Origin of the sequence: Acinetobacter sp. 148, assembly GCF_031196675.1 — a bacterium.
In the GTDB taxonomy this organism is placed as follows: domain Bacteria; phylum Pseudomonadota; class Gammaproteobacteria; order Pseudomonadales; family Moraxellaceae; genus Acinetobacter; species Acinetobacter baumannii.
The window spans coordinates 1-57,671 of record NZ_JAVIMT010000032.1 but is presented as its reverse complement, the minus strand read 5'-3'; the positions used below and the strand labels follow the sequence as shown (position 1 = coordinate 57,671).

The 57,671-nt window shown below is 36.9% G+C and carries 51 protein-coding genes (1 of these 51 running past the window's edge); 18 read left to right on the top strand and 33 right to left on the bottom strand.

Annotated elements, in window-relative coordinates:
* The 3 genes from RFX69_RS06025 to RFX69_RS06015 all read left to right on the top strand — a co-directional run.
* Positions 1 to 72, top strand: partial view of a DNA-binding protein gene (locus tag RFX69_RS06025; RefSeq protein ID WP_000910239.1) — the final stretch only. The gene continues 198 nt to the left of window position 1, outside the view; 72 of the gene's 270 nt are visible here — the last part of the coding sequence; its start codon lies off the left edge, out of view; it ends in the stop codon at positions 70 to 72.
* A 137-nt stretch (positions 73 to 209) separates the two neighbouring features.
* Positions 210 to 821, top strand: coding sequence for a hypothetical protein (locus tag RFX69_RS06020; RefSeq protein WP_000365984.1), 612 nt, complete (start codon positions 210 to 212; stop codon positions 819 to 821).
* 36 nt (positions 822 to 857) lie between these two features.
* Positions 858 to 1,940 (top strand): XRE family transcriptional regulator, encoded by a 1,083-nt coding sequence (locus RFX69_RS06015; RefSeq protein WP_001099514.1) that lies wholly within the window; start codon positions 858 to 860, stop codon positions 1,938 to 1,940.
* A gap of 11 nt (positions 1,941 to 1,951) precedes the next feature.
* On the opposite strand, the gene RFX69_RS06010 is transcribed toward RFX69_RS06015, so the two are convergent.
* A complete protein-coding gene (locus tag RFX69_RS06010; RefSeq protein WP_000773627.1) occupies positions 1,952 to 3,214 on the bottom strand; it encodes a tyrosine-type recombinase/integrase in 1,263 nt (420 codons plus the stop codon).
* 498 nt (positions 3,215 to 3,712) lie between these two features.
* On the bottom strand, positions 3,713 to 4,576 hold the full coding sequence (locus RFX69_RS06005; RefSeq protein ID WP_000037356.1) for an iron-containing redox enzyme family protein: 864 nt from the start codon (positions 4,574 to 4,576) through the stop codon (positions 3,713 to 3,715).
* Positions 4,577 to 4,899: 323 nt separating this feature from the next.
* On the opposite strand from RFX69_RS06005, the gene RFX69_RS06000 reads away from it, so the two are divergent.
* The 3 genes from RFX69_RS06000 (at position 4,900) to RFX69_RS05990 (ending at position 9,261) form a co-directional block, all read left to right on the top strand.
* Positions 4,900 to 5,472: a TetR/AcrR family transcriptional regulator gene (locus tag RFX69_RS06000; RefSeq protein WP_000043926.1), complete on the top strand. Its 573-nt coding sequence runs from the start codon at positions 4,900 to 4,902 to the stop codon at positions 5,470 to 5,472.
* Between the two features lie 611 nt (positions 5,473 to 6,083).
* Entirely contained in the window at positions 6,084 to 7,424 is a 1,341-nt protein-coding gene (locus RFX69_RS05995) for a PepSY domain-containing protein (RefSeq protein ID WP_000075452.1), read from the top strand.
* Positions 7,425 to 7,587: 163 nt separating this feature from the next.
* Positions 7,588 to 9,261 (top strand): FMN-binding glutamate synthase family protein, encoded by a 1,674-nt coding sequence (locus tag RFX69_RS05990; protein ID WP_000157984.1) that lies wholly within the window; start codon positions 7,588 to 7,590, stop codon positions 9,259 to 9,261.
* 41 nt (positions 9,262 to 9,302) lie between these two features.
* Here the strand turns inward: RFX69_RS05990 and RFX69_RS05985 are convergent, their stop codons facing one another.
* From RFX69_RS05985 to RFX69_RS05965, 5 genes are all read right to left on the bottom strand, one after another.
* Entirely contained in the window at positions 9,303 to 10,331 is a 1,029-nt protein-coding gene (locus tag RFX69_RS05985; protein WP_001290023.1) for an alpha/beta hydrolase, read from the bottom strand.
* A complete protein-coding gene (locus RFX69_RS05980; RefSeq protein ID WP_001127152.1) occupies positions 10,331 to 11,461 on the bottom strand; it encodes a YdcF family protein in 1,131 nt (376 codons plus the stop codon). The genes RFX69_RS05985 and RFX69_RS05980 overlap by 1 nt, the downstream gene beginning before the upstream one ends.
* Before the next feature lie 4 nt (positions 11,462 to 11,465).
* Positions 11,466 to 12,500, bottom strand: coding sequence for a UDP-N-acetylmuramate dehydrogenase (gene murB, locus RFX69_RS05975; protein ID WP_001166920.1), 1,035 nt, complete (start codon positions 12,498 to 12,500; stop codon positions 11,466 to 11,468).
* 19 nt (positions 12,501 to 12,519) lie between these two features.
* Positions 12,520 to 13,023, bottom strand: a complete 504-nt coding sequence (locus RFX69_RS05970) for a low molecular weight protein-tyrosine-phosphatase (protein WP_000388070.1) — start codon at positions 13,021 to 13,023, stop codon at positions 12,520 to 12,522.
* Between the two features lie 300 nt (positions 13,024 to 13,323).
* A complete protein-coding gene (locus RFX69_RS05965) occupies positions 13,324 to 14,568 on the bottom strand; it encodes a lactonase family protein (protein WP_005138714.1) in 1,245 nt (414 codons plus the stop codon).
* A gap of 225 nt (positions 14,569 to 14,793) precedes the next feature.
* On the opposite strand from RFX69_RS05965, the gene RFX69_RS05960 reads away from it, so the two are divergent.
* Together RFX69_RS05960 and RFX69_RS05955 are read left to right on the top strand one after the other, a co-directional pair.
* Positions 14,794 to 15,951 (top strand): iron-containing alcohol dehydrogenase, encoded by a 1,158-nt coding sequence (locus tag RFX69_RS05960; RefSeq protein ID WP_289332559.1) that lies wholly within the window; start codon positions 14,794 to 14,796, stop codon positions 15,949 to 15,951.
* Complete coding sequence (locus tag RFX69_RS05955; RefSeq protein ID WP_280007000.1) at positions 15,951 to 16,385, top strand: thioesterase family protein; 435 nt, start codon at positions 15,951 to 15,953, stop codon at positions 16,383 to 16,385. Before RFX69_RS05960 ends, RFX69_RS05955 begins: the two co-directional genes overlap by 1 nt.
* Positions 16,386 to 16,433: 48 nt before the next feature.
* Here the strand turns inward: RFX69_RS05955 and RFX69_RS05950 are convergent, their stop codons facing one another.
* The 5 genes from RFX69_RS05950 to amvA all read right to left on the bottom strand — a co-directional run bounded on the left by RFX69_RS05950 (position 16,434) and on the right by amvA (position 25,362).
* Positions 16,434 to 18,662, bottom strand: coding sequence for a phosphocholine-specific phospholipase C (locus RFX69_RS05950; protein WP_272276801.1), 2,229 nt, complete (start codon positions 18,660 to 18,662; stop codon positions 16,434 to 16,436).
* A 323-nt stretch (positions 18,663 to 18,985) separates the two neighbouring features.
* Positions 18,986 to 21,058, bottom strand: a complete 2,073-nt coding sequence (locus tag RFX69_RS05945; protein WP_309168888.1) for a DNA polymerase III subunit gamma/tau — start codon at positions 21,056 to 21,058, stop codon at positions 18,986 to 18,988.
* 122 nt (positions 21,059 to 21,180) lie between these two features.
* Positions 21,181 to 21,813, bottom strand: coding sequence for a metalloprotease secretion chaperone CpaB (gene cpaB / locus RFX69_RS05940; RefSeq protein ID WP_005128437.1), 633 nt, complete (start codon positions 21,811 to 21,813; stop codon positions 21,181 to 21,183).
* Between the two features lie 22 nt (positions 21,814 to 21,835).
* Positions 21,836 to 23,617 carry a metalloendopeptidase CpaA gene (gene cpaA, locus RFX69_RS05935; RefSeq protein ID WP_032028770.1) on the bottom strand — a complete coding sequence of 594 codons (1,782 nt, stop codon included), beginning with the start codon at positions 23,615 to 23,617 and terminating at the stop codon, positions 21,836 to 21,838.
* A 266-nt stretch (positions 23,618 to 23,883) separates the two neighbouring features.
* Positions 23,884 to 25,362, bottom strand: coding sequence for a multidrug efflux MFS transporter AmvA (gene amvA / locus RFX69_RS05930; protein WP_271055716.1), 1,479 nt, complete (start codon positions 25,360 to 25,362; stop codon positions 23,884 to 23,886).
* 125 nt (positions 25,363 to 25,487) lie between these two features.
* On the opposite strand from amvA, the gene RFX69_RS05925 reads away from it, so the two are divergent.
* Positions 25,488 to 26,066: a TetR family transcriptional regulator gene (locus tag RFX69_RS05925; protein WP_000323807.1), complete on the top strand. Its 579-nt coding sequence runs from the start codon at positions 25,488 to 25,490 to the stop codon at positions 26,064 to 26,066.
* Between the two features lie 47 nt (positions 26,067 to 26,113).
* On the opposite strand, the gene RFX69_RS05920 is transcribed toward RFX69_RS05925, so the two are convergent.
* The 3 genes from RFX69_RS05920 to RFX69_RS05910 form a co-directional block, all read right to left on the bottom strand.
* Positions 26,114 to 27,373: a serine hydrolase gene (locus RFX69_RS05920; RefSeq protein ID WP_289332754.1), complete on the bottom strand. Its 1,260-nt coding sequence runs from the start codon at positions 27,371 to 27,373 to the stop codon at positions 26,114 to 26,116.
* A gap of 71 nt (positions 27,374 to 27,444) precedes the next feature.
* Positions 27,445 to 28,299 (bottom strand): MaoC/PaaZ C-terminal domain-containing protein, encoded by an 855-nt coding sequence (locus RFX69_RS05915; protein WP_001097352.1) that lies wholly within the window; start codon positions 28,297 to 28,299, stop codon positions 27,445 to 27,447.
* A gap of 74 nt (positions 28,300 to 28,373) precedes the next feature.
* Complete coding sequence (locus RFX69_RS05910; RefSeq protein WP_289332753.1) at positions 28,374 to 29,765, bottom strand: 3-oxoacyl-ACP reductase; 1,392 nt, start codon at positions 29,763 to 29,765, stop codon at positions 28,374 to 28,376.
* A 235-nt stretch (positions 29,766 to 30,000) separates the two neighbouring features.
* Here RFX69_RS05910 and RFX69_RS05905 point away from each other — a divergent pair, with 235 nt between their 5' ends.
* Complete coding sequence (locus RFX69_RS05905) at positions 30,001 to 31,569, top strand: acetyl-CoA C-acetyltransferase (RefSeq protein ID WP_000047940.1); 1,569 nt, start codon at positions 30,001 to 30,003, stop codon at positions 31,567 to 31,569.
* Between the two features lie 63 nt (positions 31,570 to 31,632).
* Here RFX69_RS05905 and aceI read toward each other — a convergent pair whose 3' ends face one another.
* Positions 31,633 to 32,067: a chlorhexidine efflux PACE transporter AceI gene (gene aceI / locus RFX69_RS05900; protein ID WP_005128429.1), complete on the bottom strand. Its 435-nt coding sequence runs from the start codon at positions 32,065 to 32,067 to the stop codon at positions 31,633 to 31,635.
* 90 nt (positions 32,068 to 32,157) lie between these two features.
* Here aceI and RFX69_RS05895 point away from each other — a divergent pair, with 90 nt between their 5' ends.
* From RFX69_RS05895 to leuE, 3 genes are all read left to right on the top strand, one after another.
* Positions 32,158 to 33,051, top strand: a complete 894-nt coding sequence (locus RFX69_RS05895) for a LysR family transcriptional regulator (protein ID WP_001024733.1) — start codon at positions 32,158 to 32,160, stop codon at positions 33,049 to 33,051.
* Positions 33,052 to 33,181: 130 nt separating this feature from the next.
* Positions 33,182 to 34,171, top strand: coding sequence for a transaldolase (gene tal, locus RFX69_RS05890; RefSeq protein WP_000149851.1), 990 nt, complete (start codon positions 33,182 to 33,184; stop codon positions 34,169 to 34,171).
* A gap of 72 nt (positions 34,172 to 34,243) precedes the next feature.
* Positions 34,244 to 34,894: a leucine efflux protein LeuE gene (gene leuE, locus RFX69_RS05885; protein ID WP_000467074.1), complete on the top strand. Its 651-nt coding sequence runs from the start codon at positions 34,244 to 34,246 to the stop codon at positions 34,892 to 34,894.
* Positions 34,895 to 34,930: 36 nt separating this feature from the next.
* Here leuE and RFX69_RS05880 read toward each other — a convergent pair whose 3' ends face one another.
* Positions 34,931 to 35,404, bottom strand: coding sequence for an Lrp/AsnC family transcriptional regulator (locus RFX69_RS05880; RefSeq protein ID WP_000344220.1), 474 nt, complete (start codon positions 35,402 to 35,404; stop codon positions 34,931 to 34,933).
* Positions 35,405 to 35,590: 186 nt separating this feature from the next.
* Here RFX69_RS05880 and RFX69_RS05875 point away from each other — a divergent pair, with 186 nt between their 5' ends.
* Positions 35,591 to 36,763 carry a benzoate/H(+) symporter BenE family transporter gene (locus tag RFX69_RS05875; RefSeq protein WP_289332752.1) on the top strand — a complete coding sequence of 391 codons (1,173 nt, stop codon included), beginning with the start codon at positions 35,591 to 35,593 and terminating at the stop codon, positions 36,761 to 36,763.
* A gap of 73 nt (positions 36,764 to 36,836) precedes the next feature.
* On the opposite strand, the gene RFX69_RS05870 is transcribed toward RFX69_RS05875, so the two are convergent.
* From RFX69_RS05870 to RFX69_RS05845, 6 genes are all read right to left on the bottom strand, one after another.
* Positions 36,837 to 37,556 carry an MgtC/SapB family protein gene (locus tag RFX69_RS05870; protein WP_000775740.1) on the bottom strand — a complete coding sequence of 240 codons (720 nt, stop codon included), beginning with the start codon at positions 37,554 to 37,556 and terminating at the stop codon, positions 36,837 to 36,839.
* Positions 37,557 to 37,571: 15 nt separating this feature from the next.
* Positions 37,572 to 40,328 (bottom strand): magnesium-translocating P-type ATPase, encoded by a 2,757-nt coding sequence (mgtA, locus tag RFX69_RS05865; RefSeq protein WP_289332751.1) that lies wholly within the window; start codon positions 40,326 to 40,328, stop codon positions 37,572 to 37,574.
* A 100-nt stretch (positions 40,329 to 40,428) separates the two neighbouring features.
* Positions 40,429 to 40,590 (bottom strand): hypothetical protein, encoded by a 162-nt coding sequence (locus tag RFX69_RS05860; RefSeq protein WP_272383161.1) that lies wholly within the window; start codon positions 40,588 to 40,590, stop codon positions 40,429 to 40,431.
* 301 nt (positions 40,591 to 40,891) lie between these two features.
* On the bottom strand, positions 40,892 to 41,335 hold the full coding sequence (locus RFX69_RS05855) for an RDD family protein (protein ID WP_000221476.1): 444 nt from the start codon (positions 41,333 to 41,335) through the stop codon (positions 40,892 to 40,894).
* Positions 41,336 to 41,607: 272 nt separating this feature from the next.
* A complete protein-coding gene (locus RFX69_RS05850) occupies positions 41,608 to 41,781 on the bottom strand; it encodes a hypothetical protein (RefSeq protein ID WP_001139332.1) in 174 nt (57 codons plus the stop codon).
* A gap of 178 nt (positions 41,782 to 41,959) precedes the next feature.
* On the bottom strand, positions 41,960 to 42,187 hold the full coding sequence (locus tag RFX69_RS05845; protein ID WP_000774578.1) for a hypothetical protein: 228 nt from the start codon (positions 42,185 to 42,187) through the stop codon (positions 41,960 to 41,962).
* A gap of 288 nt (positions 42,188 to 42,475) precedes the next feature.
* On the opposite strand from RFX69_RS05845, the gene RFX69_RS05840 reads away from it, so the two are divergent.
* Entirely contained in the window at positions 42,476 to 42,919 is a 444-nt protein-coding gene (locus RFX69_RS05840) for a universal stress protein (protein WP_001109442.1), read from the top strand.
* Positions 42,920 to 43,178: 259 nt separating this feature from the next.
* Positions 43,179 to 44,762, top strand: a complete 1,584-nt coding sequence (locus RFX69_RS05835) for an ATP-binding cassette domain-containing protein (RefSeq protein ID WP_289332750.1) — start codon at positions 43,179 to 43,181, stop codon at positions 44,760 to 44,762.
* Positions 44,763 to 44,835: 73 nt separating this feature from the next.
* Here RFX69_RS05835 and RFX69_RS05830 read toward each other — a convergent pair whose 3' ends face one another.
* From RFX69_RS05830 to RFX69_RS05815, 4 genes are all read right to left on the bottom strand, one after another.
* Complete coding sequence (locus tag RFX69_RS05830) at positions 44,836 to 45,261, bottom strand: DNA breaking-rejoining protein (protein WP_289332749.1); 426 nt, start codon at positions 45,259 to 45,261, stop codon at positions 44,836 to 44,838.
* 421 nt (positions 45,262 to 45,682) lie between these two features.
* Positions 45,683 to 45,814 (bottom strand): hypothetical protein, encoded by a 132-nt coding sequence (locus RFX69_RS05825; protein WP_000161254.1) that lies wholly within the window; start codon positions 45,812 to 45,814, stop codon positions 45,683 to 45,685.
* Positions 45,815 to 45,993: 179 nt separating this feature from the next.
* Complete coding sequence (locus tag RFX69_RS05820; protein ID WP_309168868.1) at positions 45,994 to 47,106, bottom strand: OmpW family outer membrane protein; 1,113 nt, start codon at positions 47,104 to 47,106, stop codon at positions 45,994 to 45,996.
* A 305-nt stretch (positions 47,107 to 47,411) separates the two neighbouring features.
* On the bottom strand, positions 47,412 to 49,568 hold the full coding sequence (locus tag RFX69_RS05815; RefSeq protein ID WP_272333677.1) for a TonB-dependent siderophore receptor: 2,157 nt from the start codon (positions 49,566 to 49,568) through the stop codon (positions 47,412 to 47,414).
* Between the two features lie 192 nt (positions 49,569 to 49,760).
* Between RFX69_RS05815 and RFX69_RS05810 the strand changes: the two genes are divergently transcribed.
* A complete protein-coding gene (locus tag RFX69_RS05810) occupies positions 49,761 to 50,267 on the top strand; it encodes a GNAT family N-acetyltransferase (protein ID WP_001019946.1) in 507 nt (168 codons plus the stop codon).
* A 32-nt stretch (positions 50,268 to 50,299) separates the two neighbouring features.
* Here the strand turns inward: RFX69_RS05810 and RFX69_RS05805 are convergent, their stop codons facing one another.
* From RFX69_RS05805 to RFX69_RS05785, 5 genes are all read right to left on the bottom strand, one after another.
* Entirely contained in the window at positions 50,300 to 50,683 is a 384-nt protein-coding gene (locus tag RFX69_RS05805) for a hypothetical protein (protein WP_000825555.1), read from the bottom strand.
* Positions 50,684 to 50,857: 174 nt separating this feature from the next.
* Positions 50,858 to 51,139 carry a hypothetical protein gene (locus RFX69_RS05800; protein WP_000650375.1) on the bottom strand — a complete coding sequence of 94 codons (282 nt, stop codon included), beginning with the start codon at positions 51,137 to 51,139 and terminating at the stop codon, positions 50,858 to 50,860.
* 188 nt (positions 51,140 to 51,327) lie between these two features.
* Positions 51,328 to 51,798: a hypothetical protein gene (locus tag RFX69_RS05795; protein ID WP_001123841.1), complete on the bottom strand. Its 471-nt coding sequence runs from the start codon at positions 51,796 to 51,798 to the stop codon at positions 51,328 to 51,330.
* 411 nt (positions 51,799 to 52,209) lie between these two features.
* Positions 52,210 to 52,461, bottom strand: a complete 252-nt coding sequence (locus RFX69_RS05790; protein ID WP_000179474.1) for a hypothetical protein — start codon at positions 52,459 to 52,461, stop codon at positions 52,210 to 52,212.
* Between the two features lie 298 nt (positions 52,462 to 52,759).
* A complete protein-coding gene (locus RFX69_RS05785; protein ID WP_000345327.1) occupies positions 52,760 to 53,995 on the bottom strand; it encodes a mechanosensitive ion channel family protein in 1,236 nt (411 codons plus the stop codon).
* A gap of 451 nt (positions 53,996 to 54,446) precedes the next feature.
* On the opposite strand from RFX69_RS05785, the gene RFX69_RS05780 reads away from it, so the two are divergent.
* Positions 54,447 to 56,684 carry a TonB-dependent receptor gene (locus tag RFX69_RS05780; protein WP_289332748.1) on the top strand — a complete coding sequence of 746 codons (2,238 nt, stop codon included), beginning with the start codon at positions 54,447 to 54,449 and terminating at the stop codon, positions 56,682 to 56,684.
* A gap of 62 nt (positions 56,685 to 56,746) precedes the next feature.
* On the opposite strand, the gene RFX69_RS05775 is transcribed toward RFX69_RS05780, so the two are convergent.
* Entirely contained in the window at positions 56,747 to 57,301 is a 555-nt protein-coding gene (locus tag RFX69_RS05775) for a TetR/AcrR family transcriptional regulator (RefSeq protein ID WP_289332747.1), read from the bottom strand.
* Positions 57,302 to 57,671 lie beyond the last annotated feature (370 nt).

Here is a 57,671-nt window from a genome sequence, read left to right as displayed (position 1 = left end):
AAAAAGAAAGACGTTTTAAAGTATGAGCAAAGCAGGACTGTGCTTAATACAGCGCAACTTGCAACTGTATAAGGATTCAGTTAAGAAATAATTGTAGTTTCCATGATAAATATTGGGTGACAAATAATTAAAATTGCAAAAAGTTTTAGTTGACACTTTTCAAAATTTGCAATAAATTTTGATTGCCCAAATCTCTTTAGGACTTAATTATGGATTTATCGAAGAATCCCCCTCCAAGCTATTATGATGCATCACTGAATGATGAAACATTAAGCTTTTTTGCTAACCATATGCTAGAAGTTTTTTCACAAACTACTCAAGATCTTAGTAGAAAAGATGATGATAATTACACTATCAGTTGTGCAATTTTTGGAAGATGCCGTAATAGGTTTGCTCGTGAAATTCGTAGTGGCAATGCCCCATCTCCAACATATTTAGAAGATTCTTCAAATAAATTCACCTTTAAAATTGGAAACACACCTGGTATCCGTTTTTTTAAAGAATCTGATCATTTAAAACCGAAAAGACCAAACTTTTTTAAGCAAAGTTACAATCTAGAATTATTTGAATCTGATTCAAAAGTTCCTGTTTTTTGGCGATTCATTTTGGTTCCAGCTAAAACTGATGACGAAGAAACATTTATCGCTTTTGTTGGTTTTAACCAGAAATTACAGCCGATTACAGCTTGGACATCTAATAAGACTTCTAGATTTATTTTTGATCCAGCGGCTATATTGCCAGAACCAGCAGAATTGAAACGCTATAATATTGATGATCTATTAGCTGATGATGATTTAGATGATGCAAGCGGAATCAAGTAAATCTTCAACAGCAAATAGGCAAAAGTTGATGAGAAAATGAATACTTATTTTAATGGTCTAGAATTGCGGCTCTTACGTCAATTTAATCATTTGTCTTTAGAGGACTTATCAATTCATGTTGGTAAGTCACGCCAATTCTTGCATAAAATTGAAATGAACCAAGTTGTTCCTACACCTGATTTAATTGATGTACTTAGCAACTTCTTCAATGTAAAAACGGATATTTTTTACAGTTCTCATCCGATTTTACAAGAAGAACAAATCAATTTTCGAAGCAACAAAACTGCCAAAATTTTTACAAAGCAATCAGTGATCGCTCAGGGTGAATATTTAAAAAGGTTAGTAGAATTTATAGAGGCAAATTTAAGGCTCCCTAAGTATTCAATACCTTCTGTTGAATCTGTAAAGAATTTTCAAGATATTGAAAATGCTGCGCTTCAATTTAGAAAATATTTTAATTTAGGGTTGGGACCTATTAGCGATATGACTCAATTAACTGAAATGCTTGGAATTTTTGTAACTACTTTTCCAAGTGTTTCAAGCGAAGTCGATGCTCTATCTATTGCATCTAAAAGACCAATCTTTGTTAATAACGAAATTAGTAGTACTTGTCGCCAGCGTTTTAATTTAGCTCATGAATTAGGACATCTTGTACTACATGATGGTTGTGTTACAGGTGACACTCTCACTGAGTCGCAAGCGCATCGTTTTGCTAGTGCTTTACTTATTCCACAAGAAATGATGATTTCTCATTTCCGTAATTGCTTTAATGGTAGATTTAATTGGAATAAATTAAGTGAGATGAAAACAAATTGGAAAATAAGTAAGGCAGCTTTGCTCTATAGAGCTAAATCTTTAGATCTTTTAAATGAAACAAGTTATCGTAGTGGCTTTATTCATTTGAAGCGTACTGGTGAGGCTATTTTAGAATCAGAAGATCATGAAATACCTAAAGAAGTTCCAACTTTACTAAATACATGTTTCAAAGCTTTAAGTAAAAAAGGAATTTCAGCAATTGATATAGCTAATGAATTAAATATATCTCTAGATCTATTAAATAAAATTACGCAATTAGATTTACAGCCACAAAATCCTTCTAAACTTAAATTAGTTATTTGATTAAAGGCGGTTTAGACCGCCTTTATTTCTTTTAATCTTTCTGCCCATACAGATTGATAATTAAAGCAATCAATCTTACCTTGATACACCGCTTCAATCATGTTCATTGAAGCTCTTAATTCCTCATCTGGAATTTGAACATATCCACCTGTCACATCAATTCTTGGTTTAGCCGTGTGATTAAGAAGTCTTTTTGTCACATAAATATTAAATCTTAAAAGGTTGCATATAGTGGCAAATGTACGGCGGAAATCATGCATTGAAACGTAATAGTCAACTTCTTTACCCACTCTATTCAATAATGTATCTACCTTAGTCGCATGCATATTCCACGAAGTAGGCATCTTAGTAGCTGGGAAAACCCAATCGTTTTCTCTTAATAACCAACGTTCACGCAAAATACTGTGTAGATGATCACCAATAGGAAAAGTATGATCTGAACCATTTTTGGTATCTCTAAAAGTTAAAGTACCATTTTTAATATCTACATCAGCCCACTTTAAGCAACATGCCTCCTGTTTACGGCATCCCGTATACATGCACATCAATACGATATCCCGATGCGTGTTTGACCTAGCAGTATTTTCCAGATTCAACTCATCTTCATAATGAAGCACCGCATTGTAATATTTGTGAATGATGTCTTTATGGAGATGTCTATCCCTACTTGCTATTTTATTCCAACCTCTGGTTACGGAAATAATGTCAACTGGATTACTTTTAAGAATCGGGTTCTCATCTGTTGAATAAAGAACATGAATATACTTCCATAAGGTACCTAAAAGAGATACAGCACCATTTGCTGACGACTCACTTACTTCTGATACCTCAATAAATCGATCCAGTACTTCTTGCTTAGATATCTGGAAAAGCTTTTTGTTGCCCCACCCCAAATATAAATCAAAGTACTTACGGTACTGCCTAATTGTTTTTGGTCTAAAGTCATTTCTATCAATATAAATTTGAAGAGCTTCATTCACTGTAATATCTAAAGGATTAGCAACATTCTTTAATTTGATAGGCTTTTCATATTCATTGTTTGAAATTTTCGCCAGGATCATCTGAGCTTTTGCTCGAGCATTTGTTGCAGGAATATCGGTAGTTTTACCAATTGTCACTCGATAGAGTTCACCTTCATGCCTCCTTTCAACAATATAGGTTTTACTTTTATTAGTTACCCGAACAGCAAAACCGATCAGTTCTGCATCTCTATATATTTTTTGACCTTTTTCAGTTAATGGAATAGCATCAACAGTAGATTTGTTGAGTTTCATGTCTTAAACCTGTTTTAGCGAAATTTGATTTAACCATGTTTCTCAACAGTCTACAAATAGTCTACAAGCTTTTTCAGTTAACAATAAAATACGTCATTTTTTGATTATAAATTATTGTTTTCATTTACTTTAATAAAAATACAAAAACCACAGGTATATTATAAAAGAAGTAGAATCCGCCTAATCTGGTTTGGATTATAAATGGTGGGAACAAGACATAAACCTTTTTACTTTCAATAGGTTAAAAATTTTAGATAGCTGTATATGAATGTATTCATTTGCTCACACTTATAGGATGCATGTTTTTAAGCTCTATACATATCAACCTACTGACTTTCGTAATTCTATCATTTCCAACAGATGCAAATAATGTATTAAATGAAATACTTCAGGTTATTAGTTTATAGATGGGCTGGATTTAAAGTATTAAAAAAGCCTATTCATATATGAATAGGCTTTTTAGTTTTTATCAATTATTCGTCTTACTATGAATACAAGTTATGCTAACTTCTTTGCTTCTAAGTAGTGAATATCAGCAATTTGTGCATCCCAAAACTCATTCCATAAAGCACAATAATCCATACAAAGCGTTGTTAAGCTCTCATAGTCTTCTTTAGTTATTGCTTGCGCTAACGCAAACCAGAGATCATCTTCATGATCATCATCTGCTGCTTCTGAGGTTTCGTCAGTAGATACCCCATGAACATGGTAATAGCCGCCACCTTCAACATCTACACCAATGGCTTTAGTCGCTTCACGAAGTGGTGGGCTAAAAAGAATCACTTCTTCTTCCGCCACTGCAAGTAAAGCAACTACTTTAATATAACTATCATAAGATGATTCTAGAAAATTTCTTACCTGATCTGCAATTTTTGAAGGTTGATACTCTCTACGGTCCTTCTCACTCAAACCATAATCATTTAATAAATCTTCATATAAAGGATAATGTGCATACTCCGGATTACCTAGATAATAATTGTCTGGGTCTGTTCCTGGTCTAAAACCAAATTCATCAAGTACATTTAAACTTAATAAAACACGTGGAAACATTTTAGCTCCAGAATGGAGTTTAGGCTCCAATTGTTTTGTCTGGAACTGGGCCATTAATAAGGCATCAGTAAAGATCTGAACAATCGCATGACGATATTCTAAATGAATTCTTGTTAAAGTGAATTTATCAAGCAATCCATTATTTAAAACTTCGATCGCCGGATGTTTACATACTGGTAATTCAGCAATTCTCGCTCTTAATTGTTTGAGAAATTTTAGATTTTCTTCCCACTGTTCTGTAGGAATACTATTCTTCATCCCCAGTAATGCCTTTTGTCTTGGATTATCGAAATCTTCAAATTTTTTTGACATAATCATTCTCAATAACAAATTAATTCTTATAGTTAGGTTATGAGTTCCCCATTATTTTAATCGTGCATTCATTTGCTACTAAATAAAATTGTATACTCATCCCTAAACAATTTGATATTAGGTTTATTATTACTACAAATCAATGGATAATTTAATGAATTTTTTTAATGAATCAAATAACAATTAATATCGAAAAATACTATTTTTTTAGGCTCTCACATGTTGTATTACATTAGCGTTTTCAATATGATTAAACTGACTTTTGCCAGAGCACTAGCCTTAAAAAAGAAACGGATTTCAAAAGATTTACTACGGGGAAATCGATGTCAAAAAGAGACACTATTATAAAAACAGCAACTGCCCTTTTTAATGAAAAAAGCTATAACTCTATTGGAGTGGACAGAATTATTGCTGAATCCAATGTTGCAAAGATGACATTCTACAAGTATTTTCCCTCAAAGGAAAAGCTAATAGAATCATGCCTTTACAAAAGGAATTCTGATATACAGTCTGCTATATTAGAAAGAATCAATACCAATGACCTACCTTTAGTTCAACTCAGAAGCTTATTTAATTGGTATATTGACTGGATTTACACAGAAGACTTTAATGGATGCTTATTTAAAAAGGCAACTATGGAAGTAGTACAACTTTATCCATCCGTTAAAAATCCTATTAATGAATATAGAGAATGGCTCTATGAGCTTGTTTTTTCTATTTTAATTAAAATTCAGGTAGAAGACGCAGCTGCATTAACCAATCTATTTCTTAATATCCTCGATGGAGTTATTAATGATGGAACAATTGATAAAAATTTAATTAATGCTGAAAAAACTTGGTCTTATATTAAAAAAATAATCGATCTTGAGAAAATTGAGGAATTAGTCGCCATTTAATTTAATAACATTGAAATACTAGACTAAAAAACAAGAGTGTATACTTTTGTTTTTTAGTCTAGAAGCTTCATTTAAAAATTTTATTAAGCACTAAATATTATAAAAATTAATAAGATAATTTTTCTTAAAATATTAACCAATAAAATTAGTAACAATATAAAACTCTCTCAAAAAGCTTAGACATAAACCATTAATATCCATAAAAGAGTTCTTACTCATTAGCTGTATTCACTCAAACCAACATCATAAATCTATTGGTACTAGAATAAATTAAGAAATTATAATTATTAAGAAATAAATCATAGGCTATTTAGTTTCTCTAGATAAATTAAAAGAATAATATTTAAAACAAACTTAACAATAAAAATTTTTCTATAAAGTGCTTTTTCATAAATATCTATACTAAATATTGTATTGATCATATGAGCTGTGTATTTAGAGAGCAAAATTTACGAGATATTTCATAACACCAAGCAACAGCATTGCTAGTAATTCAGCACAATGATACTTTAGAAAATCTACAATCAAGCTAACCAATGAAAAGTGCAATTTCAAAATACAATTTAAAGTAGATATACTTCACGACAAAGTTTGCTCGATATCACTTTAAAATGTCCCCTACTTCTAGCTTTTGGCGTAGTCTCTTCCGTCTCATACATATTTATGCCGGTATTTTTATTGCCCCATTTATATTTGTTGCCGCATTTACTGGCTTACTATATGCAATTACGCCTCAGTTAGAGCAATTCATCTATAAAGATGCATTAAATGTTCAGCCTTTAAATAATGAGATATACCCTCTAAGCCAGCAGATTGAAAGCGCAAGAGAAGTCATGCCTGTAACTGCACAAATTACAGAAGTCAGACCATCACCAAGCCCTGTGCAAACTACGCGGGTTATTTTTTCCGATCATACACACCATCTAAATAATGAAGCCGTTTTTATTGATCCTTATACGCTTTCTGTAAAAGGACAACTTGCTGTGTATGGAACCAGTGGCGTATTACCGTTACGTACATTCTTAGATCAATTACACAGCAATTTATTATTAGGAAAATGGGGACGTTTTTATAGTGAACTTGCTGCAAGTTGGCTTGGTTTTTTAACTTTAAGTGGGCTATATAGTTGGTGGAAGCGTCGCTCAAACTTCAAAAATAGACAAACAAATAAAAATCACTTATTAAAATGGCATAGTTCTATTGGGTTAGCTTTACTACCACTTTTATTGTTCATTGCGATTACTGGTCTTACATGGTCTCAATGGGCGGGTGATAATATTCGTATTGCCCGTCAATGGTTAAACTGGCAAACACCAACATTGATCACCTCACTAAATCAGATTTCATTGCCAGAAATGTCTCATCATGAACATCACGAAATGATCATGGAAACGCCAAATTTAGACATCATGCCAGCTGAATTCGATTCAGTATTAGCAATTGCTCGAGCAAATGGGATTAATTCAACAGAAATACAAATCAAACCGCCAGTTGCTGCGAACCAAGCTTGGACTGTTGCGGAAATACAGCGCAAATGGCCCACCCAAGCAGATAGTATTGCGATTGATATACATGAACACAAGGTAATCGATAAACTCGCTTTTAAAGATTATTCATTAGTTGCAAAACTTACACGCTGGGGAGTTGATGCACATATTGGGGTACTATTCGGTTGGGTCAATCAATTAATTCTGGTTCTGTATGCACTCGGGCTATGTGTAATGATTGTTTATGCGTATAAAGCTTGGTTTAAAACCTCCAATGTAAAACTTACGACCCATCATTTTATTAACCAAACTTTGTTCGTATGGAAACATGCAACTACACAACAAAGAATAATTACGACATTAATGCTTGCTATTCTAGGGCTGAGTTTACCTATTTTTGGATTTAGCTTAGTCATCACCTTATTTATTTTGCTCATAAAAAAACAGCTCCCTCTTAAAGCTTAATAAAGCTCTGATCTTTGCCAACTCATCAGCTTCTCGTATTAGGGAGATGATCAGTTGGTAAAAGATTAATGAATAAAATACCGGTTAAACAATTCCCTACTTGTAGTTTTGGCTGCTTCTTGGCAAGGTATGTGCCAGTAAAACATTAGGAATTTGTTCACATATGGCGAGTCCGGCACAAATCATTCGACATAAATTTCTCAATACATTCTTTTCACGCCACTCTATTTGGTTCTTGTGTATTTTTACTGCACTCACAATCACGTGGTTTAGAACCGTATATACACCTCATAGTATTTATTATTTTATTTCGGATACTTTACTCAACGGTTTATGGGTCGTCAGTAGCGCATTAAGCTTATTAGGTCTATATGATGTCCTACAAAATAGACATTCAATCTTAAGAAATTACCCGATTATGGGCCATTTCCGTTTTTTATTTGAAGATATACGCCCTGAAATTCGCCAATACTTTATTGAAGCGGATCAAGATGCCCTTCCTTTCTCGCGTATGCAAAGAAGTTTGGTTTATCAACGTGCTAAAAATGAGAATGCAGATAAACCTTTTGGATCAATTATTGATGTCTACCAAGAAGATTATCGCTTTATTGTTCATTCCATTAGTCCATGTCCACCAGCGGATCCTAAGAGTTTCCGTATCCAAATTGGTAATGCCCAATGCCTTCAACCTTATAGTGCATCCATTATGAATATCTCTGCCATGAGCTTTGGTAGTTTGAGTGCGAATGCAATACGTGCATTAAACAAAGGAGCACAATTAGGCGGTTTTTATCACGATACCGGTGAAGGTAGTCTCAGCCCTTATCATTTAGAAAATGGTGGTGATATTGTTTGGCAAATTGCCAGTGGATATTTTGGCTGCCGAACTTTAGATGGAAAATTTGATGAACAGAAGTTTGCTAAGCAGTCTCAATTGCCACAAATCAAAATGATTGAGCTTAAGCTTTCGCAAGGGGCTAAACCGGGCCATGGCGGTATTTTACCTAAACATAAGATTACTGCTGAAATTGCCGAGATCCGTGGTGTTTCCCGTGACCATGATTGTATCTCTCCTGCCAAGCATTCAAGCTTTTCGACACCAATTGAAATGATGCATTTCTTACAGAAGTTACGAACTTTATCTGGTGGTAAACCGGTAGGTTTCAAACTGTGTATTGGTCAACCTTGGCAGTTTATGAGTATTGTAAAAGCAATGCTTGAAACAAAAATTGTGCCTGATTTTATTGTAGTTGATGGTTCTGAAGGTGGCACTGGCGCAGCCCCTATTGAGTTTAGTGACTATATCGGAACACCATTACGTGAAGGCCTACGTTTTGTTCATAACACACTTGTAGGTGCTGGCCTAAGAGATCAAGTTAAAATTGGTGCAAGCGGTAAAATTATTAGTGCATTTGATATTGCCAGCACATTTGCACTCGGTGCAGATTGGGTGAACTCAGCACGTGGCTTTATGTTTGCAGTTGGATGTATTCAAGCGCAAAGTTGCCATACAAACCAATGTCCTGTAGGCGTTGCAACCCAAGATAAAGATCGCCAGAAAGCACTCCATGTACCGACCAAAGCAGAACGCGTATTTAATTTCCACAAAAATACATTACATGCATTATCAGAAATGATTGCTGCGGCAGGTTTACGTCATCCATCGGATATTAAAGCTCATCATTTAGCTCAACGGATTAATGACCGTGAAATTAAAAACTATGCTCAATTACACTTCTTCTTAAAAGAAGGTGAGCTTTTACAATCTGAACTGAAAAATGATGATGATAATTTCTATTATCGTATGTGGAATATGGCTGACGCCAATCATTTTTAAATAGTTAAAACTGAAGCTGCCTCTATAGGCAGCTTCAAACTTTAATAATAAAAATGTTTCGGCTTTGCATGTAAAAAGGCTGGAATTAAACCTGTTAAAGCCGCACGAATATCTGCACGTTCGTTAATTAATTGATGGGAACCCTCTTCCAGCATCAATAAGGTTTGAAGCCTAAACTTACGGCGAATAAACTCGATGTTGTAACGCCAGTCTACTGTTTGATCTAATGCCCCTTGTGCAAGCCAGACAGGAATACGACAAGCAGGTCGCTCTTCCATTTCCTGCATCCATTTTGACATTGCCAAAATCCAGTCCATGCCCATCATGCGTGGCTGCAATGGATCTTTTAAACGAATAAATCTTAAAAATTCAGGATTATGGTTATTCCGTCTAAAGTGTCGAGGCACTTGACGCTTAATACGACGAATAATGCCTAGACCTACCGGATTATGCCACCATGCTGTTTTAGCAGGTCGAATTAATGGTGAAAGCAATAAAACCCTATCGACGATTGGGTCTTGTCTTTTTTCTGCATACTCAAGCAAGTGATGCATCCAGATTGCCCCACCCGTACTTTGACCAATACCTACCCATGGTTTCGGTAATTGATCAGCATGTTTGACATATTGATAAACCGCCATCAAAACTTGTTGATAATGGTCAAAATTTTGAATACTTGCAGGTGAACCATTACTCAAACCATGACCAGGTAAGTCGTAGGTAATAACACTAAAGCCTTGTTCAAGTATTTCGCGAATAATGGGCTGATAAATTCCGCTATGCTCCAGATAACCATGCAATAAACATACGGTTCCTTGGATTTTGTCTAATTTAGGTTTAAAAACTTGGACATGCAGACGAAATAAAGGCATTTGGACATAGCCTTGCCAATGCTCACAGTCCAGTAAATGTAAACCGTATAATTTACGGTATGCTAAAAGCTCACGAGAAGGTTCTTCTAAGGTATTTAAATTGAGTGGGCTTAAAACTTGCGGAGTGAGTTCACGGTTCGGAACCGGTAAATCTAATTGTTTTAATACGGCAGGATTGAGAAATGGAATCTCAGACATTAAGGCACCTCTCGACAATCACTTGAACCAAATAACATGTCACGAATTGTCGCAAGTAATTCATAATTTGCACGACGACTATGATCGTAGTTTTGTGTACTCGGTTGCCAACGTGTAAGCGGGGTTGGCATTGGAGCGGTAACAGGAATAGTTTCTATCCCATTTAAAGCAAATAAACGGCGCGTACGTGGCATATGATATTCATCTGTGACCAACATAACTGTAGGCGCACCACCTTTCTTTTGAAGTAACAATGAACTAAAGCGAGTATTCTCACAGGTATTCATACTGCGCTTTTCTAATAATTTTGCATCTACTCCACGTGCTTTCAACCATGCTTGCATATAAGGGGCTTCAACTCCACTTAATACGATAGGTAGATGGTTTTTCTTTTCAACTTCTAAGGTTTTTTCTAGTCTTAACCGCGTATAACTGTTAACTACAATATCTTTGCCATTTTTATCTAAAGTTAAACCACCGCCCAATACTACAATCGCATAAGGCTCTGATAACTTTTTAGGTTGAGCAGGCAGAGGGTTTTTACGAACATATTCAACTTTCTGCTCAGGCTCACTCGCCGCTTTTTGATGCTCTGGCACTACAGGTTTTCTTGCTAAAAACTCCGTATATTGTTCTGTAAGGGCTTTATTTTCAGAACTATTAATAGAAAGTGCTGCATCAATAGGGCTACTTGCTTCATCGGCCGCATCAATTTCTGAGTTTTTCGCAACCAAAGGAACACTCACAGCCGTCGTTTCTTTCTCTTCCTGTAGTTCTTGTTCTTTTTCTTCTAAAAGAATAATTTGCTGCAAAGCCTTATAGTTTTCTTGTATGTAACCCAAATCTGCTGTCTTATTTTCACGTAAAGCATCTTCTGTTAACTTCAAATAAGCCTGACGAGCAATCCATAAATTTGACCCCGGCTCTAAGTTATCATGTTCACTTAATGCTGCTTTTCGCTGGCTTTCCGCAGCCACCTCATTAACATCTACCGGAACAAAATAGTTAAGTCCAGCTACAATAAGTTTTGAATAAAACGGCGAATACAAAAAAATCACGAAACAGCCTAATAGTACAAATAGTACAGTAACTACTTGTACAAAACGTACCATCAAGTGTACTTTTGGCATAAAACTATTCCGTATGATTTTCAATTAAACCTAAATTGTTATAAAGCACAGGCTCTGGTTCTAACATAATTTGGAAACGCTGTTCAACATCATGTTGTACAGCTTGATAAGTTTTCTTTACATCCGCAAGAGATGCATTGGCATAATTCACCAAAACCAAGGCTTGCTTATGGAACATTCCCACTACACCGAGCTGTTTACCTTTCCATCCAGCCTGATCAATTAACCAACCAGCAGCAATTTTAACGTTACCATTAGCCTGAGGATAATGTGGAATTGTTGAGAATTGTGCTATTAATCGTTCAAATTCTTGAGTATTTACAATCGGATTTTTAAAGAAACTTCCTACATTCGGATATTCTTTTGGATCAGGTAATTTACTTTGACGAATATGAATGACCTGATTTTGTAAATTTTCAGCAGTCAGGTTATCTCCTACTGCCTGTTTTAAATCGCCGTAATTTAGCTTTAGGTTGGCTTGTTTAAGCAGCTTAAAGGTGACATGAGTAATGATGTAACGAGCTGGGTCATCTTTAAAAATGCTATGTCGATAAGAAAAATGACAATCTGCTGCCGAAATTGATCCGGTTTGTTTTAATAGACGGTCATAGACTTGTACCGACTCAATAAACTCACCAACCTCAACACCATAAGCACCAATATTTTGCACTGGTGAAGCACCAACCAAGCCCGGAATAAGTGCCAAGTTCTGTAAGCCAAACCAATTTTGTTTTGTAGTATATAAAACGAAATCGTGCCAAACCTGTCCTGCACCGACTTTAACTCGAATAAAATCCTGATCTTCAGATAAAACGTCTATGCCCTGAATATCAAGATGAATAACTAAAGCATTAATTTGTTGCGGTAATAGCATGTTACTACCGCCAGATAATACAAGTACATTTAGCTCATGCTCTTTAGCAAAAGCTAAAGCTTCTTCAATATCTTCAATAGATTTGACCTTAGTGTAATGAGAAGCTGTAACATCTAAACTTAAAGTATTGAATGGCTTAAGCTGTACTTGATTTTGAATTTGCATTGTATTGAAAAACCTGTTTTTAAACATTTAATTGTTTTTTTAGGATATTAATCCACGCCAACGCACTTGATTCACATTGGTCGAGTACACGTTCAAAGCCCTCATCTCCACCATAGTAAGGGTCAGGCAGAGCTTGTTGTGGATATTGAGGATCATGTTCACTCATTAATGCCACTTTTGCCCGAATTTGATGACTGCCAAATTGGAAGATAGCTCTTTGTAGCAAGTCGTGAATATCATCAAAGTTTTGATGATCCATTGCCAAAATCAAATCAAAATCTAAAAAGTCTTGAGTTGAAAGTTGTCTTGCCCGCAAAGAAGATAAGTCATAGCCTCTTTTTTTTGCATGCAATTGGCTACGCTGATCAGGTGCTTTATTTGGATGATAGTTACTTGTTCCAGCTGAATCGACAATGATATTGAGTTGATGCTGATCACAATAATGTCTAAAAACCACTTCAGCCGTGGGAGAACGGCAAATATTTCCTAAACAGACACATAACACCTTATACTGTGCTTCCATTAGAAATTTATTCCAACCACTTAAACTAAAAAATAAATAAGTATTTTACACGCAAAAATCTGCAAAAACCCGACAAAATTATTCATTATTATCAGGTTTGAATTGACCATTGTGACAAGCCCTCATTTTCTCAAAACTCACGCGGCTTGAAAAGTAAAATGAGAAATTTTAAAGGAATTTTCTATGTGCTCAATCCTCAACTCAATCTTGATTGTCTTTCAAGATTGAGTATCTGTAGCAATGAACACTGAAAAATGTAATAGCTTATAAATATTGCAGGATCAGTGTGAGAAAAAATTATTAAAAGAATTTGATATCAGTTGGAGTCGATATTTTAGCTGCATCGCCTAAAGGTTTTAATGAGCCATTTTTGGTATCAAAACGGAATAAGCTAATGTTATTACTATAAACATTCGTCACATACAGATATTTACCTGACTCATCAAATGAAAAAGCACGTGGTTCAATACCATTGGCCTTATAAACTTGTGGTTGACCTAAAAGCCCATTCTGTTGGATTTTAAATACCAAAAGTTTGTTGTCCGCACCACGATTTGCAGCGATCACATACTTACCATTTGGACTAAGAATAATTCCACTTGCACTCTTGAATTCAGGTGTTTTGTCTTCGTGAACCAGTTTTAGCTCAGCGACTTTTTTCAAATGGCCATCTTGTACGTTAAACGTCACAATTTCACTTCGCATTTCCGCGGTAATGTATGCCTGTTTACCATTTGGTGAAAAGACCATATGACGTGGACCAGAACCATGCTTAAAACTCACATCTCGGCTCTTGTCCGCTTCAAGTGGTTGAGGCTTACTTGGGTTGTAACGAAAAGCATAGACTTTGTCATTTCCAAGATCACTTGCATATAAATACTTACCATCTGGGCTAAAAGTTGTCGAATGGGCATGGCCACTATCCTGACGCCCTTTAACATGACCAGAACCCTCCGAAAAAACAATATTTTGTACCATTTCACCCAAATGTCCATTTGGTAAAATTGGCAAAACAGCGACACCGCCACGTCCTTTATCAAATGCAGAATAATTCGACACAAATAGGAATTTACCATCTAAACTGATGGATGCATGTGTTGGATGCCCGCCATGACTATTTACCGTATTCAATACCTCTACCTTTCCATTTTGAACCGATAATGCCGTTACCGCCCCTTCATTTTCTTCATTAGTGGTATATGCAAAACGGCCATCTTTCGATTTTACAACCCAAGATGGACTTTTCATTTGCAATACCTTAACAGGAGTTAAGGTCCCGTCAGCATTAACTTGTAGCTGGTACAAACCTTCACTGGCTTTTTCTGGTTTTTGCACAAGCGGTGCATCTGGGATAGATGTCCAGGTTCCTACTAAAGCGATTTGTTGTTGTGCTGCGTTTACTGTAGAGCCCCATCCAAATGACAAAAGCGTCAATGATAATGTTGCTGTTAATTTTTGAATTAGCTCACGATACTTAATATTTGCATATCCATTTTTGTCGGTATCCTTGCCGTATCCAGTTTTGACATCAGTATCTATTTTCACATGCATATCCTTAAAAAAATTTACCTTATTTGCATTTACCAATAAGGTATTCACAATCTAATTTCATTTAATGATTTTGAAAATTAGTTTATAAAATGCCAATTTTCAAGTGAATTTTCTTTAACTAAATGCAGCTTAAAAGCACAGCTACTTTTAAGAGAATTTGCAGAATGAATCCTATAGAATGCATCTATAATAATTTTCAAAAATAAGGAAATAATGTATATGAACCATTTTCAGTTTCAGACCGTTCCCAACATTATTTCAGGACTCGGTTCTATACAAGAATTACAGAATGTGTTGGCATCAAAAACTTACCGCAAGTTATTACTGGTAACAGATGCAGGTATGATTAAAAATCAGTTACACCGGCCTATTCTTCAAATTTTAGATACTCTTAAAATTGAACATGTCATTTATGCTGATGTTCAGGCCGACCCACCAGAGCAAGTGGTATTAGATGCAGCGAATTATGCTAAACAGCAAAATGTAGATGTTATTGTCGGCTTTGGAGGCGGAAGTTCTTTAGATGTAGCCAAAGTGATTGCCTTACTCGCACATCCTAACCAAACTCAAAACCTACAAGAAATGTATGGGGTAAATCAGGTCAAAACAGCCCGACTTCCACTTATTTTAATTCCCACTACAGCCGGTACTGGCTCGGAAGTGACGCCCATATCAATAGTGACTACAGGTGAAACGACAAAAATGGGAATTGTCTCTCCGGTACTCTATGCCGATACAGCAATTCTTGATGCAACTTTTACTCAAAATCTACCTGCCCATATTACGGCTGCTACAGGTATTGATGCGATGGTCCATGCCATTGAGGCATATACCTCTAAACATAAGAAAAATATTTATACCGATATTTTAGCGAAACACGCTTTGAAGCTGCTGAACCATAACTTACCGAAAGTTCTTAAAAACGGTAATGATTTAGAGGCACGTCAGAACATGCTGTTCGGCTCAATGCTTGCGGGTCAGGCATTTGCAAACTCACCTGTTGCTGCCGTGCATGCTTTAGCCTATCCATTGGGTGGACATTTTCATTTGTCGCATGGACATACCAATGCTTTGGTGCTCGTTGAAGTACTGAAATTTAATGCGCCTTATGCCAAACAATACTATGCAGAACTTATGCAATGGCTTGATCCATATAGTAATGGCAGCACCGATGGGTTGTGTGATCTGTTTATTGACCATATGCAAAATCACTTAGACCGTAGTGGTTTGACTTTAAAACTTAGTGATTTAGGTATTGAAGAGTCTAGCTTACCAAGACTTGCTCAAGATGCCATGTTGCAAACTCGATTACTACAAAATAATCCACGTGACATGACAGAAGCAGCTGCTTTAGCAATTTATCAGGCGATTTATTAATGACTAAACCCGTTTTAAAAACTCGTGATCAATTTAAATTCTTTTTAGATATTCAAACGCGCTGGGCAGATAACGATATTTACGGTCATGTGAATAATGTGATCTACTATAGCTATTTTGATACGGCAGCCAATGCTTTGCTCATCCAGAAAACAGGTTTTGATATTCATGAAGCAAAATCAATTGGTTTAGTCGTCGACTCAGCTTGTAGCTTTTTTCAAGAGTTATCATTTCCAGAAGTTATTCAGGTAGGCGTTGCGATTGGTAAAATTGGTACGACATCTTTACGCTATGAATTGGCAATCTTTAAACAAGGTCAAGACCAAGCATCAGCTCAAGGACATTTTGTGCATGTGTTTGTTGATCGTGAAACACGCAAGACTGTTCCAATATCCGAGTCAGTCCGTGAAGTTTTAGAGAATTTTTTATTATAAAAAATGAGGCAAAAAGAAAATAAGTTCCTCTTTTTGCCTCATCCTAACTTAGATCATTGCAGGATCACTAAAGGAGTCCTCACCTGTTTCGACTCGGCCAGCAAAACGTCGGTAATAATACTGATCACTCTGGCTCGCAACTTCAAAATCATACCAATGCCCAACATCAGCCAACGACCAATGTTGCTTAACAACTTGTCCCGCTTTTACGGTCAGTTGCAATGGCGCATCATGTCGATATGCACAAGGTTTTATTGTCAATATTGTATCCTTGGTTCCCTCATTCATGAGTTCGACATAAACATCACCATTAGCAATGTCATAGCACACTCGAATTTCAGGTTTAACACCACTATCGATAATACGTTGAGTATCCCCTTTAAAATGTCGATGGTAGCCATTTGGACCAAGTACCCATAGGTCATAACGGCCTAAGTTATCTTTTAAAGCATCCCACTCATCATCTAAAGTTTTATTCGGCTCGACAATATAACGCTTTGGAATACGGTCTAAATTGAGCTTGTCATATACATGGAAAACCGCTGCTTGCTTACCCGTATTAGAAAAAATCAATTTCACCTTACCATCTGCTTTACAGCGCGCACTGGTATGCAACTCATAAGGTAGCGCCCGTGATAGACGTATACCACTTTGCTGAATTGGTAATTTTACATCTGTAGGTACAGGAACAGCTGGCAAAGCTTCCTGATTTTCTCTTAACTCATCTGCCTGCACACGTGTTTGTTTACCACTCAGCTGCGGTAAAACATCTGCATTTGGTGTTTTAAAGTTAAATGCACTGGTTAAATCACCACATACTGCACGGCGGTATGGACTGATATTCGGCTCTTTTACACCAAAACGTTTTTCTAAAAACATGAGCACGGAAGTATGATCAAAAACTTGTGAGTTGACCCAACCACCACGGCTCCATGGGGAAATCACATATAACGGAACACGAGGACCCGGGCCATAAACTCGTCCATCAGGTGTAGGCTGTGAATGACTCCCCTCAGGTGCAGCATGATCAAAATATTCATCCTGCATATCAACACTGCTTAATGTCGATTTACCTGCGTACTGGCCGTTTTTGAGTCGAGATGGTGCTGATGGCGATGGCATATGGTCAAAGTAACCATCATTTTCATCAAAGTTGATGAGCAGAGCCGTTTTACTCCACACCTCTGGCACAGCAGTTAATGCATCAATAATTTCTTGAATAAACCAAGCTCCTTGAACCGGGCTTGAAGGGTCTGGATGTTCGCAGTATATCGATGGCGCGTTAATCCAAGAAACTTGAGGTAACTTCCCTTCACGAATGTCTCTTTTAAAAGCGTCGAGATATTCTTCTGGTTTATTGCCCGGTAGCGTATTTGCAATGCCTTTATAGAGTGGATTTTTGGCATTATCAGTAGCCGCATCATAGGCTTTATACGGTAGTTTTTGACCCGTATCGGCATATGGTTTATTCGGCTCCCCACCGCTTGAAACGGGATAACCGGATGCAATGTTGGCCTTTCTAAAAGAACGGAATGCACCCAACATATTATCGCCCCATTCATCTGGCATATTCTGATAACAAATCCAGCTTATCCCTGCTTCTTCTAATCTTTCGGCATAGGTTTTCCAAGTGTAACCACGGTCTGCCGTCGCTGGGTTACCATCAATCCAGTCCCATTCATTATTTACAAATGAACGCTTAGTCGGTGTTGCACCATTGGTACCAGTTAAATGAAAAGAGCGGTTCGCATCTGTTCCGGTGTGCATAGAACAATGGTAGGCATCACAAATCGTAAAGGCATTGGCAAGTGCAAACTGATATGGAATTTCTTTTTCTTTAAAATAACCCATTGAGATATCAGTTTTATGAGTTGGCCAGTTCACCATGCGCCCATTGTCCCAAGCCAGCTGACTGTCGTTCCAAGTATGTGGCGTACCATCTGCACGCTGTGCATTATTGGCTGTTCCATCTAAGTGAAATGGAGTTAAAACCTGACCATTACTTCTCAGCTGTTCCCAGACACGGCGACCATTTGGCAGAGGAATCGTAAAACGGTCAGCAAAGCCTCGAACGCCCTTTAACGTACCAAAATAATGGTCAAAAGATCGGTTTTCCTGCATTAAGATGATGACATGTTCAACATCCTGAATAGTGCCCGTTTTATTATTTGCAGGAATTGCTAGAGCTTTTTGAATACTCGATGGGAAAGCCGCCAACGCTGCAGCGCCAAAGCCCATATTTAAAGAGTAATTTAAAAATTTACGACGTGTAATCATGATCAAATTCTTTTTATTATTTAAGTTTATGGAGCACAGCGCATGACAGGCTTTTTACCTGTGTCGGGTGTATTCGAATTATCATTTGCCGAGTCGTTACAACCACTCAGCAGAATGGCACCGATTAATAAAAAATAAGAATATTTAAAGGAAATTGTTCCTGTGTATTGCCTTTTCATGACGATATATAGTCCATTTAAAATCTAAAATGGCTAACATAGAAAAGTACAATGACAGTGGCGTGACCTGAATATTTCAATCCAGTGAAAACTATGAAAATTCTATTTTTTCAAGTTTCTCACCAGATCAAAACTCAATTGAACTTAAGGCTTTAATTGAATATTTTGCAGCTCACCATCAAAAGTCTCTATGAGGCTTTTAATAACGGGTTGTTGCTGTAATAGTTCTGTAGCCCGATGGAAAGCTTTTTCTTTACGAACGCTTTGCATAACATACGGTGTAGCAGTATTAACTGCACCATACTTGACCGTAAATTGTGTATTTGGCCACTGCTGCTTTAAAGCTTCAATTAGGGCTTGTTGTAGCTGAGTCAACATATTTTCATATTCTTGAGGAATATGGAAAACCGTGTTGCCACCAATTTCCCCAGTCATCACACCATGTTGAGCAAGTTCTTGAACGGCTGGAGAAAGCTGGCTATTTCTAAACCAAAACTCCCACTTTTCAAGTGTCCACTCACCTTCCAAAGTTTGTGATGGCAACTTTAAAATATCTTGTGGCATCAGCTGGTTGTTATCTGTTGCGTTAGGCTCTTTTACCACCGCAACTGTTTCAACAATTTCAGCTTGCACCAATGACTGTTGTTCAATAACAGGTTCAGAAACCAAGTCATAAGCTGACGTATCTTGAACAAGTGAAAATTCAGCACTCGATGCTTCAAATAAACCTTTAGGCTCAGCAGTAGAAGTTGGTTCAGGTTCGATTCGTTTGGCTTGGGTTTCAGCCTGAACTTGTACTAACTTTTGTTCTGGCACCGGAATGAAATCTTCCTCAAGAACACTAACGGTCTCTTGAACAACTGCTGACTCAAGTCCAATCAACTCATGATGATTTGGGTCAAATACCATTAAGTCCTGATTAGGTTCAGGTTCAGGTTCAGGTTCAGGTTCAGGTTCAGGTTCAGGTTCAGGTTCAGGTTCAGGTTCAACCATAGCGGGTTGGTTAATAACTTCAACAGGCTGAATAGCACTTACAGGAGTAATCTCTTGGGCTGTTTGAGCTTGTGAATTTAGGCCTACTTCTGCTTGCCCATTTTGTTGAACAGGCTCTGAAACTAAAATTTCATTTGGTGCTAAAGGACGGAATGCCAATAATCGTAAAACGCACATTTCAAAACCTTGCTCTTGCGTTACGGCAAGCTGCAAGTCTGAACGGCCTTTACATGCGATTTGGTAGTAAAGCTGCAAATCTTGAGCAGAAATCAGTTTAGAAAGCTGAAGAATTTTGGCATTAATTTCTTCACTATACTTTAAGCCGAGCTCTGGTAAATATTGTAATAAAGCCAACTCATGCAATGTTGAAATGAGCTGATCCAGTACTAACGAGACATCTAAGGCTTGATATCTAAATTGGAGTAATAACTGGCTCACTTTTTCACGTTGGTTTTGATGAACCGCTAAAATCAAATCATATATGATCGTACGGTCAATCAGGCCAAGCATTTCTTTAACATCTTGATGATGTACAGCACCTTGCCCATAAGCAATGGCTTGGTCAGTTAAAGATAATGCATCACGTAATGAACCTTGAGCAGATTCAGCAATTTGCCAAATTGCATCTTGGTCAGCAGCAATCTGTTCTTTTTCAAGAATAGCACCGAGGTGCTTGGTAATTTCATCGACAGCTAAAGGTCGTAGAGTAAATTGCAAACAACGTGAAATAACCGTAATCGGTAGCTTTTGTGGGTCTGTCGTTGCAAACAAAAACTTAACGTGTTCTGGTGGTTCTTCTAGTGTTTTTAATAACGCATTAAAAGAATGCGTAGAGAGCATATGTACTTCATCAATCAGGTAAACTTTAAAACGGCCTTGAGTTGGTGCATAAGGAACGTTGTCTAAAAGTTCACGCGTATCTTCTACTTTTGTTCTTGAAGCAGCATCGATTTCGATTAGGTCAATAAAGCGGCCTTCGTTTACCGCTTTACATGTTGCGCAGACTTCACATGGCGTAGAAGTCACACCCGTTTCACAGTTCAAACACTTGGCTAAAATACGTGCAATTGTAGTTTTACCTACACCACGCGTTCCTGTAAATAAATAAGCATGGTGAAGACGACCGCGTTCCAATGCACTACTTAATGCACGAGAAACATGTTTTTGTCCCACTAACTCATTGAAATTACGTGGACGGTATTTTCTAGCAAGTACTTGATACATGTATGCTCCTTGTTACAGGCATAAGCATACTTTGTTTTTAAAAGAGTGTGAACGTATAAAGCTCATATCCGTACAGATAAACTGCGAACTGACTTCTTTTCTCTACCAGAACCATTTATTGTCTAAGGATGATCATGATGAAGCTCTTGATCAGTAACACCTTCATCCATCGTTTGCACGAGTCCCACACCATCCTTAATTTCAGCCGAATAATTTCCCTTCTCGGTAAAAATTTGCATGATCGTATAATGGTCTTTTTGACTTTGAGTAATGGTAAAGAAATTTTGATTCGGATCGCCCTGATCAAATTTACCGGTCCACCGAACAATATCTTGGTCAACAGGTTCGATTTCTACAATTTTACCCGTGCGATTAATGCCATATTCCAACATTTGGAACTTAACAGTGTCACCCACTTTTTTAAGTTCAATCACATTTGGATCATATTTAATGACCATACCTTCTGCATTTTTAATTAGTGGAAAATTAACATTAGAAGGTATTTGATCCTTTTCTATTTCATTAAAAACAATCTGTTGCTGAGACAATCTTTCTTTTTCAGACGGACTCAAATTCAGTATATTTTGACGAGCAAATTCATTCTGACTATCTGTCACTTTTGCCCCAGACTCTTGCCGACTTTCTAAAGACGATGTTAAAGCAGAAGAGCTTTGCTGTGAAAAAGCAAACCAGATTAAAACTGCTAACGCCACACAAGCGATAGCAGTTCCTATTAACAATTTATTTTTCTTCATTAGTTACAGCTAAAAATAGAGATTAGTTATATAGAGAAATTTTCTGCGCATTCAGGTTAATGACACTGACAGCATCAATTTTTCCTTCTTCCCCTAAACGTACACCATATTTCGGGTTATACAGATACGGGCTAGAATAGAAATTAATATTATTACCGCCCATTGCTGTACTTCCTAACGGATGAGCAAAACCTGAGCCAATATTGGTTGAACCATTATGGTACAGGCCTAGATTGTGCCCAACTTCATGACGCATGGCCGCGAAAGAACAACCTGCAATATCATTTGCGCCAATCATGTTATATGCAGAAGCATTAATCCAAGCCCAACCACAACCGCCATCACCCGGTTCATTACCTTGATAATAGACACCATCTGCCAATACACGTTTACGCTCATTTTGTACCGTGGTGTCATCTCGTCCAGTCGAGATTGCTTCTTTTAAAGTGGCAGCAGGAATTTTGTAAGTTAGATAACCTACATCTCTTAAGTAAAAACGTGCATTCGAATTTTCAGCAGTTAAATTCGTTAAATTTACGCCTTCAATCATTCTAAGTTTTGCAGCGCTGTCACCTAAAATTGAATTTACCTCTGGGCTAGAAACCAACAACATATCAATTGTATAACTATCTACTGTCCAGCCTTGAGCGGTGTAGATAAAACGGCGATTTTCACCATTTTTAATTGCAGTAGTCAAGCCATTAGCGGCATTAATATAGGTATCTGCCGATGCATTAGACACAATAACAACTTTATCGCCGACTTGAGCTTTAGCAGGTAGTTGTAAGGTTGGCTGCCAATTTGATGTAGACAATTTCACCTTTAAAGTAGGCTGAGTCATATTCGGTAAAGTTGCAGGGATTGTTGCTGTAGAATCAATCACCTTTGTTGGTGAAGAGATCAACTGCCAATATCCTTTGTCACTTACATACATAAACTCATATTGATCGCCTGTTTTAAGCGTTAAAGTCGCTTGGCTATTAATATTGGTATTATTAATTTTTGCAGACCAAGTCGCTGTAGACTTGATAATAATTCTATCCCGATCACTTGCAGTGGTCGGCAAAGTGAAATTGGAAACCCAATTTCCATCTCCAAATGAAACTTCGGTAAGTGGACTATTTACTGCTGCTAAAGATGTTCCGATTTGCTGAACATTTAGCTTCTGAGGTTTTATATATTCAGGAACCCATTTTCCTAAAGCAGAATAATATTTAAACCAATATTCAGATCCATTTTTTAATGAGAAACTGCTCGGGAATAGTAAATTTGTTTTATCAATGTCCGAACTTGTACTTGCTGTAGAAACAACTTGTACAGTTGTTCCGTCACGTACGTCACTCGGTAAAGCAATGGTTTGTGCCCATTTGTCATTTTGAATGATTACTTTTTGCATAGATGCAGTTGTTAATGGAACGACTTCATAGGTCGCACCATTGGTAGGACTCACAGTCGCTAACTGAGCGATCCATTTATTTTGACTACTATTAAAGATGAATTGGTAAACATCACCACTATTTATCTTTAAAACCTCTAACGGAATATTGGTATTAGAAGTATCTAAATAACTACTATAGGCAGCACTAGAACGAATTGTAATTTTGTCCAAATTATTAGCGCTTATGGGTAAAGTGAGGTTTTTGACCCAATTCCCATTTGCTAGATTAAATTCTAAATCTGAATAACCGGATGGAATTGATCCACTATTATTATTCTGATTTGGTGAAAGTACAGTTGCGGCATATACAAGTGAAGACGCAACAATTGCTCCAATAATGAGTGATGTTTTTAATTTAAAATTCACAGCAGCCTCTTTTATTTGTTTTTAATTTTTTCGTCTAGCAGGTTAGCAAACCATTTTTACACAGTCAATTTCACAACAATTAATTTTTCATTAAATTTCAATTACATGAATATTGAATCATTTTGAAATAAAAACATGAAACCTATTAAAGAATAGTTTGTTTATGAGAATTAAATAACCAATTTCGATATGAAGAAAATATTAAAAAAGATATTTAAGGATAAAAAGAAAGATCATCTCTCTTTTTATCCTCTATTTTGAATTTCTTAATTTACTTTCTTTGGAAAGCTAAACCAGACAAATACAGTTAAAAGGAAGAAACAAATGGCGGAGATTGTAAGCACCCAACTATGCGCATAGCTAAAAGCTTGCTGCGCAACTGCTACCAACTGTCCTCCTAAAGGATTTTCAAGGTTAGACGCTAATTGCATGGTTTCTCCAATCGAGATACTCGCTTTTTCAATTAAGTCTGACGGAAGCTCGGCTGGCAAAATAATTGAGCGGCTATAAAACCAAGACAACATTAAACCAAAAATAGCGACACCTAAACCTGCTCCAAGCTCATAGGCCATTCCCTCAATAGCACCTGCTGCACTCGCCTTTTGAGGGGGCACAGATGACATAATGGCAGCAGTTGAGGCAAGTAAGGCAATCTCAATGCTAAAGCCTAAAAAGACCATACACGTCCATGCTAAAAAGTGGTCGGTTGAAAAATTAAGCTGAGCAAGCCCCCACAAACTGAGCGCGCTCACAAAAATACCTAGGCTCGATACTCTACGTAAACCCCATTTATTTAAACAAATACCTGCTAATGGACCACCTAAACTAATTGCAATCATAAATGGAATAATAAACATGGCTGCCTGTAATGGAGAAAACCCGTGTACAAACTGCAACTCTTGAGACAAAAGTAATTCAAAGCCAACCAAAGCAATCATGGACACAACTGCCATAACAATACTGGTAGAAATCACTGGATGTTTAAATAATTCCAGATCAATCATTGGTGTCGTAGCTCTTTTTTGGCTTCGAATGAAGTGAATTAATGTGCTTATACCCACCACAAACATCACAACCGTGAGCACCGAAAAGTTATACATAGCCGATTTAATTGAATAGATGAGGCTTAAAATTGCTACAACCAAAACTAAAGCTTGCCCTAAGTTAATTGGCTGATCAGTTTTCTCTTGTTGTTTAGGAATGATCATCACGATCATAACTAGAACGACTAAAATGATCGGGATATTAATGAGGAATACAGCTCCCCAGTGGAAATGCTCTAATACAAAACCACCGACTAATGGACCAAAAGCTGCTCCACCTCCACCTACTGTAGACCAAAGGCCAAGTGCAAAATTTCTCTGCTTTTCTTCGGTAAAGGCATTACGGATACCGGATAAAGTGGCAGGAATAAGCATAGCTGCCCCTAGGCCTAAAACAGCACGAGAAGCAATTAAGGCATAGGCAGTTGGAGAAAAAGCCGCAGCTAACGAACCCACACCAAAAACTGCGGTTCCAATAAATAATAATTTTTTAAAGCCGATACGATCACCGAGTGCACCCATCGGCAAAATCAAACCCGCCATAATCAGCGAATAAATATCAATAATCCATAAAAGCTGATTGGCAGTTAAATTCAATGCTGCACTTAAAGATGGTGTTGCAACATGCATCACCGTTGCATCAATCGTAACAGGTAAATAAATGAGGACGATAATTGTCAGGATTAACCATTTTTTTTGCATAACGCTCTTCGATATCCAAAACTTGGACATGTGTTCAAATTGCGGTTATTATATACACAATTGGACACTTGTCCAACTTTAAATTTTAATGTAGTTTGTGTCAAATTCAGTCAGGTGTAAGAAACATGGCCTATCTTAATCGCGATCAACGCAGAGAAATGATTCTGCAAGCTGCCATGCAAATTGCTTTGGCTGAAGGTTTTACAGCCATGACGGTACGTCGAATCGCAACAGAGGCACAAACCTCTACCGGACAAGTCCATCATCATTTTTCTTCGGCATCTCATTTAAAAGCTGAAGCTTTTTTAAAGCTGATGGAACAGCTTGATGAAATTGAACAAACTCTCCAAACAACTAGCCAATTTCAAAGACTCTTCATCTTATTAGGTGCAGAAAATATAGACAGGCTTCAGCCCTACTTACGTTTATGGAATGAAGCTGAACTCTTAATTGAACAAGATATTGAAATACAAAAAGCGTATAACCTCGCCATGCAAAGTTGGCATCAAGCTATTGTGCAATCGATTGAATGCGGTCAAAAAGAAGGCGAATTTAAAAATAGGTCTAATTCCACAGATATTGCGTGGCGACTCATTGCCTTTGTGTGTGGATTAGAAGGGATTTATAAACTTGGTTTACAAGGTTTAGCTGAAGAAGATTTTAAGCGTCATACCGAAGCAATTATTCGCCTAGAATTATTATAAATGTTGAGCTGGCATTGCTTAAAAATACCAGCTTTAAAATACTAAAATTAGAACCAGCCTTTACGGCCTTTTAAAATTTGGTCGGTGCAACGTAAAGCTTCTTGAGTCAGCCCCCACAAACGATAATCGCCTGTAATTGAACCAATCTGGAAGTTATGGGTATAGGCAAAGCTGAGGTCACGCTCAGGATCACACCACGCTCCTGAACCATTGTAACCAATATGCCCAAAGCCATTTTTTGCACGTTTACCCATGGTAATAATACGGTGATATCCTAAGCGCCAATTCATCGGTATTGGCATGACACGATCACGCGCATAACTTTGAATAGTACTAAGTTCTTTAAATACTTCTGGGCGAATCAATTGCTGTCCATCCCATTCACCTTGATTTGCTAGCATCGCATAAATTTTAGCAAGGCTATTTGCAGTAAATGTCCCGTTCGCTGCCGGAATGACTGCTTGCAGCCCCTCATCACTAAAGAAACTAAAATTTTTCATTCCTTTTGGAATCATGGCATCCTGAAAGTCTTGCGGGTCTTGACCCGTCCATGTAATCACTTTTTCAGAGAGTGAACTCTTACGCATCTGTGGCTTTTTAGGTTTTTCAACTTGAGTAGATGCTGGTTTTTCTGGTTTTGGTTGAATAATTAAACGTGCTACACGATCCAACTCATTTGCAGGCGTTCCAAAATAGGCACCATCTAGCTGTAATGGCTCAACAAGATATTTTTGCATGAGCTGATCTAGAGATTGACCAGTTGCTTTTTCAAGTACGCCACCGACAAGCCAACCGAATGTTAAAGCTTGATAAGCATTGCCCTCTCCTGCAAGAAATCTTGGCTTAGTCGCTGCGACCACATCTAACATATGTGACCAGTCGAGCATTTCTCTCGCACTTTCGATGATATTTCGAACATCAAACATGCCGCTTTGATGGCTTAGCACATGACGCAAAGTCATTTGCTCTTTTCCATTTTGAGCAAACTCAGGCCAATAGGTCACAATCGGTTTGTCGTATTCTAAAAACCCTTCACTTACCAAAATATGCGCTAAAGTTGCAAGTACACCTTTACCCGTAGAGTAGCAAACTGCCAATGTGTCAGGTTGCCAAGCTTCAGTTTGTGATTTTAGACCGGTGTAGATATCTACAACTTTCTGGCCTCTAAAATAAACCGCTAAAGCAGCTCCACCTTGTCCTGTTCTAGCATCTTGAAGACGGCTGAACTGGTGAGCTAAATCAATAAAACGTTCATCTAAAATACCGTGATAGTTATGGGTATCGGCCAGTAAAATTTCTTTAATCACATGAAGTTCCTTGTATTTTTTGTTATTTTGCTCAAAAGCAGCCCAAACCTCTGTTCAGGCTGCTGATATTTTTATAACGCTTTTACAGTTCCTGCAACATGCGGTTTTTGTGATTTGGCATTACGAATCAAGAAATCAGTCTTTTTATCTGCATTTGCAGTTAAAAACTCAACTTTTGACGGTAAGAACATTGGCAGCTTAAACCATACATCTGCTTCATAAGCATTTGGTAATTCAAGGTTTGCTAATGCTTTAGCTTTGCTCCACATACCATGCGCAATTGCTTGCTTAAAACCAAATGCTTTTGCAGTAATGGCATGAATATGAATTAAGTTAAAATCACCAGACACTTTCGCATAACGGCGACCAGTGTTTTCTAAAATATTCCACTCTGCCTTTGGAACATAAGATGGCGCTTGTTCTTCTTTGGCTTTCTCACCCACTCTTTTCTCGACTTTTTGGCGAGATAAATAAGTCGTTAAGCCTTCCATCACCACTTCATTGCCAACTTTTGCTGTGGTAATAAAGTCAAACTGAACGCCTTTATCATGTGGTTTTAGTTCCCCAAATTTACATGAGAGAGTGAGTTTTTCAGTTACGCCAATCGGTCTGGTCTGTTTAATCTGGTTACGAATATGCACTAAACCTAAAATTGGAAATGGAAATGCTTCTGCCGTCATCATATGCATTTGCAAGCTTTGAGAAAGCACAGCCAAATAAATTGCTGGTACAAAGCCATTATTTTGAAAGCCACATACTTCGTTATAAGCTTTGAGATGGTTCTGATCAATTTCTAAAGTATCTACCACATATTCAACTTGCGGTAAGATTTTTGGGCCTTTAGGCTTTTTAAAAATTAAACCTTGCACTACTTTTGGATAAGCCAATGCCGCTTTTGGTAGCTGGCTAAAATGACGAGTATTCATACCTAACCTTTTATAATTTATAAATTCTTGAATAAAAAAGGGATGCACAAGCACCCCTATTTAGCTAAAAGTGCTTAAGCGCCTAACAAGCTTTGACCGCACACGCGTACAACGTTGCCATTTACACCTGTAGAAGCAGTTGATGCAAACCATGCAATTGTTTCTGCCACATCAACAGGTAAACCGCCTTGTTGCATTGAGTTCATACGGCGACCAGCTTCACGAATCGCAAATGGAATCGCAGCAGTCATTTGAGTCTCGATAAAGCCAGGTGCTACTGCGTTAATGGTAATACCATTTTTTAGAATAGGCGCAGTAAATTTCACTAGACCAATGACACCTGCTTTAGATGCAGCATAGTTGGTTTGACCAAGGTTACCAGCAATACCACTAATTGATGATACACAAACAATGCGGCCATTTGCATTTAGACCATCGTTTTCTAACAAGTAGTCGTTTACGCGTTCAGCAGCAGACAAGTTAATATTAATGACTAAGTCCCAAAGCTCTGGCTTCATATTTGCCAAAGTTTTGTCACGTGTAATACCAGCGTTATGAACGATAATATCTAAACCGCCTTGTTTTGCCGCAGCAGCTTTAATTTTTTCGCCCGCATCAGCAGCTGTAATGTCAATTGCCAATGTAGAACCGCCAATGTCAGCTGCTACACGGTCAAGATCAGCTTGTTGTTGCGGTACGTCTAAACAAATAACATGAGCACCGTCACGTGCCAACACGTGTGCAATTGCCTCACCGATACCACGGCTTGCACCAGTTACTAACGCAGTTTTTCCAGCAAGCGGTTTTGCCCAATCAACATCAACCACATCTGCTTTAGAAACACGAATCACTTGACCAGATACATAAGATGAACGTGGTGAAAGCAAGAAACGTAATGTTGATTCAAGGTTTGCAGCAGCACCTTCGTCTACATACACAACTTGAGCAGTAATACCCTTTTTAAATTCTTTACCTACAGATTTGATAAAGCCTTCAAGTGCACGCTGAGCAATCGCCTGTTTTACAGTTTTTGCAGTTTCAGGCGTTGTACCAATAACAATCACTCGACCAGAAGTCGCAACTTGACGTGCAATCGGGTTAAAGAATTTATAAAGTTCGTTTAACTGTTCTGAGTTTTGAATACCAGATGCATCAAATACAACAGCTTTGAATTTTGATTCTTTATCGCCTGCATTGAATGGACGTAAATTTAATCCAACTTTTGCAGCTTCTTGTTGTAATGCAACATTATTGCCTACATAGCTATCTGCATGAATATTGCTAAGTACTTGTGCAATCGCACCAGACAAAACGCTTGACGGCGCCGCGCCAACCAATACTGCACCTTTCACTACTGGCTGAGCACTTTCAAAACGCTCTAATACAACAGGCGAAGGTAAACCCAGATTTTTAACAACGAATTTACCAATAGGAGATTGCGTAAATGCTTGGTATTGATCAGTCATGATTATTATCTCTCAAAGAAATGAATTTTCTACGACAGGCTTCATTATGTTATGAGATGGATAGAAACAATATGAAAGCAGTCGTTCATTAGAGTTACTCCAAATCATACTTGAGTTCATCTTTGGATGTCTTGACCTGAATGCTATCTACAATGTCATTCTAGTCAATACAGGTCTATTTGAATTGTGTTAAGGTAGCTAACAAGAATATCGTTATTATGCTTGGAAAAGCCTTATGAGCAAAACAACTCAAGAAAATCCAGCAGTCGAGAATTCTGCTCAGGAAAAAGTGTCAAATACATCAAAGTCGGCTTCTAACACGGCTAAGCGTAACAGCACTACTCCTAAAGCAGCAACTAATACACCAAAAACGACACGTACTCGTTCAACGACTGCACCTGCACGTAGCCCTCGTAGTAAGAGCGCTGCTTCAGCAACCCCGTCTACATCTTCAAATGTAGCTGCAGCACCAAAAGCAACAAAAACCAAAACTTCTGTTCAACAGGATAAAACCATGAGTCAAAACACTGTTCGCCGCGTTGCAATCCTTGGTGGCAACCGTATTCCATTTGCACGTTCAAATACTGCCTACTTCAAAGCGTCTAATTCTGACATGCTGACAGCAGCATTGAATGGTTTGGTTGAACGCTTTAACTTACAAGGTAAGCGTATTGGCGAAGTTGTTGCGGGTGCTGTTTTAAAACATAGCCGTGACTTCAACATGACTCGTGAAGTTGTATTGAGCACAGATCTTGCTCCTGAAACTCCTGCTTACGACATCCAAATTGCATGTGGTACAGGTTTACAGGCAGCATTTGTTGTTGCTAACAAAATTGCGCTTGGTCAAATTGACGTAGGTATTGCAGGTGGCGTAGATACAACTTCTGACGCACCGATTGCTGTAGGTGATGGCTTACGTAAAGTTTTACTTGAACTTAATGTTGCTAAAACAGGTAAAGACCGTCTTAAAGCTTTAACAAAGATTGATTTTAAAAAGCTTCTTGATGCACCAAGCAATGGTGAACCACGTACTGGCCTTTCAATGGGTGAGCACCAAGCAATAACTGCATTAGAATGGGGTATCACTCGAGAAGCACAAGACGAGCTAGCTGCAAGCAGCCATCAAAAACTTGCTGCTGCTTATGAGCGTGGTTTCTTTGATGACTTAATGACTCCATTCTTAGGTCTTAACCGTGACAACAACTTACGTCCTGACAGTACAGTTGAAAAACTTGCTAAGTTAAAACCAGTTTTCGGTAAAGGCGAAACTGCAACAATGACAGCGGGTAACTCAACTCCGTTGACTGATGGTGCTTCTGTGGTATTGCTTGCTTCTGAAGAATGGGCAAAAGAAAACGGACATGAAGTTTTAGCTTATCTTTCTTTCTCTGAAACAGCAGCTGTTGACTTCATTGGCAAGAACGGTCCTAAAGAAGGCTTATTGATGGCTCCTGCTTATGCAGTACCTCGTATGCTTAAGCGTGCTAACCTTAAGCTTCAAGACTTCGATTTCTACGAAATCCATGAAGCATTTGCATCTCAAGTACTCTCTACCCTAAAAGCTTGGGAAGATGAAAAATTCTGTAAAGAACGTCTTGGCTTAGATGCACCATTGGGTTCAATTGACCGCTCTAAACTGAACGTAAATGGTTCATCTTTAGGTGCAGGTCACCCATTTGCTGCAACTGGTGGTCGTATCTTGGCTACTGCAGCTAAATTAATTAATGAAAAAGGTTCAGGCCGCGCATTAATCTCGATCTGTACAGCAGGCGGTGAAGGTGTGGTTGCGATTGTAGAAAAATAATTTCTATATGCACCTAAAAAATAAGCACCCATCTGGGTGCTTATTTCATTTCAATATAGTGAATTAATGAAGTGATGCAGCTTTAGCATTTGGGAAAAACTTATCTTCAATATGGTCATAGCACCACTGGAAAATAAAGGTATAAACCAAAATACATAAGGTTAAGCCAATATCTAAAATAAATGCATCAATCACAGTCATCTGCATCATATATGCAATCATCGGTACAGTCGCAATCAGCAAACCACCCTCAAAACCAATCGCATGTAAAATCCGTACAGGGATCGTTCTTTCCCAATTAAATTTATGCTCTACTTTTTCGAAATAGTGGTTAAAAATCATATTCCAGAAAACTGAAACCACTGCCATAAACACACCGAGTGTTCCGGTCACTTCCATCGGCATGTTAAAAATAAAACTTAATGCAATCGCAATGATGACCAATAAAATTCCTTCATAACTGATTGCATGAATGAGTCTTCTCTTGGAAATCAACATTTTTAAATACTCAATAATTACTTGGATAATGTGCATTTTATTTTTATAATTTTGATTAATCCAATCAGGTTCTTTCAATTTTTTTGACAGATGAATATTAATCAAGAACAACTTCTCATGTTCCAAGCCGTTATGGAAACAGGTTCATTTTCAGCAGCAGCAAGGAAACTCGGTAAAGTCCCCTCTGCTGTGAGTATGTCGATTGCTAATTTAGAAATTGATCTGAACCTGACTTTATTTGAACGTAAAGGCCGCGAACCTACTCCTACAGCCGAAGCACGAGTGCTATATGAAAAAACGGCGCAACTATTGATTGAAATGAATCAATGGAAACAGCACGCGCATGCATTAAGTACTGGGCTGGAACCTAATCTTACTATTGTTGTGGTGTCTGAGCTGCTACATACCAATTGGACCGACTATGTTTGCCTGCTAGAAAGTCGCTTTCCCGATCTACAAATTAATATTGTGTCTGCCCCTCAAGAAGATGCGCTTCAAATGTTGTTAGATGGATCTGCCCAACTGGCCCTTATGTTTGAACGTGAGCATTTAGACAATAGAGAACAGTTTGTTGAACTCAAACGTGAAGCCTTAATTCCTGTTATTTCAAAAACCCATCCGCTCGCAAGCCAAGAGCATGTCTCATATGAGCAGATTTTAGGTACTAGACAAATTGTGGTGGCAAGTCGAGATGAAACATTAAAACCCGAATTATTATTTTCAAAACATTACTGGCGTACAGATAACCACCACTCTGCTTGCTTAATGATTTTACGTAATTTAGGTTGGGGTGTACTGCCACAAGAGATGTTTAAAGAAAATCCCGAGTTAAACAACAAGCTTAAAGCATTAGATGTATTTGATTTTACGCCTCGATTTGAATATTACGTTGATTTGGTCTGGAGCCGCGAAAGTGAACTCGGTGCTGCTGCACGGTTTTTGATTGACTATATTCGTAATAAGCGAATGCAACCAGCTCCGTAAAATCATTTCAATTTAGATGCAGAACCTAAACGTTTTTCTTTGAAACATAACAATTGATATATCGACAGTATGGATAGAGTTTGTGCTATAAAGAAAACATAAGATTTTTTATTGAAGATGTTGAATATCAATGACTCATACAGCACTTGACCAATTAAAAACATTAACGACCGTTGTTGCTGACAGTAGCGACCTTGAAGCAATTCGTAAATTTCGTCCCTTAGATGCTACGACGAATCCTTCGTTAATTACCGCTGCGGCAGAACAACCAGAAAGTAAAGAGCTCATTGAAGATGCTTATTATCAAGCCAAAGAAGAAGGCTATAAAAATGATGAACTGATTGAAAGAACCATTGATATTTTAACCGTAAAATTTGGTGTAGAAATTTTAAAACTTATTGAAGGCCGTGTTTCTACAGAAGTCGATGCTGCACTTTCATACGACACCGAAGCAACCATTCAAAAAGCACATGAATTATGTGAGCTTTATAAAGGTTATGGTATCGATCAGTCACGTATTCTGATTAAAATTGCATCGACTTGGGAAGGTATTCAAGCGGCTAAAGTGTTAGAAGCTGAAGGTATTGCTTGTAACCTCACTCTCCTTTTCGGTTTACATCAAGCCCAAGCGTGTGCAGATGCCAAAGTTACTTTAATCTCACCTTTTGTAGGCCGTATTTTAGACTGGTACAAAAAAGCTGAAGGTGTAGATTCTTACCCAATCGAGAAAGATCCAGGTGTGGTTTCAGTTAAGAAAATCTACACTTACTACAAGCAGCAAAATATTCCAACTCAAGTCATGGGTGCGAGCTTCCGTAGCATCGACCAAGTGCTAGGCCTTGCAGGATGTGATTTGCTTACGATCTCTCCAAGCTTGCTAACACAGCTTGAACAAGATACGCGTACAGTCGATGCAGCACTTGATGCAAACAAAGCAAAACAGGCAGAAGCGATTGTTAGACCAGCTCAAGATGAGCAAAGTTTTAAAGATGAACTTAACCATGACTTAATGGCATTCCAACTTTTACAAGGTGGTGTTGATGGCTTTATTAAAGCGCGAGATCAATTAAGTCTTTTATTACGTCAATCTTTTGGAATTGATGCAGAAATTAAATCTTAAAAACTGCACTTTTCATACAAAATTACCGATTTTTGTTATCATGACAAAAATCGGTTTTTTATTGGGTTTCTCGTGTTCGGCATAACAGACTTAACAACATATATTATTGGTACATTCCTAATTGTGTTATTGCCAGGACCCAATTCTCTTTATGTGATGTCTATTGCTTCACGCTATGGTATTAAAACCGGATATATGGGGGCACTTGGTATTTTTACCGGTGACTTAATTTTAATGCTCTGTACTGTACTTGGTGCAGCTTCTTTATTAAAAGCATTCCCTTGGGTTTTTATCGTACTCAAACTCGTCGGCGCACTTTACTTGTCTTATTTAGGTTTTAAGCTTTTACAAGGCAGCATCCAACGCTGGAAATTACGGAATCAACCCCAAGCAGAAATGGCTGATTTACCTGCTTTAGATAAAGTTCACCCTTATAAAACAGCCTTAAGTATTAGTTTACTCAACCCTAAAGCGATTTTATTTTTCCTGTCTTTCTTTGTGCAGTTTGTTGAACCGGATTATGCCTATCCAGCTTTAAGCTTTTTAATTTTAGCGGTGATTTTACAAATTATTAGCTTTAGTTATTTAACTGCGCTTATTTTCTCTGGAATTAAACTTTCAACTTTTTTCAAACAAAACCATAAAATTGCAGCAAGCGGAATTTTCTTAGTTGGCATTTTATTTTTCGGATTTGGCTTAAAGCTGGCAACTTCAACAATGTAAGCTGCCGAGTCAAGGAAGTCAGAATTTATTAAGTTGTTAAAATGCCAGCATGCCATCTGTTTTAACTTCATTGAGCACAAAAAATGTCCTCACCTGTCTTACCCCAGGTAAGGCAATAATTTTTTCACTATGAAAACGGTTAAAAGCAGCCAAATCTTTAACACGAATTTTTAGAAAGTAATCGACTTCTCCGGCAACCAAGTAACATTCTAGAACATTCTCCAAATCACCTGCTGCTTGTTCAAACGCCTGAAAGCTATCAGGTGTCGAGCGATCCAGCACTACTCCGACCAAAACAATAGTCTCACGTTGCACCATACCCGGATTAATTCGAGCACGCACATCCAAGATGGCCCCAATCTTAAAAAGACGCTGAGTATGGTTCCAACATGACGAAGTACTAATGCCAACAAGTTTTGCCAGTTCAGCATTACTTAAACGTCCATTCTCTTGTAAACAGCGCATAATTTTTAATTCAAGAGGTGATAAATTTTCAGCCTGCTCATCCATAAAACAATATCCCAAATTCACCGTTTGTTATGAAATAAATAATATCATTAATAGCTATTTAAAAAATATTCTTTCATTTTAAAGTCAAAAATAGAAAGCACCTTCTTAAAAAAAATTGTTAGATTTACCTAGCTGAAAACATAGGCAGAAACATATTAATTTTTCAGGGACTTAGAACATTTAGCTATGCAAAAGATTCTTCAAGATTTCTCAATACCAGCCGTATTTGCTGGTTTTATTACCTTTCTTATTGGTATTAGTGTTTCAGCTATTTTAGTGATTCAGGCTGCTCAAGCTTTAGGTGCGTCATCTGAACAAATCACCTCATGGTTTTGGGCTTTAGGCTTAGGTATTGGTTTATCAGGACTCATCCTTTCTTGGAAATTTAAATATCCCGTAGCAACAGCTTGGTCAACTGCGGGCCTCGCTTTAATTATGGCAACAGGTAGTGGCTATAGTTTAAATGAAGCAATTGGCGCTTTTTTAGTAGGTGGTTTACTTACTGCGATTTTAGGCTTTTCAGGTATATTCCAAAAAGCGCTTTCCTATATACCACAAAGCTTAACCAGTGCCATGCTTGCCGGAGTTTTGCTTAAGTTTGGGATTTCGCTTTTCGCGAGCTTGCAAAATGATTGGATATTTGTTTTATCTTTACTCGCTATTTATGTCATTACAAAAAGATTATGGCCGCGTTACAGCATTGTATTTACCGCCTTGGCAGGTATTGCCCTCTGCCCTGTTTTTTTAGACTTTCATATGCCTACTCTTGAGTGGTCCTTGGCTAAACCCGTTTGGATTAGTCCTGAATTTAGCTGGTCAGCACTTTTAGGCTTAGCATTACCACTTTTTGTGATTAGCATGGCGTCGCAATATCTACCCGGTATAGCCATGATCAAGAGTTATGGCTATAAACCGCACGTTAATCAACTGATTGGTTGGACTGGTTTAACTCAAGTTGTGCTTGCACCTTTTGGATGTTACAGCGTTAATATTGCTGCGATAAGTGCTGCCGTAAGCTTAGACGACCAAGTTCATCCTGACCCAAGCAAACGTTATATTGCTGGTATAAGCTGTGGCTTTTTTTATATCTTGATGGGGCTATTTGCTGCAACCCTCACAAGCTTGCTGATGTCTTTTCCTCATATTTTTATTGTAGCGTTAGCAGGCATTGCCTTACTTGGTACGATTAGTCACAACATTGCGCTTGCGTTTGGTCCAGTTGAAGACCGCGAAGCGGCATTATTTACCTTTTTATGTAGTGCGTCGGGTATCCAATTTTTCGGTGTTGGTTCAGCTTTCTGGGGACTGGTTGTCGGTATTGTTGTATTTATAGTCCTTAAATTTAAAGCTAAAAAATAAGGCTTAAACGAAAGAGTTTGCGCTTCATCATTTAGAGAAATTCATAAAAAATTAAACGCAAACTCTCGTTAAATTAGTTAATTGTGTTTTTATCCCAAAACGCTTGCCGTATTTGCGGCATTGCATTTAAGTGATTAATGATGTGTTGTGCTTCTTCTGCTTCGATTGAGGTTGCAATTAGCGTTACTTCTATCTCAACCTCTTTTTCTCCAAAAGGTGTGACATCAATATCTTTAGCAGGATAATTATGATGCTTTAGGGTTAGGTTTAATTCATCCATAACGACCTTGCTCTGACTTCGGTCACATATAATGTAAATTACATGTAAAACTTCTGTGTCATCGTCTAACGGACGACGGTCAATGATATGGACAATCGGCCTTAATAGCGTATTGGCAGATAAAATAAAGGCTGTCGCCAATATTGCTTCAATAATTAAATCAGCACCCGCGGCAGCACCTACTGCCGCAGAACACCATAAAGTCGCTGCGGTATTTAAACCGTGGATGTTGCCTTCTTGGCGCATAATGACACCCGCACCCAAAAAACCAATACCCGAAACAACATAGGCAATTACCCGAACAGCTCCATCTGCTCCAGTAAGATTAATTGCAATATCTACAAAAATTGCTGCACCTACCGCAACTAGAACATTTGTTCGAAGACCAGCTGTACGTTGCCTATACTGACGTTCGAACCCAATTAACGCCCCTAAAATAAAAGCAGCCGAGAGACTAATTAAAGTATCAATAATATTTGATAAGTCTGTATGTTGTAAAAATTGCAATTTCATTTTGCACCTATTGTTTTATTGCCAGCCATAACGGCGGATATAAATTTTCTTTACCCATTGAGTAACACACATATAAGCACCTAAAATTACAGGTAAATATAAAAAATAACTTAAAGGTAAAGCTTGTAGTTTTAAATAACTTGCTAAAGGACCCATTGGTAAGAAAATCCCGATACACATAATCACCGCTGTCATTATTAATAATGGAGTCGCGGCACGACTCTGAATAAATGGAATTTGAGCTGTACGGATCATATGGACAATTAATGTCTGGGTAAGTAAACCCACCACAAACCAGCCTGATTGGAATAGCGTCTGATGTTCAGGAGTATTTGCTGAAAATACAAACCACATTAACCCAAAAGTAATCATGTCAAAAATGGAGCTAATCGGTCCGAACACCACCATAAAACGGCCAACTTCTTCAGGTTGCCAACGCTGTGGTTTTGCAATTAACTCTTCATCCACATTGTCAAAAGGAATCACAATTTGTGAAACATCATAAAGTAAGTTTTGAATGAGTAAGTGAATAGGCAACATGGGTAAAAATGGAATAAAAGCACTCGCAATAAGTACCGAAAAAACGTTACCAAAATTTGAACTCGCCGTCATTTTGATATACTTCAGCATATTGGCAAAAGTTCTACGTCCTTCAATCACACCTTTTTCAAGAACCATCAGGCTTTTTTCAAGCAAGATTAAATCTGCAGACTCTTTAGCGATATCTACTGCAGTATCTACTGAAATACCAATATCGGCAGCACGTATAGCAGCGGCATCGTTAATACCCTCTCCTAAGAAACCAACCACGTGACCATTTACTTTTAACTGCTCAACAATACGTTCTTTGTGAACCGGACTTAATTTCGCAAAAATGTGGTATTGCTCTACTGCTCTTTTGAGTTGTTGATCAGTTAAGGTTTCAATTACACCGCCCAATAAAACTTGATCATAATTCAGGCCAATTTCTCGGCACACTTTTTGGGTGACAAATTCATTATCCCCAGTCAGCACTTTTACCGTTACACCATGGGCATGTAAACTCTGTACAGCTTCTTTGGCAGACTCTTTAGGTGGATCAAGAAAAGTAATATAACCTATTAAAATCAGATCATTTTCGTCAACAACTGAATAATTTTCCTGATGATTTTTAAACTCACGATACGCTACTGCCACCACTCTTAAACCATCTCGGTTATAGCGTTGAGTTAATGCCTCAATTGCTACTTCACATTGCTTTGTTAAAGGCTCTACTTTGCCATTTACCTCGACATAACGGCAAACCTTTAACATTTCCTCAACTGCGCCTTTGGTAATCATACGGGCTTTTTGTTGAGGCGTTTGTACCACGACTGACATACGGCGGCGATCAAAATCAAAAGGAACTTCATCTAACTTCTTGTAACGTAACTTCTGTATTTTGATCTGATCATCAACAGCTTCTAAAACAGCCACATCAAGCAAATTTTTTAGGCCTGTTTGATAATAACTATTTAAAAATGCCTGCATGAGTACAAAGTCTGATTTCCCGCCTTGAACATCAATATGTTGGGATAAAAAGATTTTGTCTTGAGTCAGAGTTCCAGTTTTATCGGTACATAGAACATCCATGGCACCAAAGTTCTGTATCGCATCTAGACGTTTAACAATCACTTTCTTTTTAGATAAGAAAACCGCTCCCTTTGCCAAAGTTGAAGTCACAATCATCGGTAGCATTTCTGGAGTAAGACCGACAGCTACAGATAATGCGAATAAAAATGCTTCGGCCCAATCGCCTTTGGTGAAGCCATTAATGAAAAGTACAACAGGTGCCATCACCAACATAAAGCGAATGAGCAACCAACTTACTTTGTTGACACCCATTTGAAATGCAGTCGTGCTCCGATCAGTAGCCGTAACTCGATGAGCCAATGCACCGAAATATGTTTGAATACCCGTACTTAAAACCACTGCCTGAGCTGAACCAGAAACAATATTGGTCCCCATGAATACAATATTATCTAGCTCTAAAGCGCTGGTTTCTTCAAGATTTTTCTGCAACGGAAATTTCTCGACAGGCATTGATTCACCAGTCATTGCAGCTTGAGAGACAAACAAATCTTTAGCAGACAAAATTCTACAATCCGCAGGAATCATGTCACCCGCAGATAATAAAATCACATCACCCGGCACTAAATACTGAATTGGTATTTCAAATTGGTGAGTGGTTTGGTTTTTAGTATCAATGCCATAACGCTTATGCATAAGTTCTAAATCTTCTGCACTGACTTGATGGCGCAATACAGTAGCAGTATTACTCACCATTGCCTTTAAGGCATCCGCAGCTTGATTTGACTTTGCTTCTTGCCAGTAACGAAGTAGTGTTGAAAGAATTACCATCACACTAATAATGGTTGAACCTGTTAGATCATCGGTAAAAAAAGCAATCAATGCCAACAGGCTAAGTAAAATATTGAACGGATTACGGTAGCAATACCAAAGGTGTTGCCACCAAGTTAATGGCTTTTCATGAGTAACTTCATTAAGACCCACCGTCATTTGTTGGGTATGCGCTTGCTCTTCTGTAAGCCCCGTCAAATGAGTATCGAATTGTTTTAATAGATCATTCGTTTGAGCTCTTGATGCATTAAGCAAACGCTTAGATAAATTTTTGCTAATTTCTTGAGCATAACTAGATTGATGTAGCTCTTTAAAAGATCGATTACGACCGAAAAAACGCATCAAATGAAATCTTTGTAAAAATGATGTGAAGAGTCGTTGCCAGAATTTCATCACGAAATCCTCCATTTTTTAGGCGTACAAAGCTCTCGACCTTATTGAAAATAAAGTCTTTTAAATTTTTTAATTTAGAAAGGAATAGGAGATCGTAGACTTACGATGAAGAAGAGAAAATTAGCCCAAAGCCAGACCAACGTTGACGGAATGTCACATAACTGAACATGGTCCGAATGCTTTGAATCGTATGAGACGAATTGTTTACCAAGATTAAAATCTGGTAGATATAACGGTCGTGTATGGAAGCGTATAAAAACATTGGCTTCTCCCCATTTCTAGCGAGAAACTAAACAGATAAATGCTGAAGTGAATGATTACAAATCAAGTAATTTGTATAGGTTTAATCTAATTTTTAACAAAGCTATCTCATTGCAAGATAGCCTCTCCTAAAGGTTACCTTGCTCAGTATTGGCTTTGGTTTAATTGATAATTAAACTCGAACCTCGAACAACTACCCATTTAGGATCTCCGTTAAATAAACTCGCGGCAAGTATAGGTTTTACTCTACAAGGCACAAGATTTTTTTTGTAATTTTTTATTAATTCATCAGTGACTATAACTCACAGTTCTCTAACCACCACTGTTTTCGCCATCTTGTCATGCCATCCTTGTTTTTTAGCATCAAATGCGACCCAAATAAGGCCGATACAAAACACTAAAATAGATGGAATATATCCGATATAGCGAATGAGAGATTGTACGAAAGTTAACTTATTACCTGTCTTTTCATCGAGAACTTTTAAACGCATTAGACGTTTTCCTGGTGTCCCTGCAAAGTAGATCCAACACAAAACAGTATATAAAAATGGAAATGCATAATTTACGATCATATCAAACCAATAGTTTTGCGGTTTACTACTCATACCTGTAGCAAATATCAGATCGTAATCTCCATGATAAAAGATCCATGCGGCTGGAATAATTGCTAAAAAAAGAATAAGAGTATCAATGATCATTGCGCCAAATCTTAACCAAAACCCTGCATATTCATATTTATAGGTCATGTGTTCACCTCGCTTTTGTTATTTTTTACCTAATGCCACAGTAACTAATTTATTGGTCTTTCATCGTAATTGAAATCTTTTTATTTTTAAATACTTAATGTATTTTTTAATTTCCGGTTTTATTTAGAATTGTAATAAGATTTTTGAAAAATAAAAGCCATATCAATTTAAGTTAAAATAATATATATCATATTAAAATATTTAAATTACACCTCATTTGTATGAGGTGAAAACTAATTATATTTATTAATTTAATCATTTATAACCAATGGTTATTTCCAGAATAAAACATCAATTTTAAATTCTTTTTTTAGCAAAAAAGCTGCACAAATAAGCCCAATACCGATGATGATTAAAAACATGCTTAAACTTAATAATCCTCCCACAGCAGAGCAAAAGCCTAAAATAGCTAAAATATAAAATAAAATTACACTAATACTTGGCATTCAATTTATTCCACTACTTAAAAATAAAAGCAATTTATTCTATCGAGTCTGTAAAGGAATGCTGTTTTCAAATGTTGATTACACCCCATATTTGTATCAACTTAAAAACAATATGTTAATAATTCCTACTAAATGTAAACAATAAAAATATAAATGTGATAAATATCACATTTATATTTTATTTAACTTCAAAATAATGTTTTTCAGTAATAAGTTTTATTTTTAGATTTTTATATAATCGATCTTTTGAGTTTTCTAACGAAGGAACAACTTTTTCTGCAAACTTATCATCTGCCATGAGTCTTGCATAAGTTTTATATCCAATCACTAGCTTTTCTGGCTCTTTACCAGTTTGGCGAAATTCCTCGATAAGTTTACTGACTTTCTTTGCTGTTAAATCGGCCATATCTTACTACTTCCCCCTTACATATGATTTGGTTATACGATTTCTGTGTGACAAAAATATGAAAGGTAATTTATTGTAAAGTTCTTCTAAAAAATTAAATTTGGCATAGTCTCAACTCCCTCTTTATCGCCCCTCACTAAAAACATTAAAAATCAAATATATAATTAAATACCATTTAATTTAACTACAAGTGAATTGAATTGATTTCTACCTTTAAACAAATGTGTTAATCTTTAAGTAAGAAAAGCTTCATACATATAACAACTTGTAAATAAGAGGAATAACATTATGAATTACCGACATATTATTGTACCTGTAGATGGTTCTGAGATTTCTTTGGCAGCAGCACGACAAGCCGCCCATATCGCTAAAGCTTTTGGTAGTAAACTTACAGCAATTAGTCTAGTTGCAGTGGACCCGTTTAGTGGTGTTGATTTCTATTACATCTCTCCTGTTGTAAAAGATTATTTTGTTGAAGCGCGTGCTAATGCAGAAAAAACACTTGCGAAAGTAAAAGCCCTTTGCGCTGAAGAAGGTGTTGATATTGAAACACAAATTATTCAAGGTGAAATCTCATCTGATGGCATTCTTAAAGCTGTAGAAGAGTTGGGTTCAGACCTGATTGTTATTGGTTCACATGGTCGTAAAGGTTTCCAAAAACTTATTTTGGGTAGTTTTGCGCAAGATGTTCTAAACAGCACTAAAATCCAAGTTTTGGTGGTAAAAGAATAATTGCTGAGTCGACTAAAAGCCTAATCCATTGATTAGGCTTTTTATCATAAAAAATGCATAAGTTTTACACAGCTTAAAAACCGTTATACACTATTGTTCTCTTTCCCTCTATTTTGTGAGTCACGCCAATGAAGTAAGTCTTTTTTCTCATCAATTTTCTCTTTTTTGATGTGCAAAATAGACTATTCTTTAGTGACTTAGCGTCTTTATTTAAAGCTTTACACTCCTATTTTGTACATCCTGTATTTATGAGGTTCTTATGACTCAGCAGGCATGTGTAATATCACAACTCACTTTGGAGTTTCCTTCAAAAGTGATGTTTAAAGACTTGAATTTCTCACTTGAGCATCATCAAGTATCAGCCTTAATTGGCCGCAATGGTCAAGGTAAGTCTTTACTTATGCAATTGCTTCACAAGATTTCACCCACTACAGAAATGCATATAAGTGGTCAAATAAACTGGCAAACAAACCATGCATATTTATCTCAGCTCACTCGTCTCCAATCAGTCACAATTGCAGAAGCTTTAGAGGTCAACCATCTTTACAACGCTTTTCAAAGAGTGGAACAAGGTGAAGCTGGATACGATGATTATGATTTGTTAGAAGGACATTGGGATCTTCCTAATATTTGGGAAGCTTTACTACGGTCTGCTCAGCTACCAACCGATTTAGACCTTCCTGTTAAGCAGTTAAGCGAAGGCCAAAAAACCAAGTTAGCCTTATCCGCATTATTTTTAAAAACTGATCATTACCTATTACTTGATGAGCCAAGCAACCATCTCGATCAAGAAGCTAGACAGTGGCTAATTGCTCAGTTAAAGAAACATCCAGCAGGCGCTCTGATTATTAGTCATGATCTGACTTTGTTAAATGAAGTCGACCATATTTATCACTTAAATGAGCATGGCCTACAGCACACTACAGGAAATTATGAAAAATTTTATGAGCAATATCAGTCCCAAATCGAGGCTTTAGAACAGTCAGTACATCAGCATCAACGTGAAGTTAAGCACATGAAGCAAAAGCAGCATGAAGTTTTAATGAAAGCCCAAAAACGTGAGCGTGCTGGCAACAAACTTCGTGACTCAAACTCGCAAGCTAAAATTTTGCTCGATTTTAAAAAAGAACAGGCTGGGCAAAGCCTAGGAGCAATTCATTCTCAACATCAGCGTCAAATCGATCAAAGCCAGCAAGACTTGAAGAGTAAAAAAGTACTTCTAGAAACTGTTAAGCCCCAACAATTTATATTCCCCTCTTTTCAAAAAAGATCAGGAGAAATTCTTAGAATTGATAACTTAAAACTCAACTATGGGACACAACAACCAATTCATCTCGCCTTAAAAGCTTGTCAAAAGATTCATTTGGTTGGCCGAAATGGTATTGGGAAATCAACTTTGCTGAAACAGATTGATCAATCTGCTGTAACTGCTACAGATGAAATTAAACTGTTTGTAAATTGCTTTTATCTCGACCAGAACTTCAGCTTTTTATTAGACCATCTCTCTGCTGTTGAAAACTTAAGAAATATTAACCCAAATATTTCTGAGTTAGAGTGGAGAAATTTATTAGGTCAGCTTCGGATTCGTGGTGATAAATGCACATATCCCTTAGCTCAACTCAGTGGTGGTGAGAAGTTAAAAGTTGCTTTACTAGGTTTGAGCCATGCTCAGCCTATGCCTGAATTTTTACTACTTGATGAACCAGAAAACCACTTAGATATCGAGTCAAGAGAGTTATTTGCAAATGCTATTTCTAGTTATGAAGGTGCTGTGCTATTAGTTTCACATGATTTAAGTTTTGTTGAAAAATGCGGGATTGTTGATTCAATTTATTTAAATTAACACTACGCTATTTTTATGCCTATATAAAAGCTCTAACTATTAGAGCTTTTATATAAATCTTTTAATTATCATTTTATTTTTTATTATCTAATATTTGTAGATCTAGATTAAAAGAAACTGCTCTATTTCTTTGTGCGCTTTTTTTCATTTGATAAACTTGAACAATATAATCACCATCAACAGGTAGCGTTACTTCACCTGAAAAACCTACAGTCGAACCCACGAATAATGGCTTATCTTTACCAGGCTTTTGACCTGGAGCGAAAATATTAATATAAGCTAAATTACCATAACTATTAATATTAAATTTTAAAATCTGTCTACTTTTTGCAAAAACTCGATATCTTACATCATCATAACCTTGAAACTTTCCGGTTAATGTAGTTTGAGAAGAACCTTTTAAAAAGCTTACTTTAGTCTCAACATTTTTAGCAACTACAGATAATGGTATAGATGAAATCAAACTAGATAATAATAAAATTTTAATGATTTTTTTCATTTTTAGCCCTCAAAATTATTTTTAAATTATTATAAGAAAGATAATTTTTATTAAATTTAACTTTATGTATAGATTTGATGAGTAGCGTTTGGATTTGTAAGTTATTTCTTCGCTATTCAAAAGTGAGTGTCATTAAACTTAACTTATCAGCTCTTGAAATTTTACAGCCGAAATTTATGGTAATGGCCATAATGAGTCATTTTATCAAAGTGGCTTTAAGTACATGTCCTATAAAAACCGTATGCAATTCAATGCAAGCTATGGAAACCAACTGGCACATATAAAAGAAGATTCATATTTTTCTGTAGTGCTGTCTTATTAACACAGGATTAGTTTGATCCCTAACAATAGCTAGGAATAGCAAGACGCAGCAAAGTTATTTTAAAGCCCATCTAACGATAGGCTTTAAAATTTATAAAAATTAGGAGTCTTTATCCATTGAGTGTGGAGTCGTGGTTTTATCTTGCTGTTTAGTATCATTCTCACCTTGGCAAGCCGCCACAGAAAGCGAAACGATTGCTGCTAAACCTAGGGTAGCGATAATTTTAGTCATATCTCACCTCATACAGTTTTAATTGATTAGCTTATAAATACTGGCTATCAATATTACGATCAGCATAGATTTATAGACTTTTTTGTAGTGTTCACAAAGAAATGTAAAATGAAAAAGTATCCCAAAGATTTTAGTTTATTGAATTCATCTTCAGGATACTGCTTCAAATGATTAAAAAATTAAAATCTGTAGCCCACCCCTAAATATGTAATGATCGGATCAATATCAACTTTAGTTGACCCATGAATTAAGCGAGCGCCCGTATTTTGGTTAATGACATCAATTTGTGTTCGATTATTTAGTTTTGCATAAGATACTGAGGCAACCGTATACCAAGAATCATTAAAATCATAAGTAAAACCGGCAGTAAATATAGGCGCAATCGCATCATCTGCATCTACTTTAACCACCATATTTCCACTAGACTCTTTACGATCCAAGGCAGCCCCAGCCTTACCATCTAATACATTTTGAATCATATGACCTGCAGAGATCAGGTCAGAACGAATTTTGTCATTTAGTTTAATATCATTAAAATGAGCATACATTAAACCCACACCTAAATAAGGTCTAAACTTGTTCACCCCACTCTTCCCAAATTGATATTGTGCTTCAATTGCAGGGGTCCAAGCACGAACACTAGCTGCTTTAGGTTTATTGCCTAAATTGGTAATCGGGACTGCTTGACCTAAGGTAATGCCGTTCGGAAAAAGAATTTTAACTAATTCATGTGGTGACAACGCGACACCGCTTAATGGTGCCAAGATTTCACCTTGACCTTTAATATCGACTTTAGGGGGAATGCCTCCAATAAATTGTAAAGACACATTGTCATTGAGGTAATAGTTAAACATAAGCCCTAATGTGTCTGTGTCATCTACTTCAAGGCCGGCATCATTTTGATGCCACTGCTCTAACCCTTGAATCGTTGCCTCACCTGCTACCTCAGGTTTTATATTGCCTTCTTCATCAAGTAAGAGCCCTTTTAAAAAGTCATCATTTAAAGCGAGTTCAAGAAACTCTTTTTGATTAAAAGGTTCACCGCCTACATCTACCTCTGTAGCATTAGGATCAACGGAGTTTAAGAAACTGGTCGGCGAAATGCTTCCAACTTTAGCAACTGTTCCATTTTTAACACTTGTATTGATATTAAATGGATTAGCTTTACCTTGAGGCATTACATGTAACCAACCTGCCGAGACAGAAAACCGTTTTACTCCCTCTGCATAACTCATATTTGCAAATATCAATAATGAGCTGGCTATTACTATTTTCGATAATTTTATTTTCATTTTTATTCCATCCTAGAAATGCATATTGCTAACTCTGCAATATGTTCTTGGAATATAGCCAAGTTATATTTTTTATCAATTAGTATAATTTTTAAGCAAATAAATTTAAGTTAATTCCATCACATTTCCATATATAAATTCATGACTTAGTTATCTTAATTAGCAGACGAACGGTAAAGTTTTAGTTAAAAATAATTTTATCAAATGGTAAAAAAATAGAGGTGAAAACCAGTGCTATTTTGATACTTAGCTCTTTTTAGAATTATAAAAAAAGCACCCGTAGGTGCTCTTAAAAAATAACTTCATTAAAACTTATATTGTAGTGTTAGCGCCGCATTTCGAGGGGCACCTAAAGTAATTTGGCCATACGCCGGGAAAACACCGTAATATTTTTTATCAAATACGTTGTTAATATTAAGCTGAGCCGAAAAATCTTTTGTAATTTGATAACGAGCCATAAGGTTTACAAGTGCATAATCTCCTTGCTCAACTTTCTCAATAACTTCTTTGGGATTTTCGGCATTAATATAGGTACTGCTTTGCCAATTTACCCCGCCACCCACGGTTATGTTTTCTAATTTGCCCGGTAATTTATAGGTGGTAAATGTCTGAATCATCTTGCGAGGAAGTTGGGTATTAACATCGGCATCATTTGCATCTTTGGCAGAGAACTGGCTATAACCTGCTGTAATATTCCAGTCTGGTGTGATTTGTCCACTTACTTCAACTTCAAAACCTTCACTCGTCGCACCTTTTGCTGCCCGATAATAGGTTTCTTTTACCCCGTTACGAGTAACTTGTCCTGCTTCCTGAGCTAAATTGTCTTGCTTAATATGATAAAGCGCTAAAGTACCATTCAAACGCCCATCAAACCATGCAGATTTTAAGCCTACTTCAGTACTGTTTCCTTCAACCGGGTCTAAATAGTTTCCATCAAAGTCTTTATTGTCTTGAGGCTGAAAAATACTGGTATAACTTGCATATGCAGTATAGACATCATTGAAATCATAGATAATACCTGCATAAGGAACAAATTCGTGGTCATATTTTATGGATGAACTACGACCATATATATTCTTTTCATAATTTGTAAAACGCCCACCTAAAATAAATTTTAGAGGCTCAATCGGATTTAAATAAGTCGCAGCGAATAGTGCATTTTGTTCAATATTATATTTTTCATTGAGTGTAGGTGCATTCCACACTGGCTCAGGCATGCTGCCGTTCCATTCAAAGAAATTGCCAATTTCCATTTTTGTATCAGTTGAACGAGCATACGCTGTAAAGTCCTGATTGGAATATTGATAACCCAAAACAACCTTTTGCTCTAAGCCCCACAAATCAAAACTACCATTGAGCTGCAAAGAAGCATTATCTTGCTCTACCTCAAGGTCATACGCTGATGCATAAGGAGATAGCCCTAGACCAGTATTTTTATCTACACTACCTGAAACATATAAAAGCTTAGAATTAGCATCACGCTTACCATGAGAATAAGACAGTTTAGCTGACCAGTTGTCATTAAATTTATGAGTTAAATCTGCAAATAGGTTGGTATATTTAACATTCCAGCGTGTCCAGTCAGCACTTGTAGTGGTATTTTTAGACCAGTTCGTTTTTGTGCCATCACTAAACCAGACAGGTAAACCTCCCCACATTGGTCCACGCGGATCATCTTCCTGATAAGTTACCCCACCCGATAAAAGGGTATTTTCAGATAAATCTGCTTCAGCACTTAACAATAAAGATAGCTTTTCTTTAGACAACAAGTCGGTATAGCTGTCGCCTTGTTCATATTGGGCCACTGCTCGTCCACGTACTGTTCCTGATTGATTAAGGGAGTTGGCAATATCGCCCATAACACGGTAATTATCCCAACTCCCTGCACTCACTTCTACATTAGCTGTTGGCTCTGTACTCGTAGCACGCTTACGAACCATATTAATTGCAGCAGATGGATTTCCAGCACCAAATGTAAGACCTGTTGCCCCTCGAACTACATCAATATGATCATATAAGGCCATACTTGAGAAAATTTCACCTGAAGACCAAGGTAAGCTATATGTGGTGGGAATACCATCAATAATATAGTTATCTACTACAAAACCACGTGAATAGATTCCACCTCGGTTGGTTTCATAACGGTTGACACTTACCCCTGTAACATTTTCGGCGACCTCAACCAAAGTTGACAATTGCTGGTCTTGTAAACGCTGTTGAGTAATGACGGAAACAGATTGTGGAACCTCACGAACGGATAAACCCAGTGGTACCGCTGTTTCTGTTTTCCCTGCTATATAACTTTTTTCATTTTCTTGGCCACTTCCAGCTTTTACTTTAATGGTAGGAAGAGTTCCATATTCCGAAGTCTGCTGATCAGTCTCTGCATGCGCTGAAATTGTGCTCATTGCTATTGCAAGTGCTAATGCATTAATTTGAAAGTGTTTCGTAGTCCTTTGCATAATCTTTAAGTAGCTTTAAAAAATTACATGAATAATACAAAGAATAATTATCATTTGATACTGATTATCAATATTATTTTCATTTATTTTATTTATGAATTATACAAGTTTTTATGATTGAAATTTATTCCTAACTAAGCCGATTGATGCTAAAAATAAAAGAGTAGCTGAGAAAAACGGATCAAACTTAAGATGAATATTTTTATTCGCGATGAGCGAGAAGAAGATATTAAAGAAATTGAAGAATTGACTAAAGCGGCATTTCTAAATGCTGAACATACGAGCCATACTGAACACTTTATTGTTAATAATTTAAGAAAGCACAAACAACTTACAGTGTCTTTAGTTGCGGTTGAAGATAATACTATTGTTGGGCATGTGGCAATTTCACCAGTGCAAATTTCATCAGGTGAAAAGAATTGGTATGGCTTAGGACCTATTTCTGTCGCGCCGAATAAGCAAGGACAAGGCATTGGATCATTGCTTATGAATAGCTCTTTAGAAAAATTAAAAAAATTAGGCGCAAAAGGTTGTGTTTTATTAGGTGATCCAAAGTATTACAGTCGCTTTGGTTTTAAGGCATACCCTGACCTAAAACTAGCTGGAGTGCCCCCTGAATACTTCCAAGCCTTAAGTTTTCAAAATTATGTTCCTAAAGGTGATGTAAGCTACCATGAAGCATTTAATGCCCAAGAATAGTTTAGAATTTTCTTTATTAAAAATAGATTTTATTAATTATAAGAAATACAAAAGTCTAATTTATCAATCGGTTGCTTAAAACAGGTCCATGAATCTTTTTCCGGTTTTTCAATAATTTTTTTAGATTTTAAATCACGATAATAAATAGTCGCATCTTTTAAATTGGACAAATTACTTCCTACAGAAACACATGAATCGTTATTTGAACAAATATTTGATTCTTTAATAAAAACTTTTGTATTAGCAAAAGTTAATCTTTCAAAGTTAGATGTCGAGTTATTTGTAGAAGAAAGTAAGCAAGGCTCAGTAATATTTCTACCATTCACCACAAAACAACTTTTACTGACTTCGAATGGCACTTGAGCAAAGGAGCTTGTAGCATAAGCTAATAGAAATAATATAATAAGGCGCTTCATGTTCTTTCTCTCTATATAATCAACATCTAGTCTAAAACTGCCTATAAATATTTAGACTATATTTTCAGTTAGCTATTTATAATACCTGTATTAAGATAAGTTAAATATTTACTATTCGATAAATTTTACAAAATATTAAAGCATTAGCTTATAGGCTACCTAACAATCGCAAAGTTATTCATTAAGCACTTTCCAATCGGTTCCAATTTGCGCCAAAGCTGGTAGCTCATCGCTATTAAAAACATTGTAATTAGCATCTACAGCGAATCGATAGAGTGGTATTGAATCTGCCTCTGTTTTCTTAAAAAAACTAAAATCTTCAGTGATATGTATTAAGTCTTCTGCCCTATTATCTATTCCCAATTTGTTTCCACTAGCACCTGACGGTATATGTATATAACTTTCACAAGTTAATTCGACTATATTTCCATCTAGATCTTGATATGAACATTTCATGTTTAAACCCTTCCATAATTTTTATAGATGTGTAGAAAAACTTAACATGCTATACAGATAAGTTATGGAATTTTTTATGATGTAATTGTTTAAGTATGTATATGGCAAAAGAAAACCGCCCCAGAAGGCGGTTGCTGAAATTTTCCAGCGATTATAAAAGTGCGGTGGACACACACTTTTATATGGTTTTAAACCAGATTTATTTTTTTATTATTTTTCTGATATTCTTCAGAATTAAAATAATTCACAATCATCTTTGCATTTTCTTCCGATACTGCTTTTTTATTTTCAACTACCGTCTGAGCTTCTTTTTTTGCGTTAAAGTCGGCTGGCACAATACTTGAAAGTGGTGGTAATTTTGGCTGCCCGCCAACAGTGATTCTTTCAATAAAGCTCGCTAGCCACATAATATATTCGCCCTTATTCTTATATTTAGGCATTAAACTCATGTCGAGTTTAATCGTGCATTCACTTAAGGGTTTACTTAGGCATTCTTCAAAATCGATAAAATTGTATTTGAGTTTACAGGGAGTTCCCTTTATCTCTTTACGAATAATACTGACCAAGTTATTTAGTTGTTCGATCAAGTTATCTGAAAACAATTTATCTTCTTCTAGTTTTTTATAAACCTTCTCGGCAATTATTAGAAATTTTGGCATATTTCCTTCCCTCTTATATTGACCATCGCGATTGATCAGACTTTTAGGGAAGTATGATGAATATATTATTGCAATATGTAAGTGTTGAAATACCAAATGTAATCTATAAGAGTGTTCTGAAACTGACTTCCATAACGAACCACAGCAATGAATAAAAATGTAAAATCCATCACATTTTCAATCCAAAAAATTTTTATAGTTGGTAATAATTTTCTAAAAAAATTATGCTCATCAATAATATTATTTGACCGGTATTTTTTGTTTTTTTGAGTAAAAAATAGAATATAGAAATATTTGAATTATTTTTATTTTACTGCCTTGCTGAATAACCAAGTTGCCTAGTCGAGGGGCTAGAACGTTAACCGTGTCTTCAGCAAGGTCTTTTATGATTATGTTTTAGTTTGTTGCTGCTCACGCACCGCTTAAAGCTGCTTCAAACATTTCAATAATTGCTTTGGCTCCTTCTGCCTTTTGCCTTGCGTCCTGATCGTCAAAGATAACCGTTTCGTCATTTAGTTCACTCACATATCGCCGGGCTTCGTCTAGAGCTCTCCTTATTTTTTGTACTTTATGTTTGTTTACGTCTTTGGCAATGGTTGGCGCATATCCTCCACGTTTAGCGTTTTTAAGTTGTCTAGCTCTGTTCTCAATTGCTGTAGCCATTCAAACACTCCAACTCACCTAACAAATCTTAGTAAAGCAACTTTATTGTTTGTTATTTTTAAACATTTAGTATTTTCTTTGTTCAAAGTGTCAAATTTGTTACTTAAGCCTTACTCCTGCAAGTTTTAAATTGAGTTTGCTTAAAATCTTTTAAGCTACAACTTGCGTGTAGCTTTTAAAATCAACTTATACAGCTATTTAATAATAATTTTCTAAGAATAGTTATAAATTAATGTATAAAATTATTAAAAAGATGCTATCTATTTGAAAATAAAATAGATAGCACGCTAACAGTTGTTTATTCTATTGTTAGTTTTTGAAAATCATGACCTGAAGGTGCCTGATACACTCTTAAGCCAAACTCAGGCAAAATCGCAATCAGATGATCAAAAATATCGGACTGAATTGCTTCATAAGAAACCCATGCGGTGGTATTGGTAAATGCATAGATTTCTAATGGTAGACCTTCACTCGTTGGTTGTAGTTGGCGAACGATAAGCGTTTGATTTTGAGCAATCCCCTTATGCTGGCGCAAATAGAATTCAACATATGCTCTAAATGTTCCAATATTGGTTAAGCGTCTTTTGTTATAACGTGACTGACTACCTAAATGCTTATTAAATTCGTCAATCTCAGATTGCTTGGCATTGAGGTATTGATCTAGCAATAAAAAATCTTTGAGTTTTTGTTGCTCTTCTTCGGTCATGAAGTGCACGCTAGTTTGATCGATATAAAGAGAACGCTTCATACGGCGACAGCCCGCATTACTCATACCACGCCAGTTTTTAAAAGTGTCTGTCACTAGTTTATTGGTTGGAATCGTGGTGTATGTTTTATCAAAGTTTTGAACGGTCACCGTGTGCAATGAAATATCAATGACATCACCATCAGCATTGAGCGATGGCATTTCAATCCAGTCCCCAATACGTACCATGTCATAAGAGGCAATTTGTACACTCGCGACCAATGACAAAATCGTATTTTGGAAAACTAACATTAATACGGCTGCCATTGCACCGAAGCCAGCCAACAACGTAAATACATCCTTTTTCAGGAATGTACCCAAAATCATTAATCCGCAAACAACAAAAATAATGAGTTTAACGAGTTGCAAGTAACCTTTAATCGGCTTGTTTCTAGATTTTGGATTACGCTGATAGATTAAATTAAATATATTTAATAATTCACTAATGGTGAGCGCAATCGTGAGAAAAATAAATGCCTGTGCGCCCATCTGTACCAAAGCAACCGCTTTTTCCGACAAATGCGGAACGGTAGTAATACCGTTCATAATGACAATGGCCGGCACAATATTGGCAAATCGCTTAATGACACTATGCTGGGCAAAAACCGACTGGTTGAGTGACTTAATTTTAGTCACTAAATGACGTATTCCCCGAACAATAATTCGTTTAGCAATGAAATTTGCTAATGCAGCAAAAAGGATCAAAAGTGTGAGCGAAACTAGCATTTCTAGCCAAGGATAGTTGCTTAACTCAGCTTGAAGATCACGATAAAAATTAAAAAAATCCAAAACCTACACCTTAAAACTTTATTTTCAATAATTTTAAAGTGTTCATGTGTGATAGATTAAGGCTTGTTTACATATGTCGTCATAAATACAACAAGGAAGTAATATTCAATCGTAAAATTAGATAAAAGCTGATCACTACTATTCGACTAGACAATAAATAGATTAACAAGTATGGAATAGGTGGAAAAATATTTATCTCAAGTCACTGCTTCTCTTTGTACTTATATAAAAAAAGATTTTGACTCCTTAAGAATGCTACAGATGAACAAGTTTTAAGACTTTTAAAATGTATTAAATTAATCAAAACTCTTAACTCTCTTAGAAGATCTTTTGTTATTTATGTTTATTTAAGAGCCACAAATACTTCTATTATATAGATTAATAATATTATTAATTAAAATCATTCTCATTTATAATTCGACGAATTTACAATCACTCTCAGGGCGAGAAAATGGGAAATAAGATAAAAAGTAATAAACTTTTTACTAGGAAGTCTGAAGCAAAAAATATCATTCCACTTCTATCACTTGGTGGAGCCATCTTTCTCTCAAACTCGGCCTTTGCAGCCTCGCCTTCTGAGACAACAGATGCTGAAAAAAAGCCTGAAGCACTCCCTACAATTACAATCACCGCTTCACGTGCAGATGAACTTTCTACATCTGCCAAACAAGTGACCAAGCTAGATGAAAAACAAATTGAACTTTTAAGAAATGGTTCATCTGGAAATATTGCAACTGTTTTAGCTAAAGCCGTACCGGGCCTGTCTGACTCAAGCCGAACCATTACCGATTATGGTCAAACTTTACGGGGCCGTAATGCCCTCATCTTGGTCGATGGCGTTCCAATGAACCTGACACGCGACACATCAAGAGGTCTTTCAGCTATCGACCCTGAAAGTATTGCTAACATTGAAGTCATTCGCGGTAGTAACGCAATTTATGGCGGTGGCGCTTCTGGCGGTATTATTTCAATTACCACAAAAGCGGCTGGTGGAAAACCTACCGCCAAAACAGTCGTTGGGCTACAGACACCTTTAACAAATTTCCGTTCTAATGCTTTAAGTGGCGATATTCATCAATATTTCACAGGCAGCTTTAACGCTTTTGACTATGCACTCGACTTTGGTTACCAACGTATTGGTAGCCCATACGATGCAAGTGGCGACCGTGTTGCACCTGAACCAAGTCAAGGAGATTTATATGATTCTGACGGCTATAGCATCGGCGGTAAGCTTGGTTACCATATTGATGACAACCAATATGTTCAGTTTGCTGCAAACTACTATAATGCCGAGCAAGATTCAGATTATGCATCTGACCCAAGTGTGAAGAATGCCCCTGCCGGAACCGTACCAGCCAAAGCCATTAAAGGCTTAAAGCTCAAAGACCAAAATAAAAACGAAAACCAGATCTACAATTTAACCTATAACCATAAAGACTTTTTTGGCAATAAGGTTGATGCTCAAATTTATTACCGCGACTTCTTTACCCGTTTTTCACCATTTGATGCACGTAAAAATCCGAATCGGGGTGGAAACGTAGACCAGATCTATCAAGAAAATAACATACTCGGTAGCCGTTTAACTGTTACCACACCGCTTGAGTTTTTAGGTGACACCTCACTGGTTTGGGGTGGTGACTTTAGCCGTGAAAAAAGCGAAATGCCTTTAGATATTTTTGATCAAAAAATTTATGACCAATCTGGTGGCTTAGAGTTTGTAAAAATTGGCAAACTTATTTATTTACCTGAACTCACCACACAAAGTGTGGGTGGCTTTGTACAGTTAAAACACCGTTTTAATGACCAATGGTCAGCAGAAGCTGGTACGCGTTATGAAGACAGCTATGCCCAAATTGATAGCTTTGTCCCATTATCACAATTAGGTAAGCCTAACCCTTACACCGTTGAGGGCGGAAAAGTGAAAGCTGATGCATGGTTGTACAATGCTAATGTGACTTTCTCTCCAAATGACCAACACTCGATTTATGCATCATTCAACCAAGGTTTCCAGTTGCCTGATGTTGGTTTGATTATTCGTAATGCTGGTGAAGGTTTTAACCTTGGTTCATCATTCTTAGAACCCGTAAAAGTAGATAACTACGAGTTGGGCTGGAAAGGAAACTTCAATAACTTCTCTTCAAGTTTAGCGGTCTTCCACTCTACTTCTGACCTAGGTGCGGTGCAATCTTTCAACAATGGTTTAGTACTCGCTAGAACCAAAGAAAAAGTTACTGGTGTTGAAGCAACATTTGATTATCTTGACGATGCCAATGTTTGGGGAACTGGTGGTAGCGTTACGTGGATGAAAGGCCGTGAAAAGCCGCAAAACGGTGCTGAACAAGACATGACAGGCTTCCGTATTCCACCGTTAAAACTCACAGGTTATATTTCTTATAGCCCAACAGAAACTTGGACAAACCGTTTACAAGCTACTTACTTCGGTTCAGAAGATTACCGCCTAAACGGCAAGAATAGTTTTGGTCGCTACGATGTAAAATCTTATACAACAGCAGATTTAATCAGTAGCTTTGCACTTAATAAAAAAGACACCATGACGATTGGTTTAGAGAATATGTTTAACCGCAAGTACTATCCTCTATATAGCCAATTATTAAGAACAAGCGATAATACCAGTCACTTAGTTGCAAATGGTGTAACGTTAAAAGTGACTTATAGCCATAAGTGGTAATTGAGATTTTAGTTAGTAACTAACATTATAAAAGCCCCATTATCGGGGCTTTTATTTTTAATCTAGGACAGTATTATTAAAAAATAATCTAATAATTTATCTCGTTCATCTATTCTATCTTTACTCAAAAGCTGGACCATTGCCCCATCAATCACAAACAAAAACATATAGGCGTCTTCGAGTGTAGCTGTGGCTTTAATGGTTAAAAGTAATTGATGTATTTGGGTCACCAACCAGTTTCTATAATCAACAACCACTTTATAGGCAGTGGGATAAAACTTTTCAATTTCAAAAATGGCCTGTAAAGGTAAACGGTACAGCCCGTCTAGATTGGCATGCAGAAAAAAGATTTTCTTGAGCTTATCAAATACCATAAGTTCACGGTATGAATAAATAATAGAAAATACTTCTTCTTTTAACCCGTCCTTTTGAAAGGTTAAGCACATTTCAATGAGTCTTTCTTTAGAGTGGAAATAGTTGTAAAAGGTGGCTTTGGTAATTTTGGACTCAGCAATAATTCGGTCAACACCAACCTTGTGAAATCCGTATTGTTTAAATAAATCTCTTGCTGTGTGAAGCACTCTAAGTGCTCTAAATGAAGCTTCTAAATTTGGCATAGTTATACCGCTTAAAATAGTTTTTTGTTATATATAAAAGAGATAGAAATGCCGTCACTCTTAAATTGAGCGCTAAAAACAGACATGCAAAAGCCGTACAATAAAGATGTGCTCGCCTATCTCGGGTTTATTGTTGCTATGATTTTTGAGTTGTAACGATTTTTAAGACGCAAAAACCTAAAGTCGATTCAACCGCTTTATAGACTGTTTAAGTGGTATAGACAGAAAGACTTTGGCAAAAACCAATAAATGAGAAGAATTAGTACGCATAGCGAACTCCTTTGGCTATAAAGAAGTTTCACCACATTACTGCTAAATAATGGTGGCGAAACGAAAGAGGGTTAGCAGTCTGGAGCCAAAGAATCCAGCA

Excerpts from the sequence above, each read along its gene's own strand:
- RFX69_RS05800 (WP_000650375.1), bottom strand. The coding sequence starts at position 51,139 with ATGAAATGTTCATATCAAGATCTAGATGGAAATATAGTCGAATTAACT.
- RFX69_RS05805 (WP_000825555.1), bottom strand. The coding sequence starts at position 50,683 with ATGAAGCGCCTTATTATATTATTTCTATTAGCTTATGCTACAAGCTCC.
- RFX69_RS05870 (WP_000775740.1), bottom strand. The coding sequence starts at position 37,556 with ATGAAATTGCAATTTTTACAACATACAGACTTATCAAATATTATTGAT.
- RFX69_RS06010 (WP_000773627.1), bottom strand. The coding sequence starts at position 3,214 with ATGAAACTCAACAAATCTACTGTTGATGCTATTCCATTAACTGAAAAA.
- RFX69_RS05845 (WP_000774578.1), bottom strand. The coding sequence starts at position 42,187 with ATGGCCGATTTAACAGCAAAGAAAGTCAGTAAACTTATCGAGGAATTT.
- RFX69_RS05775 (WP_289332747.1), bottom strand. The coding sequence starts at position 57,301 with ATGCCAAATTTAGAAGCTTCATTTAGAGCACTTAGAGTGCTTCACACA.
- RFX69_RS05795 (WP_001123841.1), bottom strand. The coding sequence starts at position 51,798 with ATGCCAAAATTTCTAATAATTGCCGAGAAGGTTTATAAAAAACTAGAA.
- RFX69_RS06020 (WP_000365984.1), top strand. The coding sequence starts at position 210 with ATGGATTTATCGAAGAATCCCCCTCCAAGCTATTATGATGCATCACTG.
- murB (WP_001166920.1), bottom strand. The coding sequence starts at position 12,500 with ATGCAAATTCAAAATCAAGTACAGCTTAAGCCATTCAATACTTTAAGT.
- RFX69_RS05855 (WP_000221476.1), bottom strand. The coding sequence starts at position 41,335 with ATGACCTATAAATATGAATATGCAGGGTTTTGGTTAAGATTTGGCGCA.
- RFX69_RS05910 (WP_289332753.1), bottom strand. The coding sequence starts at position 29,765 with ATGACTGATCAATACCAAGCATTTACGCAATCTCCTATTGGTAAATTC.
- RFX69_RS05955 (WP_280007000.1), top strand. The coding sequence starts at position 15,951 with ATGACTAAACCCGTTTTAAAAACTCGTGATCAATTTAAATTCTTTTTA.
- tal (WP_000149851.1), top strand. The coding sequence starts at position 33,182 with ATGACTCATACAGCACTTGACCAATTAAAAACATTAACGACCGTTGTT.
- RFX69_RS05880 (WP_000344220.1), bottom strand. The coding sequence starts at position 35,404 with ATGGATGAGCAGGCTGAAAATTTATCACCTCTTGAATTAAAAATTATG.
- mgtA (WP_289332751.1), bottom strand. The coding sequence starts at position 40,328 with ATGAAATTCTGGCAACGACTCTTCACATCATTTTTACAAAGATTTCAT.
- RFX69_RS05780 (WP_289332748.1), top strand. The coding sequence starts at position 54,447 with ATGGGAAATAAGATAAAAAGTAATAAACTTTTTACTAGGAAGTCTGAA.
- RFX69_RS05835 (WP_289332750.1), top strand. The coding sequence starts at position 43,179 with ATGACTCAGCAGGCATGTGTAATATCACAACTCACTTTGGAGTTTCCT.
- RFX69_RS06015 (WP_001099514.1), top strand. The coding sequence starts at position 858 with ATGAATACTTATTTTAATGGTCTAGAATTGCGGCTCTTACGTCAATTT.
- RFX69_RS05820 (WP_309168868.1), bottom strand. The coding sequence starts at position 47,106 with ATGAAAATAAAATTATCGAAAATAGTAATAGCCAGCTCATTATTGATA.
- RFX69_RS06000 (WP_000043926.1), top strand. The coding sequence starts at position 4,900 with ATGTCAAAAAGAGACACTATTATAAAAACAGCAACTGCCCTTTTTAAT.
- RFX69_RS05815 (WP_272333677.1), bottom strand. The coding sequence starts at position 49,568 with ATGCAAAGGACTACGAAACACTTTCAAATTAATGCATTAGCACTTGCA.
- RFX69_RS05825 (WP_000161254.1), bottom strand. The coding sequence starts at position 45,814 with ATGACTAAAATTATCGCTACCCTAGGTTTAGCAGCAATCGTTTCGCTT.
- RFX69_RS06005 (WP_000037356.1), bottom strand. The coding sequence starts at position 4,576 with ATGTCAAAAAAATTTGAAGATTTCGATAATCCAAGACAAAAGGCATTA.
- RFX69_RS05970 (WP_000388070.1), bottom strand. The coding sequence starts at position 13,023 with ATGGAAGCACAGTATAAGGTGTTATGTGTCTGTTTAGGAAATATTTGC.
- RFX69_RS05905 (WP_000047940.1), top strand. The coding sequence starts at position 30,001 with ATGAGCAAAACAACTCAAGAAAATCCAGCAGTCGAGAATTCTGCTCAG.
- RFX69_RS05990 (WP_000157984.1), top strand. The coding sequence starts at position 7,588 with ATGGCGAGTCCGGCACAAATCATTCGACATAAATTTCTCAATACATTC.
- RFX69_RS05960 (WP_289332559.1), top strand. The coding sequence starts at position 14,794 with ATGAACCATTTTCAGTTTCAGACCGTTCCCAACATTATTTCAGGACTC.
- RFX69_RS05830 (WP_289332749.1), bottom strand. The coding sequence starts at position 45,261 with ATGAAAAAAATCATTAAAATTTTATTATTATCTAGTTTGATTTCATCT.
- RFX69_RS05850 (WP_001139332.1), bottom strand. The coding sequence starts at position 41,781 with ATGCCAAGTATTAGTGTAATTTTATTTTATATTTTAGCTATTTTAGGC.
- amvA (WP_271055716.1), bottom strand. The coding sequence starts at position 25,362 with ATGCAAAAAAAATGGTTAATCCTGACAATTATCGTCCTCATTTATTTA.
- RFX69_RS05995 (WP_000075452.1), top strand. The coding sequence starts at position 6,084 with ATGTCCCCTACTTCTAGCTTTTGGCGTAGTCTCTTCCGTCTCATACAT.
- RFX69_RS05950 (WP_272276801.1), bottom strand. The coding sequence starts at position 18,662 with ATGATTACACGTCGTAAATTTTTAAATTACTCTTTAAATATGGGCTTT.
- RFX69_RS05895 (WP_001024733.1), top strand. The coding sequence starts at position 32,158 with ATGAATATTAATCAAGAACAACTTCTCATGTTCCAAGCCGTTATGGAA.
- RFX69_RS05980 (WP_001127152.1), bottom strand. The coding sequence starts at position 11,461 with ATGCCAAAAGTACACTTGATGGTACGTTTTGTACAAGTAGTTACTGTA.
- RFX69_RS05915 (WP_001097352.1), bottom strand. The coding sequence starts at position 28,299 with ATGAATACTCGTCATTTTAGCCAGCTACCAAAAGCGGCATTGGCTTAT.
- RFX69_RS05790 (WP_000179474.1), bottom strand. The coding sequence starts at position 52,461 with ATGGCTACAGCAATTGAGAACAGAGCTAGACAACTTAAAAACGCTAAA.
- RFX69_RS05840 (WP_001109442.1), top strand. The coding sequence starts at position 42,476 with ATGAATTACCGACATATTATTGTACCTGTAGATGGTTCTGAGATTTCT.
- RFX69_RS05945 (WP_309168888.1), bottom strand. The coding sequence starts at position 21,058 with ATGTATCAAGTACTTGCTAGAAAATACCGTCCACGTAATTTCAATGAG.
- RFX69_RS05810 (WP_001019946.1), top strand. The coding sequence starts at position 49,761 with ATGAATATTTTTATTCGCGATGAGCGAGAAGAAGATATTAAAGAAATT.
- RFX69_RS05925 (WP_000323807.1), top strand. The coding sequence starts at position 25,488 with ATGGCCTATCTTAATCGCGATCAACGCAGAGAAATGATTCTGCAAGCT.
- RFX69_RS05875 (WP_289332752.1), top strand. The coding sequence starts at position 35,591 with ATGCAAAAGATTCTTCAAGATTTCTCAATACCAGCCGTATTTGCTGGT.
- aceI (WP_005128429.1), bottom strand. The coding sequence starts at position 32,067 with ATGTTGATTTCCAAGAGAAGACTCATTCATGCAATCAGTTATGAAGGA.
- RFX69_RS05985 (WP_001290023.1), bottom strand. The coding sequence starts at position 10,331 with ATGTCTGAGATTCCATTTCTCAATCCTGCCGTATTAAAACAATTAGAT.
- RFX69_RS05860 (WP_272383161.1), bottom strand. The coding sequence starts at position 40,590 with ATGTTTTTATACGCTTCCATACACGACCGTTATATCTACCAGATTTTA.
- cpaB (WP_005128437.1), bottom strand. The coding sequence starts at position 21,813 with ATGAAGAAAAATAAATTGTTAATAGGAACTGCTATCGCTTGTGTGGCG.